The 51,480-nt window shown below is 63.0% G+C and carries 48 protein-coding genes, 1 tRNA gene and 1 pseudogene; 32 read left to right on the top strand and 18 right to left on the bottom strand.

Annotated features, from left to right (window positions below):
* The 3 genes from CQ12_RS44305 to CQ12_RS29000 form a co-directional block, all read right to left on the bottom strand.
* Positions 1-243, bottom strand: a 243-nt coding sequence (locus tag CQ12_RS44305) for a hypothetical protein (protein ID WP_198164283.1), incomplete at its 3' end; no start/stop codon positions are given.
* Complete coding sequence (locus tag CQ12_RS47800; RefSeq protein ID WP_057838707.1) at positions 221-469, bottom strand: GCG_CRPN prefix-to-repeats domain-containing protein; 249 nt, start codon at positions 467-469, stop codon at positions 221-223. The genes CQ12_RS47800 and CQ12_RS44305, both read right to left, overlap by 23 nt.
* An 83-nt stretch (positions 470-552) precedes the next feature.
* Positions 553-1,575, bottom strand: coding sequence for an alpha/beta fold hydrolase (locus tag CQ12_RS29000; protein ID WP_157088558.1), 1,023 nt, complete (start codon positions 1,573-1,575; stop codon positions 553-555).
* Positions 1,576-1,731: 156 nt separating this feature from the next.
* Between CQ12_RS29000 and CQ12_RS28995 the strand changes: the two genes are divergently transcribed.
* On the top strand, positions 1,732-2,130 hold the full coding sequence (locus tag CQ12_RS28995) for a RidA family protein (protein WP_057838705.1): 399 nt from the start codon (positions 1,732-1,734) through the stop codon (positions 2,128-2,130).
* Positions 2,131-2,138: 8 nt separating this feature from the next.
* Here CQ12_RS28995 and CQ12_RS28990 read toward each other — a convergent pair whose 3' ends face one another.
* The 3 genes from CQ12_RS28990 to CQ12_RS28980 all read right to left on the bottom strand — a co-directional run bounded on the left by CQ12_RS28990 (position 2,139) and on the right by CQ12_RS28980 (position 4,731).
* Positions 2,139-3,374, bottom strand: a complete 1,236-nt coding sequence (locus CQ12_RS28990) for a class I SAM-dependent methyltransferase (protein ID WP_057838704.1) — start codon at positions 3,372-3,374, stop codon at positions 2,139-2,141.
* A gap of 79 nt (positions 3,375-3,453) precedes the next feature.
* Positions 3,454-3,963, bottom strand: coding sequence for a hypothetical protein (locus CQ12_RS28985; RefSeq protein WP_057838703.1), 510 nt, complete (start codon positions 3,961-3,963; stop codon positions 3,454-3,456).
* A gap of 69 nt (positions 3,964-4,032) precedes the next feature.
* A complete protein-coding gene (locus tag CQ12_RS28980; protein WP_057838702.1) occupies positions 4,033-4,731 on the bottom strand; it encodes an ArsR/SmtB family transcription factor in 699 nt (232 codons plus the stop codon).
* 166 nt (positions 4,732-4,897) lie between these two features.
* On the opposite strand from CQ12_RS28980, the gene CQ12_RS28975 reads away from it, so the two are divergent.
* Both CQ12_RS28975 and CQ12_RS28970 read left to right on the top strand, forming a co-directional pair.
* A complete protein-coding gene (locus CQ12_RS28975) occupies positions 4,898-5,206 on the top strand; it encodes an NIPSNAP family protein (protein ID WP_057838714.1) in 309 nt (102 codons plus the stop codon).
* Positions 5,207-5,275: 69 nt separating this feature from the next.
* Entirely contained in the window at positions 5,276-6,085 is an 810-nt protein-coding gene (locus tag CQ12_RS28970; RefSeq protein ID WP_057838701.1) for an isocitrate lyase/PEP mutase family protein, read from the top strand.
* A 27-nt stretch (positions 6,086-6,112) separates the two neighbouring features.
* On the opposite strand, the gene CQ12_RS28965 is transcribed toward CQ12_RS28970, so the two are convergent.
* Positions 6,113-7,129: a VOC family protein gene (locus CQ12_RS28965; RefSeq protein ID WP_245310220.1), complete on the bottom strand. Its 1,017-nt coding sequence runs from the start codon at positions 7,127-7,129 to the stop codon at positions 6,113-6,115.
* A gap of 735 nt (positions 7,130-7,864) precedes the next feature.
* Here CQ12_RS28965 and CQ12_RS28955 point away from each other — a divergent pair.
* Both CQ12_RS28955 and CQ12_RS28950 read left to right on the top strand, forming a co-directional pair.
* On the top strand, positions 7,865-10,111 hold the full coding sequence (locus tag CQ12_RS28955) for a TOMM precursor leader peptide-binding protein (RefSeq protein ID WP_057838699.1): 2,247 nt from the start codon (positions 7,865-7,867) through the stop codon (positions 10,109-10,111).
* A gap of 92 nt (positions 10,112-10,203) precedes the next feature.
* The gene (locus CQ12_RS28950) at positions 10,204-11,580 is read left to right on the top strand and encodes a SagB/ThcOx family dehydrogenase (protein ID WP_057838698.1); all 1,377 of its coding nucleotides are present in this window, start codon (positions 10,204-10,206) and stop codon (positions 11,578-11,580) included.
* A 134-nt stretch (positions 11,581-11,714) separates the two neighbouring features.
* Here CQ12_RS28950 and CQ12_RS28945 read toward each other — a convergent pair whose 3' ends face one another.
* Positions 11,715-12,119 carry a superantigen-like protein SSL4 gene (locus CQ12_RS28945; RefSeq protein WP_057838697.1) on the bottom strand — a complete coding sequence of 135 codons (405 nt, stop codon included), beginning with the start codon at positions 12,117-12,119 and terminating at the stop codon, positions 11,715-11,717.
* A gap of 134 nt (positions 12,120-12,253) precedes the next feature.
* Here CQ12_RS28945 and CQ12_RS28940 point away from each other — a divergent pair, with 134 nt between their 5' ends.
* Complete coding sequence (locus tag CQ12_RS28940; protein WP_057838696.1) at positions 12,254-12,895, top strand: trimeric intracellular cation channel family protein; 642 nt, start codon at positions 12,254-12,256, stop codon at positions 12,893-12,895.
* Positions 12,896-12,899: 4 nt separating this feature from the next.
* Here the strand turns inward: CQ12_RS28940 and CQ12_RS28935 are convergent, their stop codons facing one another.
* Positions 12,900-14,120 (bottom strand): cytochrome c, encoded by a 1,221-nt coding sequence (locus CQ12_RS28935; RefSeq protein WP_057838695.1) that lies wholly within the window; start codon positions 14,118-14,120, stop codon positions 12,900-12,902.
* A 289-nt stretch (positions 14,121-14,409) separates the two neighbouring features.
* Between CQ12_RS28935 and CQ12_RS28930 the strand changes: the two genes are divergently transcribed.
* From CQ12_RS28930 to CQ12_RS28870, 13 genes are all read left to right on the top strand, one after another.
* Entirely contained in the window at positions 14,410-17,901 is a 3,492-nt protein-coding gene (locus CQ12_RS28930) for an indolepyruvate ferredoxin oxidoreductase family protein (RefSeq protein WP_057838694.1), read from the top strand.
* 297 nt (positions 17,902-18,198) lie between these two features.
* Positions 18,199-18,888, top strand: coding sequence for a cyclase family protein (locus CQ12_RS28925; protein WP_057838693.1), 690 nt, complete (start codon positions 18,199-18,201; stop codon positions 18,886-18,888).
* Between the two features lie 144 nt (positions 18,889-19,032).
* Positions 19,033-20,016, top strand: coding sequence for a transporter (locus CQ12_RS28920; protein ID WP_057838692.1), 984 nt, complete (start codon positions 19,033-19,035; stop codon positions 20,014-20,016).
* A gap of 216 nt (positions 20,017-20,232) precedes the next feature.
* Positions 20,233-20,577 (top strand): hypothetical protein, encoded by a 345-nt coding sequence (locus CQ12_RS28915; protein WP_057838712.1) that lies wholly within the window; start codon positions 20,233-20,235, stop codon positions 20,575-20,577.
* Between the two features lie 183 nt (positions 20,578-20,760).
* Complete coding sequence (locus CQ12_RS28910) at positions 20,761-21,111, top strand: GcrA family cell cycle regulator (RefSeq protein ID WP_057838691.1); 351 nt, start codon at positions 20,761-20,763, stop codon at positions 21,109-21,111.
* Positions 21,112-21,939: 828 nt separating this feature from the next.
* A complete protein-coding gene (locus CQ12_RS28905) occupies positions 21,940-23,088 on the top strand; it encodes a thiolase domain-containing protein (RefSeq protein ID WP_057838690.1) in 1,149 nt (382 codons plus the stop codon).
* A complete protein-coding gene (locus CQ12_RS28900) occupies positions 23,088-23,477 on the top strand; it encodes a Zn-ribbon domain-containing OB-fold protein (RefSeq protein ID WP_057838689.1) in 390 nt (129 codons plus the stop codon). The genes CQ12_RS28905 and CQ12_RS28900 overlap by 1 nt, the downstream gene beginning before the upstream one ends.
* Before the next feature lie 200 nt (positions 23,478-23,677).
* The gene (locus CQ12_RS28895; RefSeq protein ID WP_057838688.1) at positions 23,678-24,538 is read left to right on the top strand and encodes a MaoC/PaaZ C-terminal domain-containing protein; all 861 of its coding nucleotides are present in this window, start codon (positions 23,678-23,680) and stop codon (positions 24,536-24,538) included.
* Positions 24,539-24,658: 120 nt separating this feature from the next.
* Positions 24,659-25,537 (top strand): SDR family oxidoreductase, encoded by an 879-nt coding sequence (locus tag CQ12_RS28890; protein WP_057838687.1) that lies wholly within the window; start codon positions 24,659-24,661, stop codon positions 25,535-25,537.
* 19 nt (positions 25,538-25,556) lie between these two features.
* Entirely contained in the window at positions 25,557-26,009 is a 453-nt protein-coding gene (locus CQ12_RS28885; protein ID WP_057838686.1) for a GNAT family N-acetyltransferase, read from the top strand.
* A gap of 70 nt (positions 26,010-26,079) precedes the next feature.
* Positions 26,080-27,033 (top strand): dihydrodipicolinate synthase family protein, encoded by a 954-nt coding sequence (locus CQ12_RS28880; protein ID WP_057838685.1) that lies wholly within the window; start codon positions 26,080-26,082, stop codon positions 27,031-27,033.
* A 4-nt stretch (positions 27,034-27,037) separates the two neighbouring features.
* Positions 27,038-27,838 carry an NUDIX hydrolase gene (locus CQ12_RS28875; RefSeq protein ID WP_057838684.1) on the top strand — a complete coding sequence of 267 codons (801 nt, stop codon included), beginning with the start codon at positions 27,038-27,040 and terminating at the stop codon, positions 27,836-27,838.
* Between the two features lie 85 nt (positions 27,839-27,923).
* Positions 27,924-28,841 (top strand): DMT family transporter, encoded by a 918-nt coding sequence (locus CQ12_RS28870; RefSeq protein ID WP_057838683.1) that lies wholly within the window; start codon positions 27,924-27,926, stop codon positions 28,839-28,841.
* 6 nt (positions 28,842-28,847) lie between these two features.
* On the opposite strand, the gene CQ12_RS28865 is transcribed toward CQ12_RS28870, so the two are convergent.
* Positions 28,848-29,270 carry a nuclear transport factor 2 family protein gene (locus CQ12_RS28865; RefSeq protein ID WP_057838682.1) on the bottom strand — a complete coding sequence of 141 codons (423 nt, stop codon included), beginning with the start codon at positions 29,268-29,270 and terminating at the stop codon, positions 28,848-28,850.
* 76 nt (positions 29,271-29,346) lie between these two features.
* Between CQ12_RS28865 and CQ12_RS28860 the strand changes: the two genes are divergently transcribed.
* Both CQ12_RS28860 and CQ12_RS28855 read left to right on the top strand, forming a co-directional pair.
* Positions 29,347-30,123, top strand: coding sequence for a helix-turn-helix domain-containing protein (locus tag CQ12_RS28860; protein WP_057838681.1), 777 nt, complete (start codon positions 29,347-29,349; stop codon positions 30,121-30,123).
* A gap of 106 nt (positions 30,124-30,229) precedes the next feature.
* Positions 30,230-32,911: a PAS domain S-box protein gene (locus tag CQ12_RS28855; RefSeq protein ID WP_057838680.1), complete on the top strand. Its 2,682-nt coding sequence runs from the start codon at positions 30,230-30,232 to the stop codon at positions 32,909-32,911.
* 16 nt (positions 32,912-32,927) lie between these two features.
* On the opposite strand, the gene CQ12_RS28850 is transcribed toward CQ12_RS28855, so the two are convergent.
* Both CQ12_RS28850 and CQ12_RS28845 read right to left on the bottom strand, forming a co-directional pair.
* Entirely contained in the window at positions 32,928-33,278 is a 351-nt protein-coding gene (locus CQ12_RS28850; RefSeq protein ID WP_057838711.1) for a GrlR family regulatory protein, read from the bottom strand.
* 311 nt (positions 33,279-33,589) lie between these two features.
* Positions 33,590-33,973 (bottom strand): VOC family protein, encoded by a 384-nt coding sequence (locus tag CQ12_RS28845; protein ID WP_057838710.1) that lies wholly within the window; start codon positions 33,971-33,973, stop codon positions 33,590-33,592.
* A gap of 365 nt (positions 33,974-34,338) precedes the next feature.
* Between CQ12_RS28845 and CQ12_RS46800 the strand changes: the two genes are divergently transcribed.
* Both CQ12_RS46800 and CQ12_RS28835 read left to right on the top strand, forming a co-directional pair.
* Positions 34,339-34,833: a hypothetical protein gene (locus CQ12_RS46800; RefSeq protein WP_245310218.1), complete on the top strand. Its 495-nt coding sequence runs from the start codon at positions 34,339-34,341 to the stop codon at positions 34,831-34,833.
* A 140-nt stretch (positions 34,834-34,973) separates the two neighbouring features.
* Complete coding sequence (locus tag CQ12_RS28835; protein WP_057838679.1) at positions 34,974-35,459, top strand: hypothetical protein; 486 nt, start codon at positions 34,974-34,976, stop codon at positions 35,457-35,459.
* A 15-nt stretch (positions 35,460-35,474) separates the two neighbouring features.
* Here the strand turns inward: CQ12_RS28835 and CQ12_RS28830 are convergent, their stop codons facing one another.
* A complete protein-coding gene (locus CQ12_RS28830; RefSeq protein ID WP_057838678.1) occupies positions 35,475-35,843 on the bottom strand; it encodes a hypothetical protein in 369 nt (122 codons plus the stop codon).
* A 336-nt stretch (positions 35,844-36,179) separates the two neighbouring features.
* Between CQ12_RS28830 and CQ12_RS28825 the strand changes: the two genes are divergently transcribed.
* The 4 genes and pseudogenes from CQ12_RS28825 (at position 36,180) to CQ12_RS28805 (ending at position 41,588) form a co-directional block, all read left to right on the top strand.
* Positions 36,180-37,349 carry a cupin domain-containing protein gene (locus CQ12_RS28825; RefSeq protein ID WP_057838709.1) on the top strand — a complete coding sequence of 390 codons (1,170 nt, stop codon included), beginning with the start codon at positions 36,180-36,182 and terminating at the stop codon, positions 37,347-37,349.
* Between the two features lie 468 nt (positions 37,350-37,817).
* Positions 37,818-38,828 (top strand): alpha/beta hydrolase, encoded by a 1,011-nt coding sequence (locus CQ12_RS28820; protein WP_157088555.1) that lies wholly within the window; start codon positions 37,818-37,820, stop codon positions 38,826-38,828.
* A gap of 116 nt (positions 38,829-38,944) precedes the next feature.
* Positions 38,945-40,890 (top strand): annotated as a pseudogene (locus tag CQ12_RS46795) (putative bifunctional diguanylate cyclase/phosphodiesterase).
* A 347-nt stretch (positions 40,891-41,237) separates the two neighbouring features.
* Positions 41,238-41,588 (top strand): hypothetical protein, encoded by a 351-nt coding sequence (locus tag CQ12_RS28805; protein WP_057838675.1) that lies wholly within the window; start codon positions 41,238-41,240, stop codon positions 41,586-41,588.
* Between the two features lie 608 nt (positions 41,589-42,196).
* Here the strand turns inward: CQ12_RS28805 and CQ12_RS28800 are convergent.
* From CQ12_RS28800 to CQ12_RS28790, 3 genes are all read right to left on the bottom strand, one after another.
* Entirely contained in the window at positions 42,197-43,102 is a 906-nt protein-coding gene (locus CQ12_RS28800) for an alpha/beta hydrolase (protein WP_063799834.1), read from the bottom strand.
* A gap of 301 nt (positions 43,103-43,403) precedes the next feature.
* A tRNA-Arg gene (locus CQ12_RS28795) sits at positions 43,404-43,480 on the bottom strand.
* A 51-nt stretch (positions 43,481-43,531) separates the two neighbouring features.
* On the bottom strand, positions 43,532-43,792 hold the full coding sequence (locus CQ12_RS28790; protein ID WP_057838673.1) for a hypothetical protein: 261 nt from the start codon (positions 43,790-43,792) through the stop codon (positions 43,532-43,534).
* A gap of 334 nt (positions 43,793-44,126) precedes the next feature.
* Here CQ12_RS28790 and CQ12_RS28785 point away from each other — a divergent pair, with 334 nt between their 5' ends.
* Positions 44,127-44,573 (top strand): hypothetical protein, encoded by a 447-nt coding sequence (locus tag CQ12_RS28785; protein WP_057838672.1) that lies wholly within the window; start codon positions 44,127-44,129, stop codon positions 44,571-44,573.
* A 57-nt stretch (positions 44,574-44,630) separates the two neighbouring features.
* Here CQ12_RS28785 and CQ12_RS28780 read toward each other — a convergent pair whose 3' ends face one another.
* Positions 44,631-45,758, bottom strand: a complete 1,128-nt coding sequence (locus CQ12_RS28780; RefSeq protein ID WP_057838671.1) for an S-(hydroxymethyl)glutathione dehydrogenase/class III alcohol dehydrogenase — start codon at positions 45,756-45,758, stop codon at positions 44,631-44,633.
* Between the two features lie 116 nt (positions 45,759-45,874).
* Between CQ12_RS28780 and CQ12_RS28775 the strand changes: the two genes are divergently transcribed.
* The 3 genes from CQ12_RS28775 (at position 45,875) to CQ12_RS28765 (ending at position 49,127) form a co-directional block, all read left to right on the top strand.
* Entirely contained in the window at positions 45,875-46,750 is an 876-nt protein-coding gene (locus CQ12_RS28775; protein ID WP_057838670.1) for a DMT family transporter, read from the top strand.
* 131 nt (positions 46,751-46,881) lie between these two features.
* Entirely contained in the window at positions 46,882-48,618 is a 1,737-nt protein-coding gene (locus tag CQ12_RS28770; protein ID WP_057838669.1) for a methyl-accepting chemotaxis protein, read from the top strand.
* Between the two features lie 107 nt (positions 48,619-48,725).
* Positions 48,726-49,127 (top strand): DUF2177 family protein, encoded by a 402-nt coding sequence (locus tag CQ12_RS28765; protein ID WP_057838668.1) that lies wholly within the window; start codon positions 48,726-48,728, stop codon positions 49,125-49,127.
* 97 nt (positions 49,128-49,224) lie between these two features.
* On the opposite strand, the gene CQ12_RS28760 is transcribed toward CQ12_RS28765, so the two are convergent.
* Positions 49,225-49,884: a peroxiredoxin gene (locus CQ12_RS28760; protein WP_057838667.1), complete on the bottom strand. Its 660-nt coding sequence runs from the start codon at positions 49,882-49,884 to the stop codon at positions 49,225-49,227.
* Positions 49,885-50,342: 458 nt separating this feature from the next.
* On the opposite strand from CQ12_RS28760, the gene CQ12_RS28755 reads away from it, so the two are divergent.
* The gene (locus CQ12_RS28755; RefSeq protein ID WP_057838666.1) at positions 50,343-50,912 is read left to right on the top strand and encodes a hypothetical protein; all 570 of its coding nucleotides are present in this window, start codon (positions 50,343-50,345) and stop codon (positions 50,910-50,912) included.
* Positions 50,913-51,480 lie beyond the last annotated feature (568 nt).

Below are 51,480 nucleotides of genomic sequence, written 5' to 3'. Positions count from 1 at the left end.
GGGGCCGAAGGCGTTGGGGCTGGGGGCGCCGTCGCTGGGGCTGGCGCCGGCGTCGTTGGCGCCGCCGGTATTGGGGCTGGCATCGCCGCCGCCGTCGCTGGCGTCGCCGCTACTGGCGCCGGCGCCGTTACTACTGGTAAGCTGCTGCCAATGAGCATTTAGAGAAGCAATAAAAAAGCCCCGCGCGAGCGGGGCTTTTGTTGTTGTGCTTTGAAAATAATCAATAAGCGCGGCAGCGGCCATAACGCCACACGGTGCCGTAGGGGCACACGCGGCCAGGCCGAACCACGACGACCGGAGCCGGCGCCACGACGATCGGGGCAGGACGAACCACAACGGCCCGGCGATTGGGCTGGCAGCCGCCGTAGGGGCCACGATGCCAGCCGGGGCCGCATCCGCCCGCGGCTTCCGCCGCGCTGAAGCTGGCAACGGTGCCCAGGGCCAAAACTGCTGCGAAGAGGTATTTCATGTTTTCTCCCGTTTTCGGCCGCAAGGCGGCACGGAACGAAACTTAGTTCCGAGACCTGAATGGAACATGAATGTTCCCCGATGCTACGGGGCGGCCAGGAATCCGAGCACCAGCTCGTTATATTTGCCCGGCGCTTCCAGAAAGACCAGATGTCCGGTGTTCGGGATCACCTCGGTCCGGCCGCGTCCCATCCGGGCGGCGAGCGCCTTGGCCAGCTCGGCATTCTGGCCCATCTTCGCGCGCAGCGCCTCCGGCGCATTGGCTCGGCCCGGCGCGTTGTGGTCGTCGGCGCCCATCACGAACAGCGTCGGTTGGGTGATCAGAGGAATCTCGTGCACGACCGGCTCGCGGTAGATCATCTGCGCCGAGCTGACGAAGGCGCGCAGCCAGCGCTGATATTCGGCGCTGCCCTTGATGTTGAAGCGCGCATCGATGAACGGCGTGACTTGTTCGGGCGGCAGCTTCAACGCGTAATTGGTCTCGAGCTGTTTGCGATAGCCTTCGGCCGTCAACTTGTCTTCGTTTTCCAGAATCTTCTCCGCCGCCGTCGGCGGCACGTAGAGCCGGTAATCCTCGAGGCCAATCGGCGCCGTCAGCACCAGATGCGCGATCCTGTCAGGATAGGCGCGCGCGATCCGCACACCGAGCATGCCGCCGAGCGAATGGGCCACGATGTCGGCCTTGGCGATCCCGAGATGATCGAGCAGCGCCATGGTGTTGCGCGCCAGCGTATCGAAATGCAGATCGCCCTGCGGCTTCGACGACTTTCCAAAGCCGATCTGATCGGGAACGATGACGCGATAGCCGGCATCGCCCAGGGTCTTGATGACCGGCGCCCAATAGCTCGATGGAAAGTTGCGGCCGTGCAGCAGCACCACGCTGCGCCCGTTCGGCTGCGCCGGCGCGACATCCATATATGCCATCCGCACCTGCTCGCCGTCGTTCACCAGCGGCAGCAGATGGACGGGGTAGGGATAGGCAAAGCCCTCGAGCGCGATGCCGTAGGGCTCGCGCGCGGCGGGTCGTTCGGCTTCTGCCGAGGCCGCAGGCAATAACGCAATCACGGCCAAGGCGGCTGCTACCGTGCCGACGCACATCCTTCGCATCTCAAACACTCCTGTAAGACAGGGGCGTATTGATGCTGACCTCAGGCGATGTAAAGACCATCCGTTTCACGTTTTGGCGAGAGCATGAGCCAGGTGCCTGCACTTGTGATAGACCAATAGCAAAACGCATCCGAGACAATTCATAGGGAGAATGCAATGCCAAGGACAAAGCTGTCCGTCCCCGACGTAGCTGAGGCCGGCCCCGGTCTCTGGTCAAACGCCATACGCGCCGGCGACATGCTGTACATCTCCGGCCAAGTCGCACGGCCCTTCGAGGGCGGCACCGAAATAGTTGGAAAAGATGAGTACGAACAAGCCAAGCAAATATTTTCACGTATTGATCGCATCATCAAAGCGGCCGGGGGAACGATGGACGACCTGGTAAAGATGACGATCTACGTCGTCGATATCCAGAAAAACACCGAGGTCTGGCGAGCACGCCGCGAGTTCTTCACCGGAGACTTTCCTGCCTCCACGCTTGTAGAAGTGCGATCGCTTGCGAAACCGGAAGTCTTGGTGGAGATCGAAACCGTCGCCTATCTCGGTAAGAGCTGAAATGGAGCTTAAGGGCCGGACCGGCTAAACAGGACATGCCCCGATCGCCACATGCGCTCGCAAACGGTGCGCGCGAAACTCGTCCGTTGTTCGGGCTCGGATCCCGTGAAGATGGCGTGGGACAGAATTTCCGATATGCGCTTTTTTCCGTCGACCTGCTCCAGCATGAGCGCTTCCGCCCGCGATATCGGGATGGCGACTTCCCCCTGAGGCGCAGGACGCGCCAAGACCAATGAGTTGACGTCACCAGCTAATCGGACGCCGGCTCGAATGTGCGGGACATATGACAGAAAATCATCCGTATCGAAACGCGTCAGGAAGCGCGCGCTGTGCGGCTTCCTGACGAAGAAATCATGCCTGTCATTCAGCGCGGTGAGATTATCGATGACGGACCACTGCTCCGCGGCCGGGAGCGCCAAAACCCTTTCCAGCATCTCTCCGCCGAGATACCGATCGGCGCAGTAGAGGGCGTTGTCTTTCCAACCGAAGAAAACCAGCCCGGCCGCTTCGACGAATTCCATGATCTCCGGCACCGCGTAGGCTCGATCTTGCGGATGAAGCAGCATGTCCACGATGCCAGCATCGTGGGCAAGATCATGGGGCAGTTTGCCGGTCGGCGAGATCAGATAATGTTTCGATGGGACAACCTTTAGAAGTTCACGGGCAATCCTGACGCCCTCGGCATTCCGGCCGGCTCCAAGTCGCCGCAGGATATCCTGGACCAGATACACGCCGGCGCGCCCCGCCTTCCCGTAAAGCATGATGGCCATGCTGCCGGATGGATCGAGCACATCTGCAAGCGCCTTCAGTCCGGCGTCCGGATCGGGAAGGTGATGAAGAACGCCGGTGCAAATGATCAGGTCAAAAGAGCGATCTAACTCGCCGACATCAAGCAGGCTCATTTGCCGAAGTTCAAGGTTGGCGAGGCCGTGTCGATCGCGAAGGCGGTTCGAATGCGCGAGGCTGGTCTCGGAAAGGTCGATACCGAGGACAGTACAGTCGGGGTTGTTCAGGGCGATCAGCGCCGCCTGGGAGGAGCCGCAACCGGCGCATAATATGCGCAGCTCTTGCCGAGGCCGGCCCTCCGGCCACAGTTGAATGCCTGCAAATCTGGGGTCGCAGGTCAGCGGTCCCCACTTCTTCAGGAATTTCTCGCCGTCCTCGATTGGCGGCGGATAGCTATACGTTTCGTACTGCTGCCTGACCGCTTCTGTAATCGTGTCTTCTGTAACCGTGTCCTTCATGACACGACTCTAGATCGGACCCATCCGGCCAGCAATATCCGAAATTCACGATAAGGGCCGGCGGGCCTGCCTGCCGTCCTCACTCGGCCTTGAACGCGCCTTTGAAATCACCGCCAGTGTCTGTCGAGTGCAGGTGCTTGAGCTCGCCGCGGTCGTCGATCAGGTAATAGTGGTTGCCGTTGACGCCTTTCTCGTTGCGCAGGCCGCGGAATAAGATCAGACGGCTGTCGGCGCGGCTGATCACGGGCTCGAACTCGTCTGATACGTCGCCCCAATCGGTTACGGTGAAGAATTGCGTGATCCGCCCGGTGCGGACGTCGAGGAAGGTCGGAGCCTGGCATTCGGTGCCACACGGCAGGATGACGACAATGAAGCGCCCGCCAGCGTTGATCTTGTCGTCTCTGATCGCCGAGCGATAGGATTCGCTGCGGTCGCGCCAGAATTCATGGTCAAGCCGCGGCTTGGCGCGTTTGCCGGTGTAGACCTTGACCTTGTGATCGCTGAATCTGGGCAGCTCTTCTGCCTGTATGGGCAGGGCGTAGCACGCGAGCAGCGTCGCGGCGGCAATGGTTCGAATTAAACGGTTCATGAAAATCTCGTCGGAAACGCTGGTAACGCTTGGTCGGCGTTTCCGTCGGAAAAGTTCAAGCGTCTCCGGCTAGGCCTGCTCGCTTCCGAACAACGCGGCAAAGCGCTTTTCGCCGGTGCGGGTGAAATTCACCACGCGGCTGCCAGGCGTCGCGTCACGCGCCGCCCAGTTCAATTCGGTGAACCGGCTCATTACCGCAGCCCCAAGCGTGCCGGCGAGGTGATGGCGGCGCTCGCTCCAGTCGAGACAGGCTTTGCACACCGGGCGGCGCGGATGCGCCAGCGCTTCGGTATCGATCTGCAGCGCCTCCGCCATGAATCGCTTGCCTTCGCCGGTGAGTTCGATGGCCTGCTTGGTTTGCCGGACCAGTCTTTGCTTGCGCAGGCTGTCGAGCATCTGCACGCCGAGATCGCCGGCGAGATGATCGTAGCAGATCCGCGCCCGCCGCAGCGCCGGCTCTTTCGGCCCGGTGCGCACGCGGGTATGGCCGGCGCGCTCCGCCAGGCCCGCCAGTCCCTCGAGCACGTGAGCGACGTCAGACCCGGTGAGGCGATAATAGCGGTGACGGCCCTGCTTCTCCGGCTCGATCAGCCCGCCGGCCTCGAGCTTGGCGAGATGCGAGCTCGCAGTCTGCGGCGTGATGCCGGCCTGGTGCGCCAGTTCGCTCGCGGTGAGTGCACGGCCGTCCATCAGCGCGGTCAGCATGTTGGCGCGCGCGGGATCGCCGACGAGAGAGGCGACCATGGCGATGTCGGGACCTGCTTTCATAATTCGATGATAGCCGAAGCATTGTGGTAGGGCAAGCGGGTATTGTCCGGTCTCGGAAACTAGCTCCGTCATTGCGAGCGCAGCGAAGCAATCCATCGCGCCACACGCTGAGGAATGGATCGCTTCGCTGCGCTCGCAATGACGGCTTCAAACATTGGAGAACACCATGACCGTCACCGTCTTCATCCGCTACCAGCTCGATCCCTTCAAGCGTGCCCTGTTCGAGCAGTACTCGAAAAACTGGCTCACCATCATCCCGAAATGCGGCGGCGATCTCCTCGGCTACTGGATGCCGCACGAGGGCACCAACAACATCGCCTTTGCGCTGATCTCGTTCGAGAGTCTTGCTGCCTATGAAAGCTACCGGGCGCGGCTGCGCGCGGACAGCGAAGGCATGGCGAATTTCAATTTCGCCGAGGAAAACCGGTTCATCCTCGCGGAGGAGCGGACATTCCTGCGCCAGGTCGTCGCGTGAGACGTCTGGCGGAATCGGTGTCGCGTTCCTATCTACGCGGCGCCAACAAAATATTCAGGGGAGCGACCTATGCTGACATCTGCTGACAAACGCGCCGCATTCAAGAAATTGCACGAGAGCGGATGCTTCATCATCCCCAATCCCTTTGACGTCGGCAGCGCGAAGGCGCTGCAGCATCTCGGTTTCAAGGCGCTGGCTTCCACCAGCGCCGGCTTCGCCTGGACACTCGGCAAGGCCGACAACCGCGTTACCGTGGACGACGTCTGCGATCACCTCACGGCGATCTGCGCGGCGGTCGATATTCCCGTCAATGCCGACTTCGAGGACGGCTTTGCGCACGAGCCGGACAAGGTCGCCGTCAATGTCGCGCGCGCGGTGAAGACCGGCGTCGCCGGCCTGTCGATCGAGGACTATACCGGCGATAGCGCAAAACCGCTGTTCGACCGTGCGCTGGCCGTCGACCGCATCAAGGCGGCGCGGCAGGCGATCGATGCCGACAACAGCGGCGTCCTGCTCACCGGCCGCTGCGAGGCGTTCTTGCGCGGGCAGAAGGACCTCAATCTCGTGATCGACCGGCTGACTGCCTATGCCGACGCCGGCGCCGACTGCCTCTATGCACCTGGCATTTCGACGGCGGAAGAGATTTCGGCCGTGGTGAAGGCGGTGCAGCCAAAACCCGTCAATCTCCTGGTCGGCACCGGTCCCTCGCTGAAGGAAGCTTCCGCTCTCGGCGTGCGGCGCATCAGCATCGGCGCGTCGCTGGCGCGGATGGCGTGGGCCGGCTTCATGAAGGCGTCAAAGGAGATGGCGGAGCAGGGCACGTTCGGCGAATTCGCCAACGGCTATTCCGGCGGCGAACTCAACAAGATGTTCAGCTAAAGCATTGCCACTTGCGAGCCCTCTGGCTTAGCGCTTCGGCTTTGGCAGCATCATCCTGCCCTGTGAGGTAATGCCACCCCACTTGGCGGACCAAGCGACCTCCGAGGCGGAGGGTTGCTCGGTGTCTTGCGGACCTCGAGCACCCTGCAGCGCAAATAGTGCGCCTTGAGGATCGGCACATCGCGCGATCCAGCAACCATCAGGCAATTCAGTCGGACCCTGGAGGACCCGACCTCCACCATTATTGACGCTCTTGGCGGCCTTCCCGATATCGTCGACATTGAAGTAATGGAGCCAACACGATTGCGACACGCTCGGCTGCTTGGTGAGCATGCCACCGATCGTCTGCCCGGCCGCCGAAAACAATTGATACAGGTCTGCCGGATCGGTTTCACCGTCGGCCTTCTGCCAGCCAAAAAGCCCGCCGTAAAAATCAAAGATCTTGTTCCGGTCTTCAGCCAGCAATTCATGCCAGCCCACGCGCCCCAGCTCGTCCAATCCGCTGGGTTGCCCTTGGCCATAGGTCAGTCCGCTGACCAGCGCAAAGGTTGCCTTTTGCGGATCGGCGACCACTGAAACCCGGCCGATATTGCTATCCGTTGGCGGCAGCAAGACCGCGCCTCCACGACGCCTGATCTGTGTGGCCGTCGCATCCATGTCATCGACTGCGACGTAGCCGACCCATCTCGGAGTTGCCCCTAATCGCCGGCCCTCTTCCGGGAGATCCATCAGCCCACCTACCGGAACGTCGCCGGCAGTAAGCAACGTATAGGCCAGTTCCGGAGTCGACACATCCTTCGCATCCCAGCCGACGACCTTGCCATAAAAGGCGCCTGCTGCCGCAACGTCCGTGGTGAGGAGCTCATACCAGGCGAAGCGTCCGAGTTGACTGACCAAACCAATTCTCCATTCAAGCCGGGAGACGATTGCGCACTGCACCAAGTCGCACGCGTTGCAATCGCTGCGGGCGCGGACCGTGTTACAAATGAACGAAAATGCGGCGACGGCGTTCATGAACATGAATGCAATCTGAACGAGCGTCATTACGTTTTCGTGTGTGCATGAATCTTGCCTGCCTTATTTGGTCAGCGTAGGATCACGCCCACGGAGATCCTTCTTGCAACATCGGAGGATGCGACCATGCCGCGGGTGAAGCAAGCTTCGAAAAGGAAGCGAGTAACCAGAACCGCAATACCGGCGCTGGGAGCCGCCGGATTAACTTTTTCCCTAGCAGGAGGCGCATCGGCATCGGCCATACCAACCGGTGACGTTCAGCAGGGGCGGAATTTCGCTCCTGGCACGATGATCACGCTCGGTGAAGAGGAAATTGCCGACGTCAGCCTTGCTACCTTCCATCTCTTCGACGACGAAGAAAGTGTACTTGGCGGCGTGCTGCTGGCCCAGCGCGGATGCGGTGGCTGCCGCGGATGTGGTGGCATGCGGGGATGCGGTGGCTTCCGAGGATGCGGTGGTTGTCGCGGCTGCGGAGGCTGTGGATGCAGAGCCTGCCGATGCGGCGTCGGCTGTGGCGGCTGTGGTGGCTGCGGTGGCTGCGGCGTTGGTTGGATAGGCTTGCCAGGCATAGGCATAGGCATAGGATGTGCGGGTTGCTGTGCATCTTGGGGCCGGTGCCGCTGGTGCTAGGCGGCGGCGCTTCCTGATCTTGTGCCGACACGCCACGATTTCATTGGCCGGGTTCGATTGACCCGGCCAGTATCTTGTTTTCGTTGTGACGTTCGCCTGCCAGCGCGGGCAGCCTGCCGGTGACAAGCGAGTGTGATGACAGTCAATCGCAAGAGCCCCGTTGCGAGCAAGACCCGCAAGGACATTTTGCGATTCGCGCCGAACTTTACCGCCTATGTACTCCCCCCCGATGTGGTCTGCCTCTATTCCGAGAACCGAAAGTTCTTCCTGCACGGCGAGCTGTATTGTGCGGTGGCAACGGCGATCGGAAAAAATGGAAAGTCTGCGCCAGAGATCGTTCGCCAGCTGTCGAAGAGTTTTCCCGCCGACAAGATCGAGGAAGCGATCAAGCGACTGTTAGAGCGCCGATACGTCGCTGCAGGTGCATCGCACGCGTTCGATGGCGCCGTCGCTGGATATTGGGCGAGCCTCGGCCTGCCTCCCGAGATCGCGGAGCAGAATCTCCGCGATTGCCCCGTGCGGGTCGAAGCGATCGATGTCAAAGGTGCCAAAGAACTTTCCGCGGCCTTGAGCAAACTCGGCGTTCAGATCGCCAAGCGTTCGCCCAAACTCACGATCACGCTGGTGAACGACTATCTTGACCGGCGGCTGGCCGAGATGAACCGGGGACGCGTGGCCGACAAGGCGCCCTGGCTGCTGGTGCAGCCGTCCGGCGTGTTTCCGCTGGTGGGCCCCGTGTTCAAGCCGGGCGAGAGCGCCTGCTGGAACTGTCTTTTCGATCGCATGATCCGCAATCGGGAAATCAAGGGGTTTCTCGACCGCGGACCGGCGCAGGCGGTCGCCGTATCGCCCCTGGTCAGCGACACCGTCGGACAGACCGCAATCCACTTCGCCGCCGTCGAAATCACCAAAGCGATTGCCTCAGGCTTTCGCACCGATCTGCGCGATCATATTGCAAGCCTCGACCTGACCGGCGCGGTCATCGCCAAGCACTTTGTCGCACGGCGCCCGCAATGTCAGACCTGCGGAAGCAAGAAGCTGCAGAATCCACGTCGGGCGGCGACGTCGATCGAGATCGCCGAAGGCAGCAAGCTCATCATGACCAGCGGTGGATATCGCACCGTGACGTCGCGGGCCACCGTGGCGCGCTTCCGCAAGCATGTAAGCCCGCTGACCGGCGTGGTTTCGCGGCTCGAGCGGATCGAAGTCGATCTGCCGATGAACACCAATTTTTTCGCCTACCACAATTTCTCTGCGCCGGCCCAGAGCGTCGATCAGCTCAGGTCTGGACTGAGCGGCGGCAGCTTCGGCAAGGGCTCCACGGCCGAGCAGGGCGAGGCCAGCGCGCTGATGGAGGCGATCGAGCGCTATTCGGGGATTTTCCAGGGTGACGAGATCAGGACGGCACGCCGCTTTACCGATTTCGCGCCCGGCGACGCCATTCACCCGAATGACGTCCAGCTTTTCAGCGAAACGCAGTTTCAAAACAGATATGACCAGCAGCCGGACGATTCACATCCGGTTCCTGAGCCGCTCGATCCCTCGATGAGGACCGAGTGGTCGCCGGTCTGGTCGTTGCGCGACAGGCGTTTCAAATATCTTCCGACCGGTCTGCTCTACTTCTTCTATGGCGGCTTCCATACGGACTCCAACGGTTGCGCGGCCGGCAACACCCGCGAGGAAGCCATCGTTCAGGGCTTCCTCGAACTGGTCGAGCGCGATGCCTACGCCATCTGGTGGTACAACCGGGTGCAGCGTGCCGAGGTCGACCTCAAGCAATTCGACGATTCCTATGTCCGGGATCTGCAAACCCGGTTTGCCGAGGCCGGACGCCGCCTGTGGGTGCTCGACGTCACCAGCGATCTCGGCATTCCCACTTACGTGGCGGTGATGCACTGGATGCAGAATGGTCACGAGAACATCGAGTTCGGTTCCGGCGCGCATTTCGATCGCCGCCTGGCCCTGCTGCGTTCGCTGACCGAGCTGACCCAGTTCATGTCGATCGGCATGATGGGCGGCGGCAGCGGAGAGAAGCCGTCGCTTGACGGTGTCAAGCCGCTGCGCCTGGAGGATTATCCGTTCTTGATTCCAAGTGACAATCCGGTCGTTCCGCCGGCTCCCGATCTCAAGGTTCACGACAACACGCGCGATCAGGTGAATGCCTGTGTCGAAATCGCGACCCAGGCAGGTTACGATTTCCTCGTGCTCGACCAGACGCGGCCCGACGTTGAGGTCCCAGTCGTTCGGGTGCTCGTTCCAGGCCTGCGGCATTTCTACCGCCGCTTCGCACCGGGCCGGCTTTACGATGTTCCGCTGAAGCTTGGATTGTTGGATCGACCGCGGCCGGAGAGCGAACTCACTCCGTTCCTGCCGCACACCTGAAAGGGTCTTTCGTGCGCGCTCCCGGGAAAAAGCCGACCAGGAAGATCGCGCCCGTCATCACCATCAGATTGAACGGTCATCTCTCCCTTCAGATGCAGGCGGACGGAAGCATCGCCGCCTCCGTGGACGGCTATTTTGTCAATCTGGGACATCTCAGCCCGGCCGCGATGGACCGTGCGCGGAGTCTGACCGACGGCCTGCCGCTCGCGTCCTTTGCCGGCAAGAGCGCCATCGCGAGGGAAGTCGATGTCCTGGCGCATCGACTGGCGCGGCACGGGCTTGTCGAATACCGCCTGTCCTTTCCGCGCGACGAGGGGGACCTCGTGGTCATCGAACCCCAGGGCCCCGAATACTGGCCGCAACGCGCAAAGCTCGGCGAGAGCGACACCATCGTTCTGTCGCGCTTTACCTATCTGCGCCGGCGCGGCAACGAGATGGTGCTCGAATCGCCGCGCGCCGGCGCACTGTTTCGAATTGGCGATCCCGCCATTGCGGCCACCCTCGCGGCGCTGTCGCGGCCTCACAAGATCAGCAGGCTTCGCCGCGACGCGGCCGCCTTCAACCTTGATCTGCTGGAACTGCTGCTGGATAGCCGGTTCCTACTCAAGCTCAATGCGAAAAGCGGCGACGGCCTTCGGGTGAATGAAGGCGACGGCAATCTCGTTCTCTGGGATTTCCATGATCTCGTGTTTCATACGCGGAGCACGGAGGGCCGACACGCCGATCCGGTTGGCAGCACCTTCGCCTATGCAAGCGTCGTTTCACCGCCGCCCGCGGTGCGTCCGCCCTGGCCCGGTAAGAAGATCGACCTGCGGAAATTGCCTGCCTCGGATCCGATCTCGCCCTTCACAAAGCTGTTGCGCGAACGCCATTCAGTCCGGGATTTCGATGACGAGAACCCGGTCACGCTCGCCGAACTTGCGCGCTTTCTCGACACCACAGCTCGCGTCCTGTCGGAATGGAAGAGCGACGCAAGTTTCGAAGGCAGTGCTGAGATCACCTACAGCACAAGACCCTATCCATCGGCGGGCAGCGCGTATGAGCTGGAATTGTATCTGGCAGTCTCGAATTGCGAGGGGCTTGCACGCGGACTTTACCACTACGACGCGGGCGGCCACGCGCTAGTGGAGATCGAGGTCCCCGCGCAGCAACTCCAGGCGCTTTCGGCGGCAGCCGAATTTGCCATGGACGCGTCAGGTCCGCCGCAGATCCTGATCACGATATCAGCGCGTTTTGGGCGGATCTCCTGGAAATACAGCTCAATCGCGTACTCGCTGATCCTGAAGAATGTCGGCAGCCTGATCCAGACGTTCTACCTGGCGGCGACCGATATGGGCCTTGGTGGCTGCGCGATCGGTACTGGCAATATCGATCTGTTCGCAAGAATGACGGGACTCGAATTCCATGTAGAGGGCCCGGTCGGTCAATTCGCGCTCGGACGCGGCAAGAAGCCGGAAGCCCCACGCTAGAGCACGATATTTCTCGAAAGCGGCCGAAGCCGAGCCTCGATGCGAATTTTGCAACGTACTGATGAGTCCGCGCCTGGAGCAGAAAAAAGCAGCGGGCCTGATGGCCCGCTGCGCGTTGATCAAAGGATCACCCGTTACTGCTTGGCGCGATCGACCTCGGTGCCCGTCGGGTTCTGCGCCGGCGGCGTCGGGCGACTGGTCGCGGCGCCCGTGGTCGTGCCGGGTTCGGTGTTGGCCTTCGGCGTTACGTCACGCATGCCCGGAGGCGCTGCGGGATTGGCCGGGGTTGTCTGCGCGGTCTGATTGGGCGGCGTGGTGCCGGCCTGGTTCACGGTGGTGTTGTTCAGACCATAGAACAGCGCGCCGAGCACGACGGCGATCGCGACCGCAAACATCGCGACCTTGGCGCCGCTGGGCGAACCCTCGGCCAGCGCGGGGTCGGGCTGCAACTCGTTGTCGAGACTGTTGAAGCGGGCCTGACGGCGGATTTCCTCATCGCTCAGACCAGCGCGGTAGGGATCGTTTGGATTGGGTTGCATGAATGGGTTCCTCCGTAAGCATCCCTGCTAAGCGGAAAGACAATGGCTGGCACGGCCGGATGTTCCGCGCCAAAGTTGCAACGCTGTAATGTTGGAACCGCTGATTCCCTCCGGTTCCGAATGAGAGGTTTGCCATGTGGAGCCTGCCGCCCGGCGATACCGTCCTTCAACTCTTGACCTATGTGGCGCTCACCGCGCAGGCGATGACCGCAGCACTTGCGGCGGGCCGGCGCAGCATGGATTGGGCCGGCGTGTGCATGCTCGGCTGCATTACCGCACTCGGCGGCGGCACCATCCGCGACGTGCTGCTCGGGCATTATCCGCTGGTGTGGGTGAAGAACCCGTCTTACCTGGCGCTGACCGGGATCGCGGCCTTCGTCACCATTCTGATCGCGCGGCACGTGCACCGGCTCAACGCGGCGTTTCTGGTGCTCGATGCGATCGGCTTGGTCGTGTTCACGATGGCCGGCTGTGATGTCGCCTGGCAGATGAACGCCTCGCTACCGATCGTGATCGTGTCGGGCATGATCACCGGATGCGCCGGCGGCGTGCTGCGCGACATCCTCTGCAACGACGTGCCGCTGCTGTTTCGCGCCGAGCTTTACGCCAGCGTCTCCATCGTGACCGGCCTGTTCTACGCCACCGCCTTCGGGCTCAACCTCAATCCCCAGCTCTGGACCGTGCTGACCTTCGTGCTCGGCCTGACGCTGCGCCTGCTCGCCATCCGCTACAAATGGGAGATGCCGAAATTCGTGTTCAATGGCGAGCAGCGGTGAGCAGCTATTTCGCGCGCCGCGCTTTCGCCACCTGATCCGCCGTCACCAGCGGCGCCGCATTGCCCCAGGCATTGCGGATGTAGTTGGTCACGTCGGCGATCTCCTGGTCGGTCATCTTCGCGGCATAGGCCGGCATCGATCCCTTGTTGGGCGCGCGCGGCGTCGTCACCGTTTCGGCGCCGTCGAGGATGATGCGCAGCGTGCTCAAGGCGTCGGCCGATTGCAGATTGGCGTTACCGGGCAGCGGCGGGTAGATCCGCGGCGCGCTTGATCCATCCTCTTCATGGCAGGCGATGCAGGCGCCGTTATAGAGCTTTTCGCCCGCGGCCATTTGCGCAGGCGAGGGCGGGGTGACCTTCGGCTCCGGCGCGCCCGCCGGCAGGTCCTTCAGGTAGATCGCGATGGCGCGCACATCGGCATCGCTCATGACAGAGGTCGAATTGACCACGACCTCCGACATGACCTGGCCCGCATGGCTTTTGGCGTTGCGGCCGCTCTGCAGATACTCGGTGATATCTTCCACGCTCCAGGATTTCAGGCCGCTACGCTCGGCAGCATCCAGCCGCGGCGCGAACATGCCGGCGACGCGCCCGCCGCCGTAAGCCTGCCCACGCCTGTCCGCGCCAAACACGTTCTTCGGCGTGTGGCACGCGCCGCAATGCGCGACGCCCTCGACCAGATAGCGGCCGCGATTCCATTCCGCGCTCTTCTGCTGGTCCGGCATCAGGATGCCGGGCTTGAAGAACAGCCAGTTCCAGCCGCGCATCACGAAGCGGTAATTGAACGGAAAGCGCAGCTCGGGTGCGCGCGGCTCGCCGCGCACCGGCGTCAGCGTCGCCAGATAGGCGCGGATTGCAAAAATGTCCTGCCGCGTCAGTTTCGTGAAATTCGGATAGGGGAACGCCGGGTAATAACGCGAACCGTCGCGCGCCACGCCGAACCGTAGCGCGCGGTAGAAATCGTCATCGCTCCACGCCCCCAATCCGGTCTCGCGATCCGGCGTCAGGTTCGGCGAATAGATGCCGCCGAACGGCGTATCGATCCGTTTTCCCCCGGCGAACGGTTTTGCGGGATCGGCGGTGTGGCAGCTTGCGCAGTCGCCGGCCTCCGTCAGCGCCTTGCCGCGCGCGATGTCCTCGGGCGCCGGCTCGACCTTGGGCTGGGCATGGACGTCGCCGCCCGCGAGCGCAGTGCACAAAAGAATCCCGGCGAGAATCGTCCGCATGTCAGGCGTGGTCCCTGCACCCTCTGGCCTTCTCAGGCGTTATAGCGCGAAAGCGGACAGAGGAGGGACGTCATGCCATTTCGCGCCGGGGCTTCCGGACGACACAAACCGAAATGCGCCGGCGTTATTCCCGGCACGAAATTGCGATCTTTGAAGCGGGGGCCCAAGCGGCGAGATTTGTGCTGCGCGGGCGGAAAAATCCGACATAGACTGGTTCTAATGAGTTCAGATGACTAGCTAAAAACAGTCGTTCCGAACAAGGCTCCACCGGCTGGCAAAGAGGGCTGCAATGGGAATCAACCAAGGTCCGATCAGTCTCGACCAGAAATATACGCAAGGCACCGGCCACATCTTCCTGACCGGCATCCAGGCGCTGGTCCGCCTGCCGATGGCGCAGATCCGCCGCGACCGCGCCGCGGGGCTCAACACCGCCGGCTTCATCTCCGGCTACCGCGGCTCGCCGCTCGGCGGCTACGACCAGCAGCTCTTCGCCGCCCGCAAGCATCTCGACCAGTACAACATCAAGTTCCAGCCCGGCGTGAACGAGGACCTCGCGGCGACCGCCATCTGGGGCTCGCAGCAGCTCAACCTTTCGCCCGGCGCCAAATATGATGGCGTGGTCGGCATCTGGTATGGCAAGGGCCCCGGCGTCGACCGCTGCGGCGACGTGTTCCGGCACGGCAATACCGCGGGCTCGGCGAAAAACGGCGGCGTGCTCGTCCTTGCCGGCGACGATCATGGCGCAAAGTCCTCGACCGTCCCGCATCAGTCCGATCACGCCTTCATCTCCGCGCTGATGCCGTATCTCTATCCCTCCAGCATCCATGAAATGATCGAGATGGGCCTTCTGGGTATCGCGATGTCGCGCTACTCCGGCTGCTGGGTCGGCATGAAGGTGATCACCGAGACGGTGGAGACCACCGCCGAGATCGACCTCACCGACGAAATGACCCCGTTCGCGATCCCGACCGATTTCGAGATGCCGCCCGGCGGCCTCAATCTGCGCTGGCCTGACGATCGCTATCTGCAGGACCTGCGCCTGCAGGACTACAAGGGCTATGCCGCGATTGCGTTTGCCCGCGCCAACAAGATCAACCGCATCACCATGGATTCGCCGAACGCCCGCTACGGCATCATGGCATCAGGCAAGAGCTACGAGGACATCCGTCAGGCGCTGCGCGAGCTCGGCATCACCGAGGAGGTCGCCGCCAAGATCGGGCTTCGACTTTACAAGATCGGCATGCCCTGGCCGCTGGAGCCGGAAGGCGTCCGCAACTTCGCCGTCGGCCTCGAGGAGATCTTCATCATCGAGGAACGCCGCGAGATCGTCGAGAACCAGGTCAAGCAGGAGCTGTTCAACTGGCGCGACGACGTCCGCCCGCGCATCGTCGGCAAGATGGACGACCACGACAAACGCTTTCTCACCTTCGCTGCCGAGCTTTCCGTCGCCTCGCTGGCGAGCTCGCTGACCGAACGCCTGCTTCGACTTAATCTCAATCCCGAAATCGCCGCGATGCTCCGCGCCAAGGCCGACTGGTTCAATGGCCGACAGGCGACCCAGATGCAGGCGGTCGCCCCCGTCACCCGCACCCCGTATTTCTGCTCCGGCTGCCCGCACAACACCTCGACCAAGGTGCCGGAAGGCAGCCGCGCCTTTGCCGGCATCGGCTGCCACTTCATGGCGCTGTGGATGGACCGCAATACCGAGACCTACACCCATATGGGAGGCGAGGGCGTGCCGTGGGTCGGCGTCGCACCCTTCACCAAGGAAGAGCACGTGTTCGCCAATCTCGGCGACGGCACCTATTTCCATTCCGGCAGCCTCGCGATCCGGCAGGCGATCGCCTCGGGCGCCAACATCACCTACAAGATCCTCTATAACGACGCGACCGCGATGACCGGCGGCCAGCATGTCGACGGCGAATTGTCGCCGCAGCAGATCACCTTCCAGCTTCACGCCGAAGGCATCCGCAACATCTACCTGGTCTCGGAAAACCCCGGCGCCTATCCGGCGTCCGAGATCGCGCCCGGCGTCAAGACCGCGCATCGCGACGAGCTGCAGGACGTCATGAAGACCTGCCGTACCCTGAAGGGCACCTCGGCGATCGTCTTCGTGCAGACCTGCGCCGCCGAAAAGCGTCGCCGCCGCAAGCGCGGCCTGATGGAAGACCCGGCGCGCCGCGTCATGATCAATCCGGCCGTCTGCGAAGGCTGCGGCGATTGTTCGGTGCAGTCGAACTGCATTTCGGTCGAGCCGCTGGAAACCGAGCTGGGCCGCAAGCGCACCATCAACCAGTCGACCTGCAACAAGGATTATTCCTGCCTCAAGGGCTTCTGCCCGTCCTTCGTCACGATCGACGGCGGCAAGCCGCGCCGCCGTGCGCCCGCCAGCCTCGGGGATATCGGCGATCTGCCGGAGCCGGCCTCGTTCCCATCGCTGGAGCGGCCCTACAACATCGCCGTCGGCGGCGTCGGCGGCACCGGTGTCTTGACGATCGGCGCGCTGCTCGGCATGGCCGCCCATATCGAAGGCAAGGCCAGCATGATCCTCGACATGTCGGGCCTGGCGCAAAAGGGCGGCGCGGTGCTCAGCCACGTCCGGCTGTCGGAACACACCGCCGACGTCACCTGTTCGCGCATCGTCACCGGCACCGCCGATCTCGTGATGGCCGCCGACGAGGTGGTAGCGGTGTCGAAGGACATGGTTACGCTGTGCGAATCCACTCGTACCGTCGGCGTCATCAACAGCCACGTCATTCCGACCGCGGACTTCATCCTCAACCGCGACTTCAACTTCCAGAGCCGCAAGCTCAATTCAGTGCTGGAGACGGAGCTTCGCAAGGACTCTTCGTTCTTCGATTTCACCACGCCGGCAGAAGCGCTGCTCGGCGATTCAATCGCCACCAACGTCATGATGCTCGGCTACGGCTATCAGCGCGGCTTGCTGCCACTCTCGGCGAAAGCGATCGAGCAGGCGATCGAGGTCAACGGCGTCTCCATCAAGATGAACACGCAGGCCTTCCAGCTCGGCCGGCTCGCCGCGGCTGACCCGGCGCGGTTCAAGGAGATGATGAAGGATCATGATGCGGTCGTTCCGGCAAAGACGCTGGATGCGATGACGCTCGACGAGATTATCACCCATCGCATGGGCATGCTGACCGATTACCAGAGCGCGCGGCTTGCCAAGCGTTACCGCAAGCTGGTCGATCGGGTGCGCGATGCCGCGACCAGGGGCGGCTACGGCGATGCGCTGCCGCGCGCGGTGGCGGTCAACTACGCAAAGCTGCTCGCTTACAAGGACGAGTACGAAGTGGCCCGGCTGTTCACGGATGGCAAGTTCGAACAGCAGCTCCGCGACCAGTTCGAAGGCGACTTCAAGTTCAACTTCAATCTCGCGCCCCCGATCCTCGGCGGCGGCAAGGACGCGCTGGGCCGCCCGAAGAAGCGCGCCTTCGGCGCATGGATGTTGCCCGTGTTCCGGACGATGGCAAAGGCGCGCTTCCTGCGCGGCACGCCGCTGGACGTGTTCGGCTACTCGGCGGACCGCAAGCTCGAGCGCGAGCTGATCGGGAGTTACGAGAAGGATGTCGACACCGCGCTCGGCCTGTTGTCACAGGTGACGCACGACACCGCCGTCGAACTCCTGAACCTGCCCGACCGTGTCAGAGGCTACGGCCCGGTCAAGGAGAAGGCAGTCGTGGACGCCAAAGCCCGCCACGCCCAACTCACCGCCGACCTCGCCAACCCGCCGCCCGCGCCCAGACAATTGGCGGCGGAGTAAATCTGCGGAGCCGTAGGGTGGGCAAAGGAGCGCAAGCGACGTGCCCACCGTCTGCCGACCTATGCGTCGCTTGACGGTGGGCACGCGGAGATCTGATGTCGACTGGTTTCCTTCTCGCGCTTTGTACGAAATAGCAAATCGGAATATTGTGGAATCGGTCGGAGAGCCTTATCGCGCCGGGCCTTTCCGCAGGATTGAAAGTTCAGAAGCCGTTTCCGCCTTGCGAAAGGCCGTAGAAATGCGGATTTCCTTCGCACCGTCTCCGCAGCTCCGCCAGGAGCAGCAAAGGGGGATTCCATGGAAATGATCGATCTGAGTCGTGACCTGTTCCACCGCACGCAAACGCATCCTAGTCATCCTCCTGTGATCATCTCCGTGTGGTACGACCACGCCGAGAAGAAGCGTGCGGGAAACACAGAGTTTTCCTCCAAGGCGTTGTCCATCGCCTTTAGCGATCATGCGGGAACACACGTGGATGCACCGGTGCACTTCGATCCCCGTCCCGGCGCGCTATCAATCGACCAGATGCCGCTGGAGAAATTCTATACGCCCGGCATCTGTCTCGATCTGTCCCATGCACCGCTGCGCCATGCCGTGACGGTCCCGGAAATGGAAGCGGCGCTGGCGGCTTCGGAGCAGGAAATCCGCGCTGGCGACACCGTGCTACTGCACATGGCCACCAACGATCGCCTGCTTGGCAAGCCGGGCTACCAGCACGATTTCCCCGGCCTCGCGGTGGAAAGCGTGCATTGGCTGGCGGACCGGGGCATCGGCATGTTTGGTGTGGAGGCGGTGAGTCCGGCTCCGGAAGGCGAACCCAACTTCCAGGCCCATCTCGCATGTGCCGAGCGGGGAATCACGCACATGGAAGGCCTTGCCAATCTCGACAAGCTTGTGGGGCGCGGTCGATTCCGCTTCATCGGCTTTCCACTCAAGATCCGCGGTGGCACCGCAAGCCCCATTCGCGCGGTCGCGATCTTCGAGTGAGTCCGCCTGGCACCACACCTGCCTGTGGTGAAACTATCCAATTGAATCAAAAGCTTGTGTCGAGCTCTTCGATGGGCTGTAGTCGCCATCAGCTTGCCACTGCGTTGACGCATTGCCTGCTTCGCACCAGCAACGGGTTAGCAGATGGACCAGCCTCTCGCCGACATCGGCATCATCTCCGCCTATCGTTTCGCGAGCGACGGTTCCGCGAGGAAGCTCGACGTCGCCAACCTCGATGCGGAACTCGCCAATCCCAACGGCTGGCTGTGGCTGCATTTCAATCTGGCCAACCGTCGCTGCCACGACTGGCTCGCCACGAGTGCGGCGCTGTCCGATGTCGCGCGCGAGACCTTGCTCGATGCCGACGAGCATATCCGCCTCGATATTTTCGACGAGGAGATCGCCGGCGTTCTGCCCGACCTGCATCAGGAGTTCATGCAGGAGGGCGACGATCTCCTGCGGGTGCACTTTGCGATCTCGCCAAGGCTGATGATCACCGCCCGGCGCAAGCCGCTGCGCGCGATCGAGCTGACGCGGCGGGCGCTCGATAGCGGCCGCAAGTTTCCCACCCCGGTATCGCTGTTCGATGCGATCGTCGACCAGTTCGCCGATGTGATCGGACGCTTTTCGGCGGGCCTCGGCGATGAGCTCGACATCGTCGAGAACCATGTGCTGCACGATGAGATCGACGATGAGCGGTTGCGGCTCGGCCGCGTGCGCCTGCAGGCGATCCGCACGCGGCGGCAGTTGTCGCAGATCCGGGCGCTGTTTCATCGCCTGGAGGCGCGCGAGGACGTCGAATCCGAAAACCTGCTGTCGGCAATGCGCAAGCTTGCGCAGAAGTTCGACGCGCTCGACTATGAGTTCAGCGCCATCTATGAGCGCGCACGGCTGCTGCAGGACGAGATCGCCGGCCGCATGACCGCGATCACCAACCGCCGCCTGTTCACGCTGTCGGTCCTGACCGCCTGCATGCTGCCCTCGACGCTGGTCACCGGTTTCTTCGGCATGAACACCAAGGACATGCCGTTCCAGACCGGCCACGGCGGCACCTGGTACGCGCTCCTGCTGGTAATCGCCGCGGGCGCACTCACCTGGTGGCTGCTCAGGCGGACCAAGGCCCTGTAGGGCGATCATGGCCTTCGCCGACATTCCCGCGAAGCAGTCTTGTAGGGTGGGCAAAGCGAAGCGTGCCCACCATCTCGCATCCAGTCTGGCTCCGTTGCGCGTTAGGTTACGCCCGCTCACTCGTCGCGACCTGATGTGCATCCATGTTCACTGCCCTTGATGCCGATCCCGAACGACTGGACCAACACGAACAAAACTTCGATAGCGCGAGGTAGCATGGATATGGTCCAAAGGATCGTCACACGGACGCCGCTCGCCGAACTCTGGAACAGCGACGGCTTGCTGGACGCACGTCGGACCGGGGATCTGGGAGAGGCTGATATTAAGCGGCTTCTGCAGGGTGGTTCGAACTTCGTGGTTGCCGAGGTAGGGCAGCCCCTGCGATGGATATCCGAGAGCGATTGCTTTGCCTTCTGGAAGGCCGAGGTGAGGTGTCGGCTGGTAGCTCCAGATGAGGATGGTTTCCACGTCGAAGACTATCCCGGCAGCTACTGCTATGTCGCGGCAATGTGGGAATGCGCGTCGCGCACACCGGTCATTGTTTTGGAAAAGCATCACTAGATGCGCGGGGTGGCAAAGAGGCGCAACGCCACCATCTCACACTCCGCCCGCGATGGTGGGCACGCTGCGCTTTGCCTACCTACGACTCCCAACGACGCGGCGTTAACGACGAGATCATCTCCTCACTCAAGCAACGTGCGTGACGACTAGCGTGTCGCTCGCAGTCGATGTATAATCATCTTCATGGGTTGGGATGCGAACGACGTAGCACGGCTCAAGGAGCTCTGGACTGCCGGCCACAGCGCCGGTCAGATCGCAACTCGGCTTGGCCTTAGCCGCAACGCCGTGAGCGCGAAGCTGAAGCGCATGGGCCAGAAGCGCGGTCACAAGCCGCCAACCGCGAATCCGAGGATCGTGTCGGTGCCGAAGCGCAAGGTGGCGCCATTGGCGGCTTGTGCGCGTCCCGCGGACAAGGTCGTGTCTCGGCGCAAGCCGGTAGCAACCAAGCCGGCACCAGCACAGCCGAAGGAGTTCACCAAGCGCCAGCTTTACGCCATGCTGGTTGATGCGGTGAAGAACACGGGCTCACGCTGATTTGCCTGTCGGCGGGTGAGTGCATGCCGATCGTGCAGGGCGCTCCCAAACCGCCGCAAGACCCGCTGCGCGAATAGACGAATTTCACCAGCCGATTCAACGCGATTTGGGTCGTCCAGATCGCGCAGTGAAAATATATCGCTTCCCGTTTCTCCCAAATCAGCTCCATGTTCGCGCCATCCCGCCTCATCGAAGAGGGGCGTACGCGTCGTCACGATACGTGGAGTGCGGGGAGCGGTGGACGCGAAGCGCTCGCGCGCGCGAGGCATTGCAGGGCGGCCGTTGAGGCCGTGAGCGATCGATCTCAGCGCAGGACGGGCGGCGCATTTCGCGTACGGCAAAAGCGTGTGGTTCTGGCACCCGTGGCTGGTGTCAAGCTGGCGGAGGCTGTTCGAATCCAACCGGGTTCGACCGGCCGTCAATCCGGCAGCGACGGAGGCCAAAGGAATTCGGCTCCGGGAAGAGCGCGCCATAAGCCGTCAAGCCATTGCGCAGGGAAGGCCGGATGCTCTCCGCTGGACCTGTATGCTCGTGTGCGCATTTCCTTCATGCATATTGCACACGAGACCGCGGGTGCAGCGCGCACCCGGTCTTCCCTGCGCCCTCTCAACGGAGGGGCAAGCGAGCAGGTACAACTCGGGCGCGTCGCGCCGCGAGAACGCGCTGGCATATCCGCCCCGTGCCGACCTGATACGATTTTGGCAAATAATCATCCCGACTTGAGTCCAGTCGCTACGCTCTCGCCCGGCGGAATATTTCCGCGCTTGCCAAGGTCGGTCCGACAGGCCAGAAAAACTTCAGGAAGAAGAAACGCCAACGGAGAACGATTTGACCATCAAAGGCAAAGCCTACATTGCCGGGATCTACGAGCATCCCACCCGGCACGCACCCGACAAATCAACGGCGCAGTTGCATGCCGAGGTCGCCAAGGGCGCGATCGAGGATGCCGGGCTCACCAAGGCCGATATTGACGGCTATTTCTGCGCGGGCGATGCCCCCGGCGGCCTCTGGCCGATGGTCGATTACCTCGGATTGAAGGTGCGCCACGTCGATTCCACCGAGACCGGCGGTTGTTCCTATTTGATCCATCTCGGCCACGCCGCTGAAGCGATCGCGGCCGGCAAGTGCTCGATCGCGCTGGTGACGCTCGCCGGCAAGCCGCGCACCGGCCCGATGCCCGCGCGCGCGGCCGGCGCGGAAGCCGATTTCGAGGCGGCCTATGGCGCGACCACGCACAATGCCTACGGCATGTGTGCCATGCGCCATATGCACGACTACGGGACGACAAGCGAACAACTCGCCTGGATCAAGGTCGCGGCCTCGCATCACGCCCAGTACAACCCGCACGCGATGCTGAAAGAGGTCGTCACCGTCGAGGACGTTCTGAACTCGCCGATGATCTCCGATCCCTTGCACCGGATGGATTGCTGCGTCGTCACCGACGGCGGCGGCGCGATGATCGTGACCACGCCGGAAATCGCCAAGAGCCTGAAGAAGCCGCTGGTGCGGCTGATCGGCCATGGTGAAGCCATGAAGGGCCCGCGCGGCGGCAAGGACCTCGATCTCACTTACTCCGCGGGCGTCTGGTCCGGCCCGCGCGCGTTCGAGGAAGCGGGCGTCACGCCGAAGGACATCAAATACGCCTCGATCTATGACAGCTTCACCATCACGGTGCTGATGCAGCTCGAAGACCTCGGCTTCTGCAAGAAGGGCGAGGGCGGCAAGTTCGTTGCCGATGGCAACCTAATTTCCGGCGTCGGCAAGCTGCCGTTCAACACCGACGGCGGCGGCCTCTGCAGCAACCACCCGGTCAACCGCGGCGGCATGACCAAAATCCTCGAAGCCGTCCGGCAATTGCGCGGTGAAGCCCATCCGAAGGTGCAGGTGCCGAACTGCGACCTCGCGATCGCCCATGGCACCGGCGGTCTCCTCGGCGTGCGTCACGCCGCCTCAACCTGCATTCTGGAGCGCGTGTAATGGCCGAAGCCAAGAAATATCCGACGCCGGTGACCAATCCCGAGACTGCGCCGTTCTGGGAAGCGGCCAAGGCCGGCAAGTTCCTGATCAAGCGCTGCACCGCCTGCGGCGAGCGGCACTATTTCCCGCGCTCGATCTGTCCGTTCTGCTTCTCGGACAAGACGGAGTGGGAGGAAGCTTCCGGCGAGGCCACGGTCTACACCTACAGCCTGATGCGCAAATCGCCGAGTGGTCCCTATGCGATCGCCTATGTCACGCTGAAGGAAGGCCCGTCGCTGCAGACCAACATCGTCGATTGCGATCTGGAGAAGATCAAGATCGGCCAGAAGGTCAAGCTGGTGTGGAAGCCGACCGACGGCGCGCCACTGCCGTTCTTCACCGCGGCTTAGAAAGTACCTTCTCCCCTTGTGGGAGAAGGTGGCGCGAAGCGCCGGATGAGGGGTTCTCTCCGCGAGCGATGTGCTTGCGGAGCCAACCCCTCACCCAAGCAAGTTTGTTGCGGAAGCCGGTGCCGCCCTCTCCCACAAGGGGAGAGGGCGCAGCAACGGGCACCGCCGAAGAGAAAAAGGTTCGGGAGAGGACGACCGAAATGCCGATCAACTACGAACAGCTCATGGCCCTGAAAAATCTCGGCCAGAAATACGCCTATACCGATCGCGAGGTGATGCTCTATGCCTACGGCATCGGCCTGGGCGCCGATCCCATGGACGAGAAGGAACTCGCCTACGTCAACGAAGGCACCTTCACCCCGCGTCCCCTGAAGGTCGTGCCGACCTTCGCGTCGGTGGCAGCCTGGGGCTCCAGCCCCGGCGAGATGAATCTCAACCGCGTGATGGTGGTCGACGGCGAGCGCGATATCACCTTCCACAAGCCGCTGCCGAGCGCCGCCAAGATCACGGCCGACTCGACCGTGCTCGACGTCTTCGACAAGGGCAAGGACAAGGGCGCCGTCATCAGGCACCAGACCGTGCTGAAGGACGAGAACGGCGAGAAGCTGGCGACGCTGGTGGCCTCGCGTTTCGCCCGCGGCGACGGCGGCTTTGGCGGTCCGTCCGAAGGCCAGCCCGAACCGCACCAGGTGCCGAGCCGCGCGCCGGACCAGATCGTGGACATCACGACGCGGCCAGACCAGGCGCTGGTCTATCGCCTGTGCGGCGACCGCAACCCACTGCACTCCGATCCCGAATTCGCCAAGAAGGCCGGCTTTCCGCGGCCGATCCTGCACGGCATGTGCACCTACGGCATCACCTGCCGCGGCGTGCTGCAGACCTATGCCGATTACGATCCGGCTGCCTTCAAGCAGCACGTCGCGCGGTTTTCCTCGCCGGTCTATCCCGGCGAGACCGTGACGATGGAATTGTGGAAGGACGGCAACGTCGTCTCGTTCGAAGCGAAAGTGAAGGCGAGGGGCGTCACGGTCATCAAGAGCGGCAAGACGGTGCTGGCGTAACGCACGCTGTCATTCCGGCGCGCGCAGCGCGAACCCGGAATCTCGCGCCACAATCTCCAGATTCCGGGTTCAGCCCTGCGGGCTGCCCCGGAATGACGAAATCAATAAGGGAGAGAACACATGGGACTACTCGACGGCAAGGTTGCCATCATCACCGGCGCGGGCGGCGGGCTCGGTGAGGCCTACGCCAAACTTTTCGCGCGCGAGGGCGCGGCGGTCGTGGTCAATGACCTCGGTGGTCCCCGCGACGGTTCCGGCTCGGACAAGTCGATGGCGCAGCAGGTGGTCGACGCGATCAAGGCCGAGGGCGGCCGCGCGGTTGCCAACGGTTCCGATATCTCGACCATGGCCGGCGGCCAGTCGGTGTTCGACGACGCCATCAAGAATTTCGGCCGCGCCGACATCCTAGTGAACAACGCCGGCATCCTGCTCGACGAGACCTTCGCCAAGGCCAAGGAGGCCAACTGGGACAAGGTGCTGAAGGTGCATCTCAAGGGCACCTTCTGCTGCACCCAGCCGGTGTTCAAATGGATGCGCGAGAACGGCGGCGGCGTTATCGTCAACACGTCCTCAACCTCGGGCCTGATCGGCAATTTCGGCCAGAGCAACTACGGCGCCGCCAAGGGCGGTATCTGGGGACTGTCGAATGTGCTCGCCATTGAGGGCCGCAAATACAACATCCGGATCTGGACGCTGTCCCCGGGCGCGCTGACCCGCATGACCGCAGACCTGCCGCGCTACAAGGAGAACCCCGGCGCAGCGCTCGGCCCTGACGGCATCGCGCCGGCCGTGCTGTACATGGTCAGCGATCTCTCCGGCGACCAGACCGGCAAGGTGCTCGGCGTCTCCGGTCCGCGCGGCGTGCGCGAGATGCGGATGATGGAAATGGAAGGCTGGAAGCCGCCGTTCACGGGGTGGAAGGCCGAGGACATCGTGACTCACGCCAAGGAGATCTTTTTCTCCGAAGAGCAGATCAAGATGGGTGCGCGAAGGTTCTGAACTCTCGGTGGAGGTGCCAATGCTCGCATTGCGGCCCGCGCGTCCGGAGGAAGGTGCAGTTCTCACCGAGCTGTGCCTGCGTTCCAAGGCGGTCTGGGGATATGACGATGCGTTCATGGCGGCCTGCCGCAAGGAGCTCACGCTGACGCCCGCGAGTATCCTGGCGTCCCGGGTGCAGGTGGCCGAGCTTGATGGCCGTCTCGCCGGCATCGCCGAGGTGAAATCGAAGGGCGACGCGGCCCAGCTCGAAAAACTGTTCGTCGAGCCGGCCATGCTTCGGACCGGAACGGGCCGAAAGCTGCTCGATTGGGCCAAGGCCACCGCCCGCGCGGCCGGCGCCACCGCGCTGGTCATCGAGGCCGATCCTGATGCGGCCGAATTTTACCGCCGCATGGGGGCCGTCGACGACGGCCTTGTTCCATCGGGCTCTATCCAGGGCAGGCTCATCCCAAGGCTTAATCTGCCGCTTTGAGGGGCAGGTTGGTTGGTGCTATCCATGACCAGATATTCCATTCTGTAAGTCCCTGCCAAAGAAGGTAATCATGAAACTCACTGCCCAGGCCGCAGGCACCTTCGCGATTGCGCCGACGCCGTTCCACGAGGACGGTCGCATAGACGAAAAGTCCATCGACCGGCTGACCGATTTCTACGCTGAAGTCGGCTGCGACGGCGTCACCGTGCTCGGCATTCTGGGCGAGGCGCCGAAGCTCGATGCGGCCGAAGCGGAGCAGGTGGCGGTTCGCTTCGTCAAGCGCGCCAAGAACATGCAGATCATCGTCGGCGTCTCGGCGCCGGGTTTTGCCTCGATGCGCTCGCTGGCAAAGGCTTCGATGGATGCCGGCGCCGCAGGCGTCATGATCGCGCCGCCGCCTCACTTGCGCACCGACGACCAGATCACCGGGTATTTCAAGCAAGCGCAGGAAGCGATCGGCGAGGACATTCCCTGGGTGCTGCAGGATTATCCGCTGACGCTCAACGTCATCTTCACGCCGGCCGTGATCCGCAAGATCGTGATGGACTCGCCGTCCTGCGTCATGCTCAAGCACGAGGACTGGCCGGGCCTGGAAAAGATCACCACGCTGCGCAACTTCCAGAAAGACGGTTCGCTGAAGCCGATGTCCATTCTGGTCGGCAATGGCGGGCTGTTCCTCGATTTCGAAATGGAGCGCGGCGCCGACGGTGCGATGACCGGCTACGCTTTCCCGGAACTGTTGATCGATGTCGTCAAGCTGTCGAAGGCCGGCAAGCGCGATGCCGCGCATGATCTGTTCGATGCACATCTGCCGCTGATCCGCTACGAGCAGCAGCCCGGCGCGGGCCTGTCGGTACGCAAATATGTGCTGCAGAAGCGCGGCATCATTTCGTCCAGCGCCCAGCGCAAGCCGGGTGCGACGATTACGGCCACCGCAAAGGCCGAGGTCGACTATCTGTTGTCGCGGGTGGCGCGCGTCGATCGCCGCGCCAACCTGCAACCGCAATCCAGCGCGGCGGGTTAGTCACATGGCAGAAACCGTCGCTCCGCGTCCTGCATCCACGATCCTGCTGCTGCGTGACAGCCCTGACGCCAGGGAAATCGAAGTCTTCATGATGGTTCGCCATTATGAGATCGACTTCAATTCCGGCGCGCTGGTGTTTCCCGGCGGCAGCGTCGACAAGGGCGACAAGGAGATCATTGCGCAGCCCGAACTCTACTCAGGCGGCGAGGGGCTCGACGAGGCGACGCTGAGTTTCCGCATCGCCGCGATCCGCGAAACCTTTGAGGAAAGCGGCATCCTGCTGGCGCGGCCGAAGGGATCGAGCGCGCTGGTCGATGCCAAACGGGCCAGCGAGATCGAGGCTATCAATCGCGCCGATCTCTGCGATGGCAAGATCAGCTTCCTGAAGGTACTGACCGACAACGACATAGTGCTGGCGCTCGACGAACTGATGCCCTACGCGCACTGGATCACGCCGGAGGGCATGCCAAAACGCTTCGACACCTGGTTCTTCCTCGCCGCCGCGCCGCCCGAACAGCTCGGCGCCCATGACGGCAAGGAATCCACCGACTCGATCTGGGTATCGCCTCGCGAGGCGCTGGAGGGCGGCCAGAGCGGGCGCTTCAAGCTGCCGTTCCCGACCACGCGCAACCTGATCAAGCTCGGCAAGCAGGCCAGCGTAAGGGCCGCGCTCGACGACTCCAGGGGCAAATCGGTCGTCACCGTGACGCCGGTCATGACCAGGAACAATGGCGGTCGCCAGCTTCGGATTCCGCTCGAAGCCGGCTATGACGGCGACGTGTTCGAGGTCGGCTCGGTCGGTTAACACAATTCGACGGATAACGAAGTATAACTGTATGCAAGCGCGGTAGACTCTGCTTCGAAGGCAATCGAGAACGGGCCGGCGAAGCATGGCAGAAGTACATCCGCGACCTGCGGGCACGACGACCGAACTGGCGCTGTTGCTCGCGCTGGCGACGCTGTGGGGCGCCTCGTACACCTTCATCCGGATCGGCGTGGCGACGATCCCGCCGATCACCCTGATCGCGTGCCGCACGCTGATTGCCGGATTGCTGCTGCTCGCCATCATGCGCTGGCGCGGTGTGAGCATGCCCGTCGATGGCGAGACCTGGCGACGTTTCCTGTTTCAGGCCTGCCTCAACAGCGTCATCCCCTGGATCATGGTCGCCTGGGGCGCGCAGGCGCTGGACGCGGGGGTGGCGACCATCCTCAATTCCACCGCGCCGATATTCACGTTTTTCCTGACGCTCGCCATCACGCGCCATGAGGCCGTGACGTCGCGAAAGCTGCTTGGCGTCGTCGCCGGGATGGCCGGCATCTGCCTGATCGTCGGCGTGCAGGCGCTGTCCGGCTTCGGTCAAGAATTGACGGCCCAGATCGTGATGGTGCTTGCCGCCGTCTGCTACGCGGGCGCCGCCATCCTCGGCCGTGGTTTCAGGGATCTCGATCCGATCGTGCCCGCGGCGGGCTCGTTGCTGTGCGGCGCGGCGATCCTGATTCCGGTGAGCCTGGTCGCGGAGCAGCCATGGATGCTGCAGCCTTCGGTCAGCTCGATACTGGCGCTGGTCGCGCTCGCGGTGTTTTCCACGGCGCTCGCCTTCGTGATCTATTTCCGCCTGATCCGGACCCTGGGTTCGGTCGGCACCACGGCGCAGGCCTATCTGCGGGTGCCGATCGGCGTCGCGGTGGGCGTGATATTCCTCGGCGAGCAGCCGAGTTCGACGGTCTGGATCGGCCTTGCCTGTGTCGTCGTCGGCGTCGCCGCGATGACGATCCCGGCGCGGAAGCGGTCCGCCGCGGCCGCGTGAACACGTTCAGGCGAGGAATGCGTCGACCACGGCCTGGTCCTGGTCGTAGACCCAGCATTCGGAAAGCAGGCCGTCGCGCACCGTGTACGCCAGCAAGCGCTCGACCTCGGCTGTTTTGCCGTCGCGCTCGAAGCGCTCGCGGACCAGCAGCCCGCTGCGTTCGGGCCCGGCCATGACGTCCACAATAGCGAGCAGCCGGCGGTTGGTGCGCCTGGTGACCTCGGCCAGGATGCCGAGTGCAGCGGCCTTGCCGCTGTGATCACCGGCGAGCGGGTTGCGGCCGAAATAATGCAGCGTAAAGTCGTCATGATAACAGGCGGCAAGCGCTGCACGATCGCCGGCGAGCCACGCGCTCGCATAGCGGTCGAGGGCCTGCCGGTTGCGCTCAACCGCAGCTTTGGTCTCGATTTCAGAACGGCTATTTGCCATCGTTGTCCATCTCGCGGATCTCTGTGATCGGCAATGATTGGACTGGCCGAACCTTTGGGGCTTTCAAGAACTGGCTATGGACGAGACGGCGGCAGCGAAATTGATTGGGTGGGGCGCCCGCGTGCTGTATCTGGGCCCGGCCTTCGGGCTGACGCCGCATCGGAACGCGACCGCGGTCCTTGCCGTCGGCCTCGACGGGCCGCTGGAAGTCGCCGACGATCCCGCGGATCGCATGACGCACTATCGCGCGGCTCGCAGCGTGCTGATCCTGCCCAACAGCCTGCATCATTTGCGGATCGAGCGGGGCCGAATGGCATTCCTCTACGTCGATCCGTTCGGGCGTGATCTGAGGGAGTTGATCCCGCGGATGACTACTGCGACGCCGCGCGCAGCCTTCGATCTGCGGGAAGAAACCGCAGCGATCGATATCCTGACGGGGCTGGCCGAAAGCCGCATCGCCGTGCCTGAGGGGCGCGCATCCCTCGGCGGGCTATTGGGGATCGGCGGGCAGGCTAGCCCCAACGCACGCATTGCTGCGGCGCTGCGGCACATGCGGGACGAGCCGCATCGCGCGCACCGGCTGACGAGCCTTGCGGCCCGCGCCGGTCTGTCGCCGTCACGCTTCCTGCATCTGTTCAAGATAGAGACCGGCGTGCCGCTGCGGCGCTACCGCATCTGGAACCGGATGGGGGCCGCGGTCCGCGCCAGCGGCGAGGGGGCATCCCTGACGGAGGCTGCCCATGCGGCCGGCTTTGCGAGTTCGGCACATTTCTCGAGCGCATTTCGCGACATGTTCGGCATGATGCCCTCGGACCTGGCGAAGGCGCTGAGGCCGGGGGCGGCCCAAGTGTGACCCGTGGAATCCCGGTCACATACCATCATTAACCACCCGCCGGCATGTTCCCCACGGCCCGGGAGTCATCGTATATTGCGCCCGATTGGAGCCCGCCCCGACCCACATGACCGCCGAAACGCCGCCGAATTCGCTGCCGCCGCGATCGTTCTCGCTTTCGATCGGCCAACTGACATTCGGCAGTTTCATGCTGGTGCTGGCGGTGATCATCATCACCTCGACTGCCAGCGTCATCGCCATCCGCCACATCGATTCGACCTTTGCCGAACTGCAGCGGCTGCAGAGCGTCGGCGACCTCGCCGAGGATATTGACCGCCGCATGAACGAGTTGCGACTTGCGGCGCGGGATTTCGTCACCGATCCCGGCAACCAGTCGCTCCAGGTTGGCGACGCAGCCAGCGCGCTCGGCGAGGTCCTGAAGAAGACGCGGCTGGAGCTCGCGCCCGAACAGCAGGACATGATCGACGGCGTCACCGAGCGGCTGGCGACCTACCGCAGCGGCATCGAGCGGATTTCCGCGCTGATCAACCGCCGTGCCGAAATGATCGTGGCGTTGCCGCCGTTGCGCGAAAAGTTCGATGCCGCGATCGCCGAGGCGTCCGATACCCAGACTGCGTTGAGCCTGTCACAAACCCAGAGCCGGATCGCCTCGGCGTTGCTGGCGCACAACCCGTCCGCGGCCGAACAGGCGGCGCAAAGCATGCGCGCGATGACGATCCAGGATCCGAAGCTGCGGGCCGCCGTCAATGCCTATGCTGAAGCCATCATCGGCATCTCGATCCGCGAGCGGCAGATCTCCGACATCGACAAGGAGGTGCTGGGCGCGGAGGGCCGCCTGATCCAGCGCGTCACGGAATTGTTGCGCGACGTCAGCGAGCGGCGAGGACGCATCCTTTCCCGCGATTTCGCCCGCACGCTGGCGGAAGCCAAGTGGCAGAGCATCGTCCTCGGCACTGCCGGCGTGCTGATCGGGCTGTTTGCCTCGCTGCTGGTGGTTCGCCGCACCGTGCGTCCGCTGGCCGCGATCGCATCCTCGATCCGCGCGGTGGCCGGCGGCGAGAAGAGCGCCTCTATCCCGGCGACCGATGTGGACAACGAGATCGGCGACATTGCCCGCGCCGCCGAGGTATTCCGGCAGACGCTGGTCGATGCCGACACCGCGCGCGAGGCGGCCGTGCGCGCGCTGGCCGAACAGCGGCTTGCCGAGGAAAGTTACCGCAAGCTGTTCGAGTCCTCTGTCGACGGAATTTACGTCACGACGCCCGGCGGCGCGCTGTTGAACGCCAACCCGGCATTGGCGCGGATGATGGGCTATGCCACGCCGCAGGATCTGATCAACGGCATCGGCGACATCGCCGAAGGCGTCTATGTCCATCCCGAGGCGCGGACGGAATACGGGCGGCTGATGCAGCGCGACGGCATGGTTCGCGAATATGAGTACCAGGTTCGCACCCGCACCGGCTCGGTGCTGTGGCTTTCCGACAGCGCCAGCGCTGTGCACAACGAGGCCGGCATCATCGTCCGCTACGAGGGAACGGTGCGCGACATTACCGACCAGAAGCGCGCCGAGGATGCGATCGCCGAAGGCCGCCGCCTGCTGCAGATGGTCATCGACACCGTGCCTGCGGTCATCAACGTCAAGGACAAGCAGCTCCGCTACGTCCTGATGAACCGCTACATGGCCGGCATTTTCGGGGTCGAGCCGGGGGATGCGATCGGCCGCACCACCGCCGAGCTGATGTCGCGTTACGGCGCGGAAAAGACCGACGAGCACGACAAGCGGGTGTTGGCGGCCGGCAAGGAGCTCGGCTTCTACGAGGAAGAGTACAAGGATGCGTCCGGCCACATGCGGCAGTGGCTGGTCAACAAGCTGCCGATTCTGGATGCGGCCGGCGAGATCGAGACCATCGTCACCGTCGCGCTCGATATCGCCGAGCGCAAGCGCGTCGAATCCGAGATGCGCAAGGCCAAGGATGCGGCGGAGGGCGCGCTGCGGAACTTGCGTGAGACGCAGAATTCGCTGATCGAGGCGGAAAAGCTCGCCGCCTTGGGCCGGCTGGTGGCCGGCGTCGCGCACGAGGTCAACAATCCCGTCGGCATCAGTCTGACGGTCGCCTCCGCGCTGGAGCGCAAGACGTCGAATTTTGCGGCGGAGGTCGCCCGTGGCGAACTGCGGCGCTCCAGCCTGAACGATTTTCTCGGCACCAGCCGCGATGCGTCGTCGCAGCTCGTCGCCAACCTCAACCGCGCCGCCGAACTGATCCAGTCGTTCAAGCAGGTCGCCGCCGACCGCAACTATTCGGACCAGCGCTCCTTCGACCTCGGCGACCTCACCGAGCAGGTGGTGATGAGCTTGCGGCCGGGCCTGCGCAAACACAATCTGACGCTCAACGTCGAGTGCCAGCCCAACCTGATCATGAACAGCTATCCCGGGCCCTACGGACAGGTGCTGACCAACCTGTTCCTCAACTCGGTGGCGCATGCGTTTCCGGACGGCAAGCCCGGCACGGTCGATATCCAGGTGCGGGAGTCCGGCAAGGACAATGTCGAGATCATTTTTTCCGACAATGGCTGCGGCATGAGCCTTGATGTCCGCCGCCGCGCGTTCGATCCGTTCTTCACCACGCGGCGCGATCAGGGCGGCACCGGGCTCGGCCTGCACATCGTCTACAGCATCGTGACGACGCGGCTCGGCGGCCGGCTCGACCTCGATTCCGAGCCGGGGGGCGGCACGCGCATCCAGATTATCCTGCCGCGCACGGCGCCGCTGGAGCAGGCGGCCGAGTAGGCGCGCGTCGCGGCCGTTAGTTGATATCTGCGAGCTTGTGCAGCGTGGCGCCGAAGATCTGGCTGGCTTTGCCGACCAACGCGGTTCCATTCATGCTGCCGCGGGTATCGGTGAAGGTGCCTGATACGCCGATGCCGACCGGGTTGGGGCCACCGAACAGCGGATTGTCATTGTCGCGTGGGGTGGTGTGACGCTGCACCAGGACTTCGCCTTTGAACGTGTCGCCCTTGACCGTGTAGCTGCCGGTATAAAACAGATAGGCGTCCCCGCCGAGAATCTGGCCATCGCGGAATAAAATGACGCCGCTGCCCTTGCCGGTGCGTCCGTCCAGCAGGGTGACGTGGATCGAATAGAGCCCGTTTTTCATAATGTCCCAGATGCCGACCGCAGCGCCCACCGAGGCCGGTCAAGGGGTTATGCCAAAGCGTGGCCTGCACCGTCAACGTGTCAACTTGCCTGTCCGTTCCCGTACAGGAAGCAAACGCGAAGTGTGCCACTCCGACGTGACGCGGGGATGACTCGGTGGCATAACGCGCGCGTGGTGGCCCGACCCATAACCGTCATGCTCCGCGAATGCGGAGTATTCCGTACGCCGCGGCCTCCCGGTTGTGTCTGATGCCTCTGGATCACCGCTTTCGCGGGTGATGACAACCTGAAGCAGCGCAGTTCGCCGGCGCGTTACGCATACTTCTTGTCGCGCTCGAGCAGCTCGATCGAAATGCCCTGCGGTCCCCGGATGAAGCAGATACGCACGCCGGGCCGGATGGTGGTCGGCTCCTTCGTGAACTCGACGCCCTTGGCCTTGATCTCGGCAGCGACCGCGTCGATGTCCTTCACCGTCAGGCCGAAATGGTCGAGGCCCTGATAGGGCGTCACCGGCGGCGTGTTGACGCCGTCGCCGGCGTTGACCGGCGCGATGAAGACATTGGCGCCGCCGAGCTTGACGTCGATCCGGCCCGGGCCACGGACGATTTCGCCGCCCAGAACGTCCTGCAGCCAGGCGGCGGTCGCTTCGGGATCGGGGCTGCGCAAATGGACATGGTCCCAGGTAACGGTCGGCATCTCGGTCTTCCCCATTGTTGTTGTTGCGGCTGCAAAGCCGACGTGCGGTGCGGCGGCCGATCCGCCAAACATCCACAATTCCATCCTGCAAGCCTTGCGCCGCGGCCGCAATATTGTCGAGGTGGTATGAAACCATTTCCGCGCCGAGTGATTGTTGATGCGCGGCGGGATCCGTACAGCGGCGGTCGTGAGAAAAGCCGTACGGGAAAACGCCCGTAGGGCTTTTTTTCATGGCGGCACGGCAATCGCCGAAGCTGCCGGGTGAGGACACGGCAATGAGGAACGCCGGGTGGTCGTTCGGAAGGTCGCAAGCGCGGTTTGCCGCGCTACCGGCCATCGCCATTGCCGGATGCACCACCTGGCTGATGCTGCCGCAAGCGAGCGACGCCGAGAGCCATTCCGCGGCGACGCCGCCCGCAGTCACTCGCGTCACGCAAGATGCATCCCGCGCGGACAATACCGCTGCGACTCAGGCCACCCTGTCGAAACAGGCACCTTCAGATGCTAACCCTGCGGCCGCGGCGCCTTCCGATATCGCGCCGCCCGAACTGGTGGCCCCGGCCGGGTCGCCGCTCGACGGCCTGAAAATCGTCTCGCAGTCATGGCGACGGGGCGGGCTCGGCTCGAAGGCGCTGGTGACCTTCACGCTTCGCAATACCAATGACTACGCGGTGAAGGATATCCAGATTGCCTGTCGCTTCGTCCGCCGGGACGGCAGCCATCTGACCGACCGCCGGCGCATCATTCCCGATACCGTGAACATGAAGAGCCGGAAGCGCTATGCCGGTATGCTGGTCGGATTCGTTAACGTCAACGCAGATAAGGCGAAATGTTCACTGGTGACCGCCAGCCGTATTTAACCCTGCGTGGCGTGAATTCGCCTCTCGTCCCGGAAATGTGAACGGCACCTTTGAACCTTGCCCGTCGGCCAGGAACTAATCGGTATATCGCTCGTTGGGCGATTGAACCGCGCGGTACTCGCGCGGGGGGAGCGAGTCCAATGCCTGTAGCGCGTTATTTCCTGTTTGTCGGCGGAGTGCTGCTCGCGCTGTTGTTGGCGATCGATGCACTTGTTCCCCAAGAGGCCGTCGTGGCCAGCCAGGCCGCTCCTTCGGTCGACAAGACCGTCGTGCGTATTCGTACCGACCAGAAGCTGCCGGAGCGGGTGGTCTACGACACCAGCCAACCGGCCATTGTTCCGCCGCCCGCCGCGATTGCCCAGGCGGTTGCGCCGTCCGCGCCCGCCGCCGTGACCCCTGTTTCGGCCGACGCCAACGCCCAGGCCCGGGTGCGAGAGACGTTTGCCCAGTTTGTGCCGGGCGAGGCCAAGAAGCCCGAGCCGCAGGCCCAGCGCAAGCGCAAGGTCGTCAGGACCCGTCAGGCACCGCCGATGCAATTTGGCCAGCCGCCGCAAATGCGGGTCGCGCAGCAGTCCCAGTTCGGCTTCTTCGGCGGTCCGAGCTCGCGCTCAACCTGGACCTGGTAGGCCCGCTCGCCTGATTTACCGCGGCAGCTTCGGAATTTTGTCCGCAAAGCCGTTGAAGCAGGTCAGCCGCTCGTCTTCCTCCTTGACGAAGCGGCAGTCGCTGACGCTCTTCGCCGCCGGCGCCTTCGCTTTGGGCTGGGGCGCATAAACGGCGTCGTAGCAATTCAGCCGTTCCTTGGTCGCGTCATCGATGTCCTGGCAGGCCTGCAGCTTTTGGGCCGGCGACAGGGGCTTTGCCGGGGCTTCCTTCTTGCCCTTCGACCCGACTTGAACCAGGGGCTTGCCGCCGACCGTCGGAGGAGCGGCGGAGGGGGCTGGGGCGGTCGTTTGCGCAAAGGCCGCGGCCGGATACAGCACCGCCAGCGCGAGGATGATCTTTTTCATATTGAAATGTCCGAATAGCCGTGAGCGACGAGCACGCCCGGGAGAGACCAGAGCTCCCGACCTTCGGAATCGCTAAATCCCGCTGCGCGCCAGCGATCTCTAGCACCATCCCCAAGCGTCTGTCTAACTAGTTGATTTAATGGCCATTCGAATAGGCCGCCCCAGGACCGGAGGGTGCTGGCGCGGTATCGTGTGACCTCCAGTGGTATGGCAGCTGGTCGTTGGCAGGGCATCCGCCGGCATCAAAGCTGTGCTCTATTGGGTGCACTTGATCGCGTGCGCTTGGGCGCGCTCATGCTGGCCGCCCAAGGGATTATGGTCGCGGAGGAATGCATCATGTCCGATCCACTACGCCGGGAGTTTCTGGCTGCCGCAGGCATCGCCTCGCTGGCAGCGCTGGCTGCGGCGCAGCCGGCCGCCGGCGGCGATCCGAGCTTCATGAACAACGTTCCGGATCCAGCGCTCGCGGGCAAGGATCTGCCAACCTTCAAATTCGCCCTGGAGAAGTCGGACGGCAAGGTGATCGGCAACAGCTATGGCAAGGAGGCCACCGCCGCGCAGCTACCGATTTCCAAGGGCATTGCCGGGGTCTCGATTCGGCTCGAGCCCGGCGCGATGCGCGAGCTGCACTGGCACGCTACCGCCGCCGAATGGGCGTTCGTCATCGAGGGGCGGGTGCGCACCACCGTCGTCGACCCCGGCGGCCTTGCCGAGACCAATGATTTCGACCCCGGCGACGTCTGGTATTTTCCGCGAGGCCACGGGCATATGCTGCACTGCCTGGGTGACAAGCCGTGCCATTTCATCCTGATTTTCGACAACGGCTATTTCTCCGAATTCGGCACCTTCAGCATCACCGATTGGATCGGGCATACGCCGCCGGCGCTGCTGGCGAAGAATTTCGGCCTGCCTGAAGCTACGTTCGCGACCTTTCCAAAGGAGGAAGTGTATTTCGCGCGCGGCAAACCGCCGCCGGCCGAGCCCTCGGTGCCTTTGCAGGGCTGGAAGCTGCCGCCGGAGACCCACAAATACCGCCTGCTGGCGCAGCCGCCGCATGCGACCTATCGGGGCGGCCGCGAGTGGCGTGTCGATTCAAGCCGCTTCCCGATTGCGAAGACGATCACCGGCGTCGTGCTCGATCTCGATCCCGGCGCGCTGCGGACGCTGCATTGGCATCCGAACGCCGACGAGTGGCAATACGTCATCGAAGGCGAGGTGAGCGTCACCTTGTTCGGCTCTCACGGCCGCTACCGGACGGAACGATTGCAGAAGGGCGACGTCGGCTACATCCCGCAAGGCTATGGGCACTCGATCGAGAATGTCGGCAGCGGCGCTGCACGCATCCTGATCGGTTTCAATGCAGGCACCTACGAGACCATCGATCTGTCGCAATGGATCGCGGCCAATCCCAGGGACGTGCTCGCCACGAATTTCGGACAGCCGGCGGAAGCGTTCGGAAAATTCCCGGATCGCGACGTGTTCATCGCCGGCAGGGATGGCACCTGATAAACGGCTCCGCGGAGCGTGCGCGAAAATGCCGACAGCTATCGCGGGGCAGCCGTGTCAGGCGCGGCGCTGCGACCTAGCGCAGGCGATAGGCATCAAATGCGTGGGCCAGGAATATGCCGATGCTGACGAAGATGAGGAATGCTGTCACGACCTCGGTCATAGCCTTCCTCCCTGTATGGTCATGCCGGAAAGGGCACGTTTGAGGAATTCCCGGTAGATGAGGTTCAGGACCGTTACTAACATGATCTAACCCCGTGCTTGATTGGCGCACCGTAATGGCGCTTTGTTTCCGGAGCGCTTCGCGGCATCGCAAAACGGTTTCGTCGCGGCCCCCGGGGATCACAGAATCGCGACGGAACCGGAACAATTGCGATTGCAGCCGCCCGGCCCTTTTCTCGCCATGCTGATTGAGGAGACCTGCCCCGGGCGGGTTCTGCGAAGGGGCTTTGTTCCCAAGGGTCCAGTGTGATCGTCCAACATTTGCTGAAAAACGAGACTGCTACATCCCGCCGCGGGTTTCTGCGCGGGATTGTGTCTTCCACCAGCTTGCTGGCGCTCGGCGGATGCGCCAGCCTTGGCGCGACGGGTGCGCGTTACGATGCGTCCTCGCTCGCGGTCGAGCCGACATTGCTCGTTGCAACCACGCGCAAGCCGGCGAACGGTGCGCGGGCGAAACCTTGGTTCGGGCCTGAGCGCGCGACGAGGATGACCGTCGCCCGGGCGAAACTGGTGCCGCCTGACGAGAGCCGTTTCTCACTTGCGGCAGCCGGGATCGGCGATTGGCGTCTCGATGCGGTCGAGCCGGTACCGGGGGAGGTCAGCGATCTTCTCGGGCAGGGCGACGTCCTGATCTACGTGCATGGTTTCAAGCAGACATTCGAGACGGCAGCGCTCGATGCCGCGCATCTCGCCGACGGCATCAAATTCCGCGGCCAGACGATGGTGTTCTCGTGGCCATCCAAGGCCGGGCTGTTCGACTACGCCTATGATCGCGACAGCGCGATGTGGTCCCGCGACGGTTTCGAGCGCGTGCTCAATTCCACCGTCACAAGCCCGAGCGCGGGACGTGTTCACATCGTCGCGCACAGCATGGGCACCATGCTCGCCCTCGAAAGTCTGCGTCAGCTTTATGCACGAAATGGCGACACCGTTTCAGACAAGATCGGAGCGGTGGTGTTCGCCTCGCCTGATATCGACATGGACATATTCTCGTCGTCAGTTACCCGCATGGGTCCGCTTGGCCGCAAGATCACCGTCGTCGCCGCGACGAACGACCGTGCGCTGGCCTTGTCGGGACGATTGGCCGGCGGGATGACGCGGGTCGGCGCCGCCGAAAAGGCCGCGATCGAGCAGCTTGGCGTGCGCGTCATCGATGCGTCCTCTTCAGGCTGGGGCGTCATCAACCACGATTTGTTCCTCTCCAATGCCGAGGTGCGGAAGGTGATACGCCGCTCGATCGATACTTCGACGGCGTAATTCCGGGCCCTTTAGCGCGCCGTTAACCAGCCGGGCAGTGCGGGGGAACCGGCACGGCATCGATCTTAAGGTATTTGCGACACGGTCGGTGAGGTCGGATCCTCATTGGTTGCCGCATGAAAAATACTTTGAATCTATTTCGGATTGATGCCGAGAATCACGAATTGATGGGGGCTCAGCTCGCGGCGTTTTCGCGGCAGGTCCCGTTGCTCTATTTTATCCTGAGCGTGAATTCGATCGCGCTGGCGTCCACACATCTTGGCATCGCCCCCACAGTTCTGACAGTCGTATTTCCCGGTGTTCTGGTCTGGGCCTGCGCCATCCGTTGTCTGATCTGGCTGCAGCGCCGTAACCGCGTGGTCGAGCCGAAGGCTGCTGCCCGCACCTTGCGCGCGACCGTGATGCTGGGCGGCGCGCTGGGCTTTGCGTTCTTGGCATGGGCGCTGAGCCTGTTTCCGTATGGCGACACGTCCCGCCACGGTCACATCCTGTTCTTCGTCGGCATCACGGTCGTCAGCTGCATCTTCTGCCTGATGCATGTTCGCCCGGCGGCGCTGATCCTGACCGGCACGGTGATCGCGCCGTTCGTGGTCTTCCTGCTTGCGAGCGGCGACGTGGTTCATATCGCCATCGGCTTGAACCTGTTCCTGGTCACGGTCGCGATGATCTACATCCTGATCATCTGCTCCGGACAGTTCGCCGCCATGGTCAACGGGCAAATGGAGACCAGGCGTCTCAGCAACGAGAACTTCCGTCTCGCCAATGTCGACAGCCTCACCGATCTGCCCAACCGGCGCCAGTTCTTCCATCGGCTCTCGATCCTCGCAGAGCAGGCGCGAACGGCGAACCACAGATTCGTGGTCGGCGTGCTCGACCTCGACGGCTTCAAGGCTGTCAACGATCTCTATGGACATGGCGTCGGTGATCGGGTGCTGAAGGAAACCGGTCAGCGTCTCCTGAAGGTTTCCGACGACACGCAATTCATCGCGCGCCTCGGAGGCGATGAGTTTGGCATCATCGTCGACGCGGGTCTCGATGCCGAAGCCGTGCTCGCGGTCGGCGCCAGGATCTGCTCGGTCTTCGACGCGCCGTTTTCGGTCGCCGGAATCGTCGCCAAGATCGGCGGCTCGGTGGGATTTGCGCTTGCGCCGGACGCTGGCTCGACGGCGGAACTGCTCTACGAGCGCGCCGATTACGCGCTCTACCACGCCAAGGCGAGATACCGTGGCCAGCCGGTGATCTTCTCCAGGGAGCATGAGGTCGAAATCCGCAAGCTCAGCACCATCGAGCACACCTTGCGGAGGATCGATCTCGACGCAGAACTGTCGCTGCATTTTCAGCCGATCGTCAATGTCGGGACGTCACGGCTGGTCGGCTTCGAGGCGCTCGCGCGATGGCACAATCCCGAACTCGGTAATGTCGCGCCCGACGTCTTCATCTCGGTCGCGGAGCGCACCGAATTGATTGGAACGATCACGCAGGTCCTGTTGCGCAAGGCGTTGTCCGCCGCCAGCTCGTGGCCGCAGGATATGTTCCTGTCCTTCAATCTGTCGATGCGCGATCTGATCTCGCAAGTCACGATCCTGCAGATCGTGGCCATCATCGAAGGCAGCGGCATCGATCCTCGCCGCATCATCATCGAGGTCACCGAGACGGCGCTGATGCAGGCGAGCAGGTGCAGGAGTCGCTGAGGATTTTGCGGTCGATGGGGCTGAAAGTGGCGCTCGACGATTTCGGATCGGGCCAATCCAGCCTGAGCTATGTCCATCAATTGTCGCTGGACAAGATCAAGATCGACCGCGGCTTCGTTCGCAACATCGCGATGCAGGAGAATGCCCGCAACATCGTCAAGACGGTGATCGACCTGTGCCGCAACCTGAAATTCGACTGCGTGGTCGAGGGCGTGGAAACGGCAGAGCAGGTCGAGATCATCAGCCGCCTCGGCTGCTCGACGATGCAGGGTTATTTCTTCGCCAAGCCGATGCCGCAGGGCGAGGTCGGGGCCTTCATCGCCAGCTTTGGCTTGTCCGGCGATCGGCGACTGGTTGCCGCGGCGGGGTAGGAGCGATCCCGGCTGCTGCCGCATCCGGCGCGATTGCGTATTGCCGGTCGACGCAGCGGGATCGCATGCCAACATGATGGCGCCCGTCTATCGCCGGCAAGCGGCCACCACAACGTCACCGTGTTGTCACCCATAATGTCGCCAAATTGACAGAACATTTGTTCGTCGCGGGTACGATCGTGCCTGGTCTCGCCTCGAACTACTCAACGCTCCAACTGCCCGACGTGTGCGCAACTCCGGCCGATTGCCGGTGCGCGATGCTGTGCGCGTCGAACCGGAGACACAAGGCGAAGCCGGAGGCCTGCCCGTGAACTAACCGTTTAGTTGTTACATGGGAGATAAAAAATATGCGTCAAGCAACATCGAAAGCCGTGGCCGGTTCGAATGCCAGCCGTCGAAAGCTGGTATCGCTCGCGGGCATCACGGGCATCGCCTTGTTCGCAGGCGTCGCGGCGGCCAACGCGCAGAGCACGGGCATTGCCTCCTGCGACGACTTCCTGACCAAGTACGACGCCTGCATCGTTTCCAAGGTCCCCGAGGCACAGCGCGCGATGTACAAGACGCAGATCGACACGACCCGCAAGGCGTGGGTCGACATGGCCAAGAATCCGTCGGCCAAGGCGACCATGGAAGCGACCTGCAAGCAGACCCTGGACGCGACAAAGGCCTCGCTCACAGCCTATGGCTGCACGTTCTGATCGGCGCAAGAACGCCTAAAAGGAGTGGCGCCAAACAGGCGCCACTCAAGCTTTTCCGTGTCGGTTAACGTCTTGTTAACCATATCGCCCCAGCATGGCCGTCAATGGGAGTCGCCACGGACGTTAGCCCGTAGGCGCGATTGATCGTTCATCTTGGGGGCGGGCGGGAGCTCGCGGGGCTCCAAGGAGCAACGTCATGTCGTCACCTGGCGTACGATACCAAGCAAATCTGCTTTCCGAATTCGTTGCGGCGATTTTCGGGGCGCTTGGTTTGGGAGTTCCAATTGCGGTTGCGATCATTTGGATTTGTTCCTGATCGGTGTGCTGCGTGTCTCGTAACGGCGTCCCTATGAAGCGGGCGTGGCTGGGCATGGGGCGAGGCTAATCGGGGAGGGCCGCAACTGCCACGATCTCGATAACGAGGTCGGGATATGCAGGCGCCGCAACTCCGATGACCTCGGAGGGGCGGATTGCTGCTGCCGCAATGCTTCGGGCAATGCTGCGCGAAAAACGCGTCCAACCGACAACCCGCGACGGACCGCAATCTTGCGCGCCTCGTGGGCAGCTATCTATCTTTCCGATTTCGCGAGCGACTGCACGTTCGCTCCTCAAGCCGTTTTAGATCTCATACTTGACGCGACGAACATTCCGATATTGTCGAGGGCCGCATCGGCAGCACCGAGAATGCCGGCACTGGAGGGAAACACGTGCAACATGCCGTCCGAAACGTGGACCTCGATTCCAGCGATGCCTTCTGCATAGCGCAGCGAATCGTCGAGCAATACTTCGGCGTCACCGACATGGATAAGTACCGGCGGCAGGCCCTGCCGATCGGAATAGACGGGCGAAGCCCGCTCATCGCGGGAATCGGCATCGCCAAGATAGAGCCGCGCCATTTTTGCTAGCGCTGCCGCACTCCAGATAGGGTCCGCCGCGTCGCGGCTCAGCATGGATGGGCTCGTGAGCGCAAGATCGGTCCAAGGCGATATGACGACGACCGCGCGGGGCGCCGGGTCGCCATTCCTGACCTGCGAAAGCAGCGCCAAGGCCAAGCCGCCGCCTGCCGAATCGCCGGCCAACACGATCTTCCGGATGCCTTGATCTACCAAGCCGTTGAAAGCGCGATGAGCATCTTCGATCGCTGCGGGAAACGGACGCTCCGGCGCCAGAGCATAGTCCGCAACAAAGGCCGGGATCCCGGCACGCGACACCATGTGGCCGACAAAGTTCACATAGGCTCGGGGCGAGCCGACCACATAAGCACCGCCGTGCAAATACAGGATGGCGCGATCGTGAGGGCCTGACGTCCGCCGAACCCAGATCCCAGGTACGCCACCGACAAAACCCTCCTCGCTTTCGATATCGTCCGCCGGCGCAACGCCGTTCATGACTTCATCGAAGAAAGGCCTGGCGTCCGGGCCCGTCACCGTTCCCTTGACACCCTTCAGCCGCTCGCGAATCTGCACCATGATGGCTGCGTCTTTCTCGGACAATGCATGCGTCGCGATCGTCATCTCGTTCATCCCTTCGATTGTCAGAAGATATGACTTGGACGGACTGTCTCACCGGCGGAACCATGAGACTGCTTGCTCGTGCTAGCGTGATGCCGCGCGCGAAGGTTGCGGATGGAACTGTGCGCTCACCGGGTTTTGTTGGACACTACGGAGAGGACCGTGCTGCCGTCCATGGCGCTAACCAAGGCGTCGATGCGGTGGACCGCCGGTCGCTAACGTTTGAAGGAGTCGCCCCAGCCGACGGATTCATCGGCATCCATGTCGACCTGCAACAACGAGGGTCAAACTGTTTTGTCAGAAATGGCGCGCTCGGAGAGATTCGAACTCCCGACCCTCGGAATCGAAATCCGATGCTCTATCCAGCTGAGCTACGAGCGCCTGCGCTGGCTCGTATCAGACTTGGCCTGATAGAGCCAGCCGCGACGCGGCTTAGTAACAGGGATGCCGCCGGCGGTCCTGGCCGAGATAGGCGGCGGCGCTCTGGCGGCAGAGGACGGTGGAGGGGCCGTCGTAATAGGCGAAGGTGCCGGGTTGCGGGCCGGGCCCGTAATTGTGGAGATAGCTGATCGGGTAGGGCAGGCCCCAATTGTACAAATGATGATGCCGATTATGGCGGGCGTCGGCCAGGTTTGGGGCCAGGACCGCGGTAGCGAGGAGGGCGGCGGCCACGATGAACTTCGCTTTGGTCATTTTCGATTCTCCGGAGGTCTCACTGGAAACGGTAGCGACTGGATCTGAGCGGATAAGTGGTTCATCGGAAGAAATCACGTCAAAACAAAGAGATAGAAGCTTAAGTTCTGATTCGATCGAGGCTGATACCCCTGCAATCATGGCTCCTCTGGCCCCTAGTTCCAGGAGAGGCGGGTAGAATAGCCGCGGAAAACCAGCTTGGCGCGCCTATTTTTGGCCTCAAGGGATGCTTAACGCTTTCCCAACACAGTCCGGCCAGAGTTCTGTCCGGTCTTGCTTGACGGGCCGACTTATTTCCGCGTCTGACAAAGGCAATCCGGTTCCTGATCGATCCATGCGCATCACGTCCCTTGCCCTGCTGCTCCTCTCGGTCCTGGTCGCGAGCCCGGCGCGCGCCGACCTGCATATTACGCGCGACCATGGCGGATATGTCGAGGAGTACAAGACCAAGTACAAGCGCATCCGCGAGCGCAAGGAGCGCGTCATCATCGACGGCATCTGCAACTCGGCCTGTACGCTGGTGTTCGGCATCGTGCCGATGAACAAGATCTGCGTAACGCCGAAGGCGAGCGTCGGTTTCCACCAGGCCTATTACGACAAGGCCTTCACCTTCGGCATCAAGGTCACCAGTGCGGAGGGGACGTCGGACCTGATGTCCTATTATCCGGAAACGGTGAAGGACTGGATCCGCAGGAATGGTGGGCTCACCACCGAGATGAAGAAGATCAAGAACGGCAAAGAGCTCTGGAGGATCGTCGATCCCTGTCCGGAAGAGTGGTGATCGCGCCCCGGACGCGGTGCGGGCACTCGCACTGCATCCGGGATACAAGACCTCGCCCTAGAACGTCACCACGCCACGGATCGACTCGCCGCGCTTCATCAGCTCGAACGCGTTGTTGATCTCGGCCAGCGGCATCACATGCGTGATCATGGGGTCGATCTGGATCTTGCCCTGCATGTACCAGTCGACGATCTTCGGCACGTCGGTGCGGCCCCGCGCGCCGCCGAAGGCGGTGCCTTTCCATACGCGGCCGGTGACGAGCTGGAACGGGCGGGTCGCAATCTCGGCGCCCGCCGGCGCCACGCCGATGACGATCGACTGGCCCCAGCCGCGGTGGCAGGCTTCCAGCGCCTGGCGCATGACGGTGACGTTGCCGGTGCAGTCGAACGTGTAGTCGGCGCCGCCGATCTGGTCCGCGCCTGATTTCGTCATGTCGACGAGGTGAGGGACCAGATCCTTGCCGAGGTCCTTCGGGTTGACGAAGTGCGTCATGCCGAAGCGCTCGCCCCACGCCTTGCGGTCGTTGTTGATGTCGACGCCGATGATCATGTCGGCGCCGGCGAGCCGCAGGCCCTGCAGCACGTTGAGCCCGATGCCGCCGAGGCCGAACACGATTGCCTTGGCGCCTTGCTCGACCTTCGCGGTATTGATGACCGCGCCGATGCCGGTCGTGACGCCGCAGCCGATGTAGCAGACCTTGTCGAACGGCGCGTCCTCGCGGATTTTCGCGACCGCGATTTCCGGCAGCACGGTGTAGTTCGCAAACGTCGACGTGCCCATGTAGTGATGAACAGGCTTGCCGCCGATCGAGAAGCGCGAGGTGCCGTCGGGCATCAGGCCCTGGCCTTGCGTGGCGCGGATCGCGGTGCAGAGATTGGTCTTGCGCGACAGGCAGGACGGGCACTGCCGGCATTCCGGCGTGTACAGCGGGATGACGTGATCGCCCTTCTTCACGCTGGTGACGCCCTTGCCGATATCGACCACGATACCAGCGCCCTCGTGGCCGAGGATCGCCGGAAACAGCCCTTCCGGATCGGCGCCGGAGAGCGTGAACTCGTCGGTGTGGCAGACGCCGGTGGCCTTGATCTCGACCAGCACTTCACCCTCGCGCGGTCCCTCGAGCTGAACAGTCGTTACTTCCAGCGGCTTTCCAGCGGCAATCGCGACGGCGGCGCGAACATCCATGGCATTCCTCGTTCAAAATCTTCGAATTGACAGGCTTCAATATGTGAAATCGCGCAGGTCACCCTGCGCGATCGGTCCTTGCCGCATAGCACATGATCGGGCAACAGGGTCGGCAAATGTCCGGCGACTTCGAAAAAATTGCCGCTCGTGCGGCGCCCGCGATCTTTGTCGTGCTGTGGAGCACCGGCTTCATCGGCACCAAATATGTGCTGAACAGCGCCGAGCCGCTGACCTATCTCGCGATCCGCATGGCGTTCGTGGTCGGACTGATGGCGATCATCGTGGCGGTGGCACGACCGCGCTGGCCGGACCGCATCGGTATCGCGCACAGCGCTGTCGCCGGCATTCTGGTGCACGGCATCTATCTCGGCGGCACGGCGATCGCGATCGCGCATTCGATCCCGGCTGGGCTCTCGGCCCTGATTCCGGGGCTGCAGCCGATCCTGACCTCGACATTGGCAAGCCGCTGGCTCGGCGAACGGGTCACGCCGGTGCAATGGGGCGGATTGCTGCTCGGGCTCGCCGGCGTCGTGCTGATCCTGCACGACCGGCCGATGAGCGGCGAGGCCGGTTGGGGATGGCTCGCCTCGGCCGTTTCGCTGGTCAGCATCACGCTCGGCACGCTCTACCAGCGCCGTTACTGCAGTGCGATCGACTGGCGCTCCGGCAATCTCGTGCAATACGTCGCGGTGACGATTTTCTTCGGCCTCGGCGCCTGGCTGTTCGAGACCAATGTGGTGCACTGGACCACCGAGTTCATCCTGGCGCTGGCCTGGCTTGCGGTGGTGTTGTCGATCGGATCGATCGGCCTGCTGTATTGGCTGATCCGTCGCTCGGCCGCGACTTCGGTAGCGAGCCTGTTCTACCTGGTACCGGCCGTGACGTCGCTTATGGCCTATGTGCTGTTCGGCGAACGGCTGGATGCGGTCTCGATCGTCGGCATGGTGGCCTGTGCTGCGGCGGTGCTGCTGGTCAACCGGCGCTCAGTTTGAAGTAGAAGGCGCTGCCAACGCGCACGCATAAATTTCAATGACGACCGCAGTATTTTCCCTGAGTTGTGCCCATTAAGGCGATCGTAAGCAAAACGAGGCAGATTGGGCCCGATTTTGGGGGATTTCTCGTTATGACCACGCGTTCCATTGGAAAGTTTCTGCCGGCGCTCAAGCTGCGCCTCGGCACCAAGGCTGTCATCTCCGCCATCCTTCTGATCGCGGTCAACACCGGGTTGGTGGTTGGCGCAGCCCATTGGTCTCTGACATCAGAGTTCGGCGACCGCGCGCTGCGCGACATCGAGATCAACCTGCGCACGCTGGGTCTGGCGTTTGCCGAGACCTACGGCGATGCCAAGATCACCATCAGGGACGGGGCCGTCGTCCGCGCTGAAATTCCCAAGATGCCCGAGTTCAAGGACCACGCGATCGTCGATCGCGCGGTCGGCTATACCGGCGGCAACGCGACGCTGTTTGTCTATGACGAGGCGAGCAACCAGTTCGTCCGCCGCACCACCAATGTGAAGAAGGAGAACGGCGATCGCGCCGTCGGCACCCAGCTCGCCCCCGATCACCCGGGACAGGCGGTGGTTCGCCGTGGCGAGGCCTACAAGGGACCGGCGACGTTGTTCGGCAAGACCTTCATGACGGCCTACTACCCGATCATGAATGCGGCCGGAAAGGTGGTCGGGCTTCTTTACGTCGGTATTCCGATGGCGCACTACGAGACCATGCTGTCGCACGCCATTCAGAACATGGCGATCGCCGCCGGCATCGCCGCGCTGCTGGTGATGCTGCTGACCATGGTGCTGGTGCGCCGGATTACCAAGCCACTGACCTCGGTCACGGCCTCGCTCACGGCCATCGCCAACGGCAAGGCCGATGTCGAAATCGACTGCGACGACCGGATGGACGAGATCGGCGAGATTGCGCGGACGCTTGCGGTCTTCAGGAGCAACTCGCTCGAGCGCCGGCGCATGCGCGACGAACAGGCTGCGGCCGCTGTGGCCTCGGCCGAGCAGCGCAAAGCCGAACTGCGCGGCTTCGTCGAGGAATTCCAGACCAGCGTCGGCGGCATCGTCGACAAGGTGCTGAACTCCTCCGGCGAGTTCGAACGCGTCGCGCGCCAGCTCACCGACACCGCGCGGACCACCGCAAGCCTGTCCGGCAAGTCGGCCGGCGCGTCCGAAACCGCCTCCGAGCACGTCCGCACCGCGGCTGCTGCCTCCGACGAGCTCTCCAGCTCGATCGCCGAAATCACCCGCCGGGTCCAGGAATCGAACGGGATCGCGGCGGACGCCGTCAAGCAGGCCACCGCCACCGACCAGCGCATCAACGAATTGTCCGAAGCCGGCGCCCGGATCGGCGACGTCGTGAAACTGATCACCTCGATTGCCGAGCAGACCAACCTTCTGGCGCTCAACGCCACCATCGAGGCGGCGCGGGCGGGCGATGCCGGCCGCGGCTTTGCCGTGGTGGCACAGGAGGTCAAGAGCCTCGCCGGCCAGACCGCGAAGGCGACCGAGGAGATCTCCAGCCAGATCGGCAGCATGCAGCTTGCGACCGAAGAGTCTGTCAGCGCCATCAAGGCGATCGGCCAGACCATCGAGCGCATCAGCGATATCGCCACCTCGATCTCGGCGGCGGTCGAGCAGCAGCGCGGCGCGACCCAGAACATCGCGCAGAGCGTTCGCGCCGCCGCCAGCGGCACGGCTGACGTCGCCGCCAATATCCGCAACGCCGCGCAAGGTGCGGACGAGACCGGCGAGACGTCGAGCCGGATGTTTGCCTCCGCCCAGAACCTGTCGAGCGAGAGCCTGCACCTGAAGGCCGAGGTCGAAAAATTCCTCGACCGCGTCCGCGCCGCCTGAGGAGTTGCGGCGGCGCATCATGCCGCCGCTGAAACCTGAAGCCTCCACATTCGTAGTTTGCCTATACTGCGAATGATTGCCCCTCGCTGACGGGCTGGAGGCTTCCCGTGAACCGATACGCCGTGCTCTATCTGGTGACGCTGTTCGTCATCGTGCCCCTCGATTTTCTGTTCCTTGGCGTCGTCGCGAAGGATTTTTTCACGTCGCAGGTCGGCAACATGCTGGGCGAGATCAAGCTCGTGCCGGCCGTGCTGTTCTATCTGCTCTACGTGGCGGGGACCGTGATCTTCGTCAGCGGCGGGGCGGGGGTGTCGTGGCAATCGACGCTGCTCTACGGCGCGCTGTTCGGCTTCTTCTGCTACGCGACCTTCGACCTGACGTCGCTGGCGCTGCTCAAGCACTGGAGCTGGCCGGTGGCGATCGTGGATGTCGCGTGGGGGGCGACGGTGACGGCGGTCGCGTCGACCGCCGGATTGCTCGTGGCGGATTGGGTGGGGACGAAAACGTAGGGTGGGCAAAGCGCAGCGTGCCCACCGCTCCTTGCGTCGCTCTTGATGGTGGGCACGGCGCAAGTGCGCCTTTGCCCACCCTACGAAGCGCTCTTCGTCATTTAGGTTGCGGCACGATCCGGATGTAGGGCTTCGGCGCCTTCCAGCCGGCCGGATAGATCGTCTTCGCCTCGTCGTCGGACACCGAGCCGGCGATGATGACGTCCTCGCCCTGTTTCCAGTCGGCCGGCGTCGCGACGCGATGCTTGGCCGTCATCTGCAGGGAGTCGATCACGCGGAGGATTTCCGCGAAATTGCGGCCCGTGGTCATCGGATAGACCAGCACCAGCTTGATCTTCTTGTCCGGTCCGATGATGAAGACGTTGCGGACCGTCTGGTTGTCGGCGGGCGTGCGCGTCAGCGGATCGCCCGAGGTCGAGGCCGGCAGCATGTCGTAGAGCTTGGAGACGTTGAAATCGATGTCGCCGATCATCGGGTAGTTCGGCGCCGCGCCCTGCGTCTCCTGGATGTCCTCCGACCACTTGGCGTGCCGGTCGACGGGATCGACGCTCAGGCCCATCAGCTTGACGCCGCGCTTGTCGAATTCAGGCTTCAACTTCGCGAGAGCGCCGAGTTCGGTGGTGCAAACCGGCGTGAAGTCCTTCGGGTGCGAGAACAAAAGCGCCCAGCTGTTGCCGATCCAGTCGTGGAATTTGACTTTCCCTTCCGTGGTCTGGGCTTCGAAATCGGGGGCGGTTGCGCCAATCTGGAGTGCCATGGTTTCACCTCATGTTATTCAACTTACAGGGGAATTTGTCTTTAAGATTATAGGACCGTGAACGGGTTAAGTGAACAGCTTCGCGCAAAAGGTGAGATCCTTCTCCGCAAGGGTGGAACTCGTAGCATCTTCTTGTGGTCCGCGCCGCTGCGACGACAAGAACTCGCCCGTATTTGAACGGGCCCGGTCAGATTTCCGAGCCATTTTGTTTGTTTGACCTCGATGTTTCCAAAGCTGATCCACTTTTCTGCCTTGCCTGCCCCGATATTGCCGTTTATCGCCCGCATCACGCCGGGCCGCTTTGCACCCGAGGGTGCTTTCGCTGAACCGTGACCGACCTCACAGCGACCAATTGGCAACCATGTAAAAATCTCGAAATGCCAGTTTCGAATCGTTAACCGCCCGTTCATGCCCGGCATGGAAATGCTGGTGTGGAATTGAAATTGAGAAGTGAAACTATGTCTGCCGTGACGGCTGTAGCCGCTGAACCATCCCTTGAACCATCCTGCCGCAAGGCGGCCGCTCATGCGCTCACCATCGTGCGCGACGGCGTGATCACCGGCGAGGGCCCCACGACCAAGGGCCGCATCCATTTTTCCCGCGCGCTCGACGCCGATGACGCCGCCTGGTGCGCGCGCATCCTGACCGTGAGCGCGGTCGAGCATCAGCCGGTGAGCCGCGCCGAGATCGAGGCGCTGTTCGAAATCAGCGACGCCGCCGCCGAGCGTACCGACGACGGCCGTTTCGACGATCTGCTGGCCAAGGCGGTAGCCCACCATGCGGCCTCCGAGTCCGGCCTGCCGGTGCCGCCGCGCACGGTCGCGCTGTCGCCCGATACAGATATCGAGAGTTGGGCGCCGACCAAGGCCGCCAATATCGACACCCAGGTGTTGCAATGGATCGCCAGCCAGATGCGCGGCAAGCGCCACAGCAACCGCCGCCTCGCAGCGCTGGTCGCCACGCTCGTCGGCGTCGCCGCGCTGCCGCTGGCGCAATTGCCGGGCATGCTGGATATGGGAATGCTGTAGGTTCATTCCGTGATGATCGGTTTCAAGGCGGCGGGGTAATTCCCCGCCGTTTTCTGTTTTTTGGCGTCATGCTGGGCCCGCATGTGGTGTTTATGCGCCGCGGCCTCTCAGCGTCATTGCGAGCGGAGCGAAGCAATCCATCTTTCCAAGCATGAGGTGACAGTGGATTGCTTCACTCCGCTCGCAATGGTGCGGAGAGATAGCGACGCAACACCCGACTGTCGTCCCCGCGCATGCGGGGATCCAGTACGCCGCGGCTTATCGGTTCAATCATTGACGTCTCTGGAATACCGGGTCGCCCGGTCAAGCCGGGCGATGACGACTGAGTATGAGAAGAGACATATCAGCGCAATTGCCTCAAAGTCAGGAAATGACAGCCAGATAGCGCTGACTCCAAAAACTTTTGGCACAAACTGGACATCACAGAGCGGCAGATTTGGCTTATCCTTGCATTACAACGACAAATGGAGGTGCCTGGGTGCCGGAGATCACCTGTTAACAAGAGACAAGAGGGCTGACGTAACGCTGCCGGAAGGGCCAGCGCTGAGTAACCAAGGGAGCTGACATG

It is taken from the genome of Bradyrhizobium jicamae, assembly GCF_001440395.1.
Taxonomy (GTDB): domain Bacteria; phylum Pseudomonadota; class Alphaproteobacteria; order Rhizobiales; family Xanthobacteraceae; genus Bradyrhizobium; species Bradyrhizobium jicamae.
The sequence above is the reverse complement of the archived record's forward strand: the minus strand, read 5'-3'. Positions and strand labels throughout refer to the sequence as shown.

Coding starts and splice junctions, on each gene's coding strand:
- CQ12_RS47800 (WP_057838707.1), bottom strand. CDS start 469: ATGAAATACCTCTTCGCAGCAGTTTTGGCCCTGGGCACCGTTGCCAGC.
- CQ12_RS29000 (WP_157088558.1), bottom strand. CDS start 1,575: ATGCGAAGGATGTGCGTCGGCACGGTAGCAGCCGCCTTGGCCGTGATT.
- CQ12_RS28995 (WP_057838705.1), top strand. CDS start 1,732: ATGCCAAGGACAAAGCTGTCCGTCCCCGACGTAGCTGAGGCCGGCCCC.
- CQ12_RS28990 (WP_057838704.1), bottom strand. CDS start 3,374: ATGAAGGACACGGTTACAGAAGACACGATTACAGAAGCGGTCAGGCAG.
- CQ12_RS28985 (WP_057838703.1), bottom strand. CDS start 3,963: ATGAACCGTTTAATTCGAACCATTGCCGCCGCGACGCTGCTCGCGTGC.
- CQ12_RS28980 (WP_057838702.1), bottom strand. CDS start 4,731: ATGAAAGCAGGTCCCGACATCGCCATGGTCGCCTCTCTCGTCGGCGAT.
- CQ12_RS28975 (WP_057838714.1), top strand. CDS start 4,898: ATGACCGTCACCGTCTTCATCCGCTACCAGCTCGATCCCTTCAAGCGT.
- CQ12_RS28970 (WP_057838701.1), top strand. CDS start 5,276: ATGCTGACATCTGCTGACAAACGCGCCGCATTCAAGAAATTGCACGAG.
- CQ12_RS28965 (WP_245310220.1), bottom strand. CDS start 7,129: ATGACGCTCGTTCAGATTGCATTCATGTTCATGAACGCCGTCGCCGCA.
- CQ12_RS28955 (WP_057838699.1), top strand. CDS start 7,865: ATGACAGTCAATCGCAAGAGCCCCGTTGCGAGCAAGACCCGCAAGGAC.
- CQ12_RS28950 (WP_057838698.1), top strand. CDS start 10,204: ATGCAGGCGGACGGAAGCATCGCCGCCTCCGTGGACGGCTATTTTGTC.
- CQ12_RS28945 (WP_057838697.1), bottom strand. CDS start 12,119: ATGCAACCCAATCCAAACGATCCCTACCGCGCTGGTCTGAGCGATGAG.
- CQ12_RS28940 (WP_057838696.1), top strand. CDS start 12,254: ATGTGGAGCCTGCCGCCCGGCGATACCGTCCTTCAACTCTTGACCTAT.
- CQ12_RS28935 (WP_057838695.1), bottom strand. CDS start 14,120: ATGCGGACGATTCTCGCCGGGATTCTTTTGTGCACTGCGCTCGCGGGC.
- CQ12_RS28930 (WP_057838694.1), top strand. CDS start 14,410: ATGGGAATCAACCAAGGTCCGATCAGTCTCGACCAGAAATATACGCAA.
- CQ12_RS28925 (WP_057838693.1), top strand. CDS start 18,199: ATGGAAATGATCGATCTGAGTCGTGACCTGTTCCACCGCACGCAAACG.
- CQ12_RS28920 (WP_057838692.1), top strand. CDS start 19,033: ATGGACCAGCCTCTCGCCGACATCGGCATCATCTCCGCCTATCGTTTC.
- CQ12_RS28915 (WP_057838712.1), top strand. CDS start 20,233: ATGGATATGGTCCAAAGGATCGTCACACGGACGCCGCTCGCCGAACTC.
- CQ12_RS28910 (WP_057838691.1), top strand. CDS start 20,761: ATGGGTTGGGATGCGAACGACGTAGCACGGCTCAAGGAGCTCTGGACT.
- CQ12_RS28900 (WP_057838689.1), top strand. CDS start 23,088: ATGGCCGAAGCCAAGAAATATCCGACGCCGGTGACCAATCCCGAGACT.
- CQ12_RS28895 (WP_057838688.1), top strand. CDS start 23,678: ATGCCGATCAACTACGAACAGCTCATGGCCCTGAAAAATCTCGGCCAG.
- CQ12_RS28890 (WP_057838687.1), top strand. CDS start 24,659: ATGGGACTACTCGACGGCAAGGTTGCCATCATCACCGGCGCGGGCGGC.
- CQ12_RS28885 (WP_057838686.1), top strand. CDS start 25,557: ATGCTCGCATTGCGGCCCGCGCGTCCGGAGGAAGGTGCAGTTCTCACC.
- CQ12_RS28880 (WP_057838685.1), top strand. CDS start 26,080: ATGAAACTCACTGCCCAGGCCGCAGGCACCTTCGCGATTGCGCCGACG.
- CQ12_RS28875 (WP_057838684.1), top strand. CDS start 27,038: ATGGCAGAAACCGTCGCTCCGCGTCCTGCATCCACGATCCTGCTGCTG.
- CQ12_RS28870 (WP_057838683.1), top strand. CDS start 27,924: ATGGCAGAAGTACATCCGCGACCTGCGGGCACGACGACCGAACTGGCG.
- CQ12_RS28865 (WP_057838682.1), bottom strand. CDS start 29,270: ATGGCAAATAGCCGTTCTGAAATCGAGACCAAAGCTGCGGTTGAGCGC.
- CQ12_RS28860 (WP_057838681.1), top strand. CDS start 29,347: ATGGACGAGACGGCGGCAGCGAAATTGATTGGGTGGGGCGCCCGCGTG.
- CQ12_RS28855 (WP_057838680.1), top strand. CDS start 30,230: ATGACCGCCGAAACGCCGCCGAATTCGCTGCCGCCGCGATCGTTCTCG.
- CQ12_RS28850 (WP_057838711.1), bottom strand. CDS start 33,278: ATGAAAAACGGGCTCTATTCGATCCACGTCACCCTGCTGGACGGACGC.
- CQ12_RS28845 (WP_057838710.1), bottom strand. CDS start 33,973: ATGCCGACCGTTACCTGGGACCATGTCCATTTGCGCAGCCCCGATCCC.
- CQ12_RS46800 (WP_245310218.1), top strand. CDS start 34,339: ATGCTGCCGCAAGCGAGCGACGCCGAGAGCCATTCCGCGGCGACGCCG.
- CQ12_RS28835 (WP_057838679.1), top strand. CDS start 34,974: ATGCCTGTAGCGCGTTATTTCCTGTTTGTCGGCGGAGTGCTGCTCGCG.
- CQ12_RS28830 (WP_057838678.1), bottom strand. CDS start 35,843: ATGAAAAAGATCATCCTCGCGCTGGCGGTGCTGTATCCGGCCGCGGCC.
- CQ12_RS28825 (WP_057838709.1), top strand. CDS start 36,180: ATGTCCGATCCACTACGCCGGGAGTTTCTGGCTGCCGCAGGCATCGCC.
- CQ12_RS28805 (WP_057838675.1), top strand. CDS start 41,238: ATGCGTCAAGCAACATCGAAAGCCGTGGCCGGTTCGAATGCCAGCCGT.
- CQ12_RS28800 (WP_063799834.1), bottom strand. CDS start 43,102: ATGACGATCGCGACGCATGCATTGTCCGAGAAAGACGCAGCCATCATG.
- CQ12_RS28790 (WP_057838673.1), bottom strand. CDS start 43,792: ATGACCAAAGCGAAGTTCATCGTGGCCGCCGCCCTCCTCGCTACCGCG.
- CQ12_RS28785 (WP_057838672.1), top strand. CDS start 44,127: ATGCGCATCACGTCCCTTGCCCTGCTGCTCCTCTCGGTCCTGGTCGCG.
- CQ12_RS28780 (WP_057838671.1), bottom strand. CDS start 45,758: ATGGATGTTCGCGCCGCCGTCGCGATTGCCGCTGGAAAGCCGCTGGAA.
- CQ12_RS28775 (WP_057838670.1), top strand. CDS start 45,875: ATGTCCGGCGACTTCGAAAAAATTGCCGCTCGTGCGGCGCCCGCGATC.
- CQ12_RS28770 (WP_057838669.1), top strand. CDS start 46,882: ATGACCACGCGTTCCATTGGAAAGTTTCTGCCGGCGCTCAAGCTGCGC.
- CQ12_RS28760 (WP_057838667.1), bottom strand. CDS start 49,884: ATGGCACTCCAGATTGGCGCAACCGCCCCCGATTTCGAAGCCCAGACC.
- CQ12_RS28755 (WP_057838666.1), top strand. CDS start 50,343: ATGTCTGCCGTGACGGCTGTAGCCGCTGAACCATCCCTTGAACCATCC.